Source organism: Buttiauxella massiliensis, assembly GCF_902500225.1.
In the GTDB taxonomy this organism is placed as follows: Bacteria; Pseudomonadota; Gammaproteobacteria; order Enterobacterales; family Enterobacteriaceae; genus Buttiauxella; species Buttiauxella massiliensis.
Genome location: NZ_LR722655.1, coordinates 115,344 through 173,014, shown reverse-complemented (window position 1 = coordinate 173,014; position 57,671 = coordinate 115,344). Strand labels below are relative to the sequence as shown.

Genomic DNA, 57,671 nt, shown 5'->3' with positions numbered 1-57,671 from the left:
TGACCGTGATTGATAAGATTATTTGTGTCGGTTGACGCTACGCTTAACCGACCTACAAAGCCTTCTGCAACACAATCGAACGAATATCATTACCCGTCGGCGCTTGATGAATCCGCAGCCCAAACTGATCAACCACGGCAAATATATGCTCGAAAATATCAGCCTGAATGGCTTCATATTCCAGCCATGCTACGGTGTTGGTAAACGCATAAATCTCTATCGGCAAGCCTTCAGCCCCTGGTGCTAACTGGCGCACCATTAGCGTCATATCCTTACGAATACGTGGATGGTTTTGCAGATATTCAGTGAGATAAACACGGAATGTCCCGACATTGGTCATGCTACGGGCATTGAGCACTGAAACCCCGTCGCTATTATGGGTTCGATTATATTCTTCAATTTCTTTGCTGCGCGAGTCGATATAGGGCTTCAATAATCTCGCATTCATTAAGCGCTGTATTTCATCGGCGGAAAGAAAATGAATACTGGTGGTATCAATATTAATACTGCGCTTAATACGGCGACCACCGGACTGCGACATGCCACTCCAGTTTTTAAATGCATCAGAAACCAGAGCATAAGTTGGAATGGTGGTAATAGTATTATCCCAGTTACGCACTTTCACGGTAGTCAGGCCAATATCAGTCACCGCACCATCAGCACCAAACTTAGGCATTTCCAGCCAGTCACCCAGCTTTAACATACGGTTTGCCGAGAGCTGTATACCGGCCACTAGCCCAAGAATCGGATCTTTAAATACCAACATTAATACCGCAGCCATTGCACCCAGGCCGCTGATAAGAATCGCAGGAGATTGGCCGATAATTCTGGAAATCATCATGATGCCAATCACCAGGGAGCTAATGAGCTTCACACCCTGGAATATTCCTTTTAGTGGAATATCCGACGTAATAGTAAATTTCTGTGAGAAATTATAAATAACATCCAGCAAGGAGAATAACGACAGTAAGGAATAGAGCATAATCCAAAGCTGTGCGCCGATAATTAATATCTCGCTTGCGTCACTGCCTTTTTGCAGCCACAGCACCGCCTGAATATTAACGATAATCCCTTGCAAAGTTGAAGCAAGCCTATGAAATAGCTTGTTTTCTGTGATAATTTGCAGCCACAAATGCTGACTGGATTGCGCACGTTTTTCAAAAGTGCGCAGTACAACCCGGTGTAGAATAAAATGTACAATTAATGCAAATACAAAAATAATACCCAGAACGACTAATATCGAAGTTGTTGGGTCAAGCACAACACCAAAAGTACTTAGAAATGAAACCAAATCTTTCATAATAACTCCTTCCTGAACAACGCATATAATGGAGGGAGATGATTCTTAGTGCAACTTTCAAGGCATTTTAATTCACTGAACATTCTTTACAATATTATCATTGCATTTATGAGTAGCAGCTAATTCCCAGTGATAATAATGAGATAAAAACAGTATCTACGCCCGATCATTTCCAGACGGATGGCTATACTCAATTCAATAATTGTCAGAACAATGAGAGTCCAGCATGCCACTAAGTAATTTTAATCATTCTGACCCATATACCCTCGGCATCGAGCTGGAATTGCAAATCATCAATCCACCAGCCAACGATCTCAGCCAGGACTCATCGCTGCTGATTGACTCTCTGAAAGGCCTGGTGACAGAAGGCGAAGTCAAACATGACATCACCGAAAGCATGCTGGAAATCGCCACCGGGGTGTGTGGCGATATCGCGCAGGCTCAGGCGCAGCTTTCAAGTTTGCGCCAGCATGTGCTGCAATCAGCAAGTAAACATCATCTGGCAATTTGCGGTGGCGGTACGCATCCGTTTCAAAAATGGCAGCGCCAGGAGGTGTGCCAGAGCGAACGCTATAACAAAACGCTCGAGCTATATGGCTATTTAATGAAGCAGGCGACAGTATTTGGCCAGCATGTGCATGTCGGCTGTGAGAACGAAGAGGACGCTATTTATTTGCTGCATGGTCTGTCGCGCTTTGTTCCACACGTCATCGCGCTCTCGGCTTCATCGCCATATATTCAGGGGGCTGATACAACCTATGCCTCGTCACGTTTGAATATCTTCTCGGCATTCCCGGATAACGGGCCTGCGCCTTTCGTCGGTGACTGGAACGAGTTTAAGTGGATGTACCAACGCCTTGAGTCCAGCAGCATCGTTCAATCGATGAAAGACCTGCACTGGGATATTCGTCCAAGTCCAAAATTTGGCACCATTGAAGTACGTGTAATGGACACGCCGCTGACTATCACGCGTGCGGTCCATATCGCCGGATTTATTCAGGCTTTGGCCCACTGGTTATTGAGCGAACGACCCTTTGTGCCGCGCTCCGAAGACTACTTACTTTACCGTTTCAATCGCTTTCAGGCCTGCCGTTTTGGGCTCGAAGGAATGCTAACCGACGTGCGCACCGGCGAGCAACGCACAATGGCGGAAGATATTTTGCCATTGCTGGATACTCTTGCGCCTTATGCGGCACAACTCCGGGCATCATCTGCTTTAGAAGCCATTGAAGGTTATGTGCGTAATAACGACAGTGATACACGCCGCATTCGGCAGTTTATTACTGAGGGAGGACTTCTGACCGAGTTAATGCGAGAACATTGTGAAATTTGGGCAACTGAGTGAATTTATTTTCTGCCTGATGGCCTACTGGAAATAGGCCAATACGACTTCTGATAAATATCGATTAACGCTTAAACCTTAGCGCCTCAACAAATAAAGAAAATGCGGTGGTATGTTGTTTACGGCTTGGGTAATACAGGTAATAACCGGGGAATGGGGCGCACCACTCTTTAAGTACAGTTACCAGCTCGCCACGCTCAACGGCTGCTGCTACCGAATCCTCCGGGACGTAGGCCAGGCCAAGACCGACTGTTGCGGCATCAATCCGCTGGCGCAAGCTGTTAAACGTCAATTGCCCGTCAACGCGCACGCGTAATTCCCGCCCCTCTTTTTCAAATTCCCAGGCATACAGCCCACCCATAGTTGGCAGGCGCATATTGATGCAATTATGGTTTTGTAATTCTTGCGGGGATTGCGGTGTGCCTTGCTTTGCGAGGTAATCAGGGGAACCAACTACCGCCATGCGCATATCCGGGCCAATACGTACCGCAATCATATCTTTGGCAACTTGTTCACCGAGACGAATTCCGGCATCAAATCGCCCGGTAACAATATCCGTCAGGGTGTTATCGACAGTAATTTCCACGTTTATATCCGGGTAATCCCCCAGAAACGATTTCAGTACAGGCCACAGCACCGAATCTACCGCGTGTTCCCCTGCAGTTATCCGGATATTGCCCGCTGGGTTTTCACGCATTTCAATCAGCGCTTCCAGCTCGCCTTCAATTTCTGCGAAACGAGGCCCAAGACTCTCCACCAGCTTTTCACCGGCTTCAGTTGGGGCAACGCTGCGTGTTGTGCGCGTCAGTAAGCGTAATTCGAGGCGCTCTTCCAGACTGCGAATAGCGTGGCTTAACGCCGACTGCGATACGCCTAATTTGGCGGCAGCTTTGGTGAAGCTGCGTTCACGGGCAACCACCAGGAATGAAATCAGGTCGTTAAAGTTCTCTTTTAACATATGCAAATCTGCCGTCGCTGCATTAACTGGTTATCAGTATACGCGGATTCATGAATTCAACTCATAGCTCCTTGCGTATTTACCGGGCTAATCAGCAGGAATCACAGGCGCTAACATAGCTTTTTCGCTCCTCGCAACGAAGCGTGGGCACTCAAACCACGACCAACTTATCTGCCAGTCGCGCTCAGTTACCTATACTTCTGACTGGTGTTATCTCTGTTAACCCCGGCATTGAATGCCGAAGTAGAGGAAAAAATGGAAGAAAAGCTGAAAATCATCCAGGCTGGATCACAGCCTTCTCAAACGGGTCCGGAAAGTTACTTCACAGGTAGAGTCCGTATTGATGCACCTTTCCAGACCACGCCCCCTGCTCGTACCGGTGGCGCTACCGTCACCTTTGAACCTGGTGCACGTACCGCCTGGCATACACATCCACTTGGACAAACTCTGATTGTCACCCATGGGCACGGCTGGTTGCAGGAATGGGGTGGTGAAATCCGCCAAATGAATCAAGGTGATATCGTCTGGATCCCTGAAGGGGTGAAGCATTGGCATGGCGCGACGCCAGACAACGCTATGACGCATATAGCCATTGCTGAGTCACTCAATGGCACCCCTGTCGAGTGGCTGGAACAAGTCAGCGACGATCAATACAAAAAAGATACCCTTCATTCTTGAAGTTGCTTCGGCGGTGTCTGCACTAACCCCAGTCACTTATTTGAGTAAGCTCCCGGGGATTCTCGAGTTTGCAGCCTTGAAGCAACTTCAATTATTTTGGGTATAGCCTCTCAACCCGGAGAACAACCATGACGATGAAAGTGCTCGGTTATGCGGCACAGTCCGCAGATGTTCCACTTGCTCCATTCGAATTTATGCGACGCGCACCGCGTCCTGATGACGTGGTGATCGAAGTGATGTACTGCGGCGTTTGCCACTCAGACCTACACCAGGCGCGTAATGACTGGGGTTTTAGTCAATATCCTGTGGTGCCCGGCCATGAAGTCGTTGGGCGCGTGGCCTCCGTTGGCAGTGACGTGACAAAATTCAAGCCAGGTGATTACGCAGGTATCGGCTGTATGGTGGACTCGTGTCGTATCTGTCATCCGTGTAAAGAGGGCCTTGAGCAGTACTGTGAAAAGGGCAACGTGCAGACCTACAACGGCGTTGATCGCCATGATCATATGCCAACCTACGGTGGTTACTCGCAGGCGATTGTCGCCTCAGAAGATTTTGTGCTGAAAATGCCTGAGGGTATGGATCTCAAAGGTGCAGCCCCATTGCTGTGCGCGGGTATTACCACGTGGTCGCCACTGCGCCACTGGAATGTAGGCGAAGGTAGCAATGTGGCGGTTATCGGGCTGGGTGGCTTAGGCCATATGGCACTGAAACTGGCAAACGCGATGGGGGCGGAAGTCACTCTGTTCACCCGTTCGGCGAGCAAAGAGGAAGACGCACGCCGTCTGGGGGCGCATCACATTGTACTTTCCACCGATGATGAGCAGATGGCATCGGTTAGAAATCAGTTCGACCTGATTATCGACACCGTACCTTATGACCACGATATCAACCCGTATATGCCAACTCTGACGCTGGATGGCACGCTGGTGTATGTCGGTTTGCTGGGCAACATTGAGCCACCCGTCAGCACCTTGCCGATGATTCTGGGCCGCCGCTCAGTTGCCGGCTCCTGTATTGGCGGCATCAAAGAAACCCAGGAAATGCTGGATTTCTGCGGTGAACACGGGATTGTTTCAGATATTGAGATGATCAACATGCCGGATATCAACGCAGCCTATGAGCGGATGCTGAAAAGTGATGTGAAGTACCGTTTCGTGATTGATATGGCGACGCTGAAAGCCTGATTGCACAAACCCTCTCTGTAAAAAAGGGAGGGTTTTTCTGGTTATAGCCTCCCTTCCACCATCACATTTCATATACAATCGCGCAACACTTGCTGTATTTGGTAGATAGCCCGGTTGCCGTCACTCTTCTCCCTTTCACGTCATAAATGGCCTTTTGCTCTCGCTTTACTGGCGATGGCGATGCTTTTTATCGCCCCGGTGATTTCAAAATCACTGGAACAGAGGCGTGCGGCGGCGAATGGTGACCATCATGTGATGAGCCATTCAGGCGGCATGATGATGGAGATGGGCAATATGGAAATGCCTACCACATCCCATTTGATGCCGGGCGCGGGCGCTTCCTTAATGGATGATATCGCCTGCGGGTACTGCCAACTTCTGCTGCATATCCCACTTATCGTCTGGCTATTTATTCCCTTTGTCTGGTTGGCATGGCGTATTTCGCGTGCGCCACCTCCTCCGGTTATCGCAGCGCTTCTGCCCCAGCATGACGATGCCGAAGCGCTGCCACGCGCGCCTCCTGTCGCACTGTCTCGTTAATACAAACATCATTTAACGTCACAGTTTTACTGGAGATAACCATGTCTGTGAATCAATCTCAGCTCGCCCGCCGTGGCGCGCTGCTGACGCTTTTGCGTCGCCTGCATTTCTATATTGGCTTGTTTGTTGGTCCGTTTATTTTTATCGCAGCACTTACTGGCACCCTATATGTGTTGACGCCACAAATTGAGAATGCGCTTTATCATGAAGCCTTGCGCACGCCAGATACCGGCCAAAACCAGTCGCTTTCGCAGCAAATAGGCGCTGCACGCCAATATATTGGCAACGATGCCAGCATCTCAGCCGTACGGCCTGCCCCTTATCCAGGCGACACCACCCGCGTGCAGTTTGTTGACCCAACGCTTGGTGAGTCTGAATCTCGTGCCATCTTTGTCTCGCCTGCAACACTTGCCATTCAGGGCGATATGACGGTGTATGGCACCAGCGGTGTGCTGCCACTGCGTACCTGGATTGATCAATTCCATCGCGCATTGCTGCTGGGTGATACCGGCAGAATTTACAGTGAGCTTGCTGCGTCCTGGCTATGGGTTGCAGCACTTGGCGGCGTGGTGTTGTGGCTGACCTCACGGCCAAAAAGAAAGTTAAAAGTACGGCAAACCCCGCAAAGAAAAGCGCGCCACTGGCACATTACGCTGGGTGCTGCGTTGCTGCTCGGCCTGCTGTTTTTCTCTGCCACCGGGCTGACATGGTCGCAGTGGGCAGGCGGCAATATCGACAAAATGCGCAGCACGCTCGGTTGGATGACGCCGCAGGTAAATACCTCGCTGGCACCAAAAACCGGGCATCAGCACCACGATCCCCACGCCGAACATCATGCCATGATGCCGGGAATGGTAATGCCGCAAACAGACGACAGTGTCTGGGATCAGGTACTTGCAGCCGCTCGTGGCGCTGGAATTGAATCGAGTAAAATCGAAATTCGCCCAGCCCGTTCGGCAGATAAAGCCTGGACCGTGACCGAAATTGACCGCGCCTGGCCGACGCATGTTGATACCGCAGCGGTCGACCCAACCAGTTTTAAGGTGATTGACCGCACCTGGTTTGCTGATTTCCCGCTGGTTGCCAAACTGACGCGCTGGGGAATTGATGCTCATATGGGTGTGCTTTTCGGGCTGGCAAACCAGCTATTGCTGGCAGCATTTGGCATTGGTCTGTGCGCGATGGTGATTCTCGGTTACCGGATGTGGTGGTTAAAACGCCCAGCGACTTCTGCGAGCAACCCCGTACAAACGCTAAGTGAAGCGTGGCTTGCACTGCCAGGTGCGTGGCGTGCAGGAGTGGTGAGTGTCGCGCTGCTCTTTGGTTACAGCCTACCGGTAATGGGTGCCAGCCTGTTGCTGTTTATCGTTGCTGATATTGGCCGCTGGCGCAAAAACTCGTTGAAATTGCAGACTTCGTAATTCCCTTCCCCCTCTCTTTCTGGAGAGGGGGAAATCGTATTCTCCAGCCCCTCAAATATTGGTCCTACCAATCCTGCCAAAAATGTGACCTCTTTGTGCATAACGACAAAAAAGAGCAACATTAACATTGCCATTGGTTAACAAAAGATTAACCTTTACTCATTGTCTACCCTACATCGCAATATTGGTCCTACCAATTAAGCGAAAAATAATAAGCACATCACGTTCTGGAGAGTCCTGCATGCAAGCCTGGCAACAAGTCTATGACCCCGCAGGTAACATATGGCTATCAAGCCTCATCGCCGCTATTCCGATTATTTTCTTCTTCTTCGCACTGATTAAACTGCGTATGAAGGGCTACACCGCCGCCACCATTACCGTGGTCCTGGCGCTATTAGTGGCGTTACTTTTCTACCGTATGCCGGTTGACCGCGCATTGTCGTCAGTTGTGTACGGCTTCTTCTACGGACTCTGGCCGATTGCCTGGATTATTATCGCCGCCGTTTTCGTCTATAAAATCTCGGTAAAAACCGGGCAGTTCGACATTATCCGTTCGTCGATTCTTTCCATTACGCCTGACCAGCGCCTGCAAATGCTGATCGTCGGTTTTTCCTTCGGCGCGTTTCTTGAAGGAGCTGCGGGTTTCGGTGCGCCAGTGGCGATTACCGCCGCATTACTGGTTGGCCTCGGCTTTAACCCGCTGTACGCCGCTGGTCTTTGCCTGATAGTGAACACCGCACCAGTAGCGTTTGGTGCGATGGGGATTCCAATTATTGTCGCCGGCCAGGTTACCGGGCTCGATAGCTTTGAGATCGGCCAAATGGTGGGCCGCCAGTTGCCGTTCCTGACCATGATTGTGCTGTTCTGGATTATGGCGATTATGGACGGCTGGCGCGGTATTAAGGAGACGTGGCCCGCGGTAATTGTGGCGGGTGGTTCATTCGCCATAGCGCAATTCCTCAGCTCAAACTTCTTAGGGCCAGAGCTTCCTGACATTATCTCTTCGCTGGTTTCACTGGTTTGCTTGACCGCTTTCTTGCGCGTCTGGAAGCCGGTTCGCATCTTCCGTTTTGGCGATATTGGCGCATCGGTTACCGACCAGACTCTGGCTCGCAAAAACTACACCGCAGGCCAGGTAGTTCGCGCCTGGATGCCGTTTATCTTCCTGACAGCAACCGTCACACTCTGGAGCATCCCGCCGTTTAAAGCGCTGTTTGCACCAGGTGGTGCCATGGCTGATTGGGTATTTAACGTCTCGGTGCCATTCCTCGACAAAATGGTCGCCAAAATGCCACCGGTTGTCGCCGAAAGCATGGCCTACGCGGCGGTGTATAAATTTGACTGGTTCTCAGCAACCGGCACCGCGATTCTGGTTGCAGCACTCATCTCTATCGTTTATCTGCGCATGAAACCGAAAGCGGCCATCGAAACCTTCGGTGAAACGCTCAAGGAGCTGGCGCTGCCGATTTACTCCATCGGCATGGTGTTGGCATTCGCGTTTATCTCCAACTACTCCGGCCTTTCGGCAACGCTCGCTCTGGCGCTGGCGCATACCGGCCACGCATTTACTTTCTTCTCGCCATTCCTCGGCTGGCTGGGCGTGTTCCTGACGGGCTCAGATACTTCATCAAACGCTTTGTTCGCCGCGTTACAAGCCACGACCGCACAGCAAATTGGCGTGTCGGACTTGCTGCTGGTTGCCGCCAACACCACTGGTGGCGTAACCGGGAAGATGATTTCGCCGCAATCTATCGCCATCGCCTGTGCAGCCGTAGGGCTCGTGGGTAGAGAGTCGGATCTGTTCCGCTTCACCGTTAAACACAGCCTGATTTTCACCTGCATGGTTGGCGTAATTACTACACTACAGGCCTATGTCTTAACCTGGATGATCCCTTAATGACGACGCACTTGCGCCTGGCCGACCATCTGGTCGAGCGCGTAAAAGCACTGATTAGCGAACGTAATCTGGAGGCGGGCATGCGATTGCCCGCCGAACGCCAGCTTGCGGCGGAAATGGGTGTCTCACGCTCATCGATTCGCGAGGCGATTCAAAAGCTAATTAGCGAAGGCATTTTGATTAGCCGTCGCGGTGGCGGCACCTTTGTGCGCTATGAAGTTCAGGCGTGGTCTGAACAACGCATCGTACAGCCACTGAAAACGCTGGTGGAAGATGACCCCAACTATCGCTACGACATTTTAGAAGCACGCCATGCGATAGAAGCCAGTACAGCGTGGTACGCAGCTCAGCGGGCCACACCTGCCGACAAAGAGAAGCTCATCGCCTGCTTTGATGCGACGGTGAAATTTAAAGAGAGCGATGACCCAGATCTTGCAGCCCAGGCCGACGTGCGCTTTCACCTGGCAATTGCCGAAGCCTCTCACAACATCGTATTGCTCCAGACGATGCGCGGTTTTTTTGACCTGCTGCAATCATCAGTGATGCATAGCCGCCAGCGCATGTACACCGTACCGGCAATTTTTGCCGGTCTCACCGAACAGCATAACGAACTGTTGCAGGCCATTCTGGCAGGCGACCCGGAACGTGCGCGCACTGCCGCAAAAACACACCTTGGGTTTGTCCATACCACGATTAAAACCCTGCATGAAGATGAAGCCCGACAGGCGCGAATCACCCGCCTGCCCGATGAAGATACCGACGTAACAAGGGACGAAAATCCATGATTATTTCAGCTGCATCAGACTACCGCGCCGCGGCAAAACGCATTTTGCCGCCATTCCTGTTCCATTATATTGACGGTGGGGCTTATGCCGAACATACGCTACGTCGCAACGTTGATGACCTGGCACAGGTGGCGTTAAAGCAGCGCGTATTGAAAAATATGTCGGCATTGAGCCTTGAGACCAAACTGTTTAATGAAACCCTATCGATGCCGGTTGCGCTCGCACCGGTTGGTTTATGTGGAATGTATGCCCGCCGTGGTGAAGTACAGGCGGCAAAAGCGGCAGCCGCAAAAGGCATTCCGTTTACGCTTTCTACCGTTTCTGTCTGCCCGATTGAAGAAGTGGCACCTGCCATTGACCGGCCAATGTGGTTCCAACTGTATGTTTTAAAAGACCGTGGTTTTATGCGCAATGCGCTGGAGCGCGCCAAAGCCGCTGGCTGTTCGACGCTGGTGTTTACCGTTGATATGCCGACCCCTGGCGCACGTTATCGCGATGCACATTCCGGCATGAGCGGGCAACATGCCGCACTGCGCCGTTACTGGCAGGCCGTGACGCATCCACAATGGGCGTGGGATGTGGGCCTGAACGGTCGCCCCCATGATTTAGGGAATATCTCAACTTATCTGGGTAAACCGACCGGGCTTGAAGATTATATTGGCTGGCTGGCGAATAATTTCGACCCGTCGATTTCCTGGAGTGACCTGGAGTGGATTCGTGAGTTCTGGGATGGTCCGATGATCATCAAAGGCATTCTCGATCCGCAAGATGCCAAAGATGCGGTACGTTTCGGAGCCGATGGGATTGTGGTTTCAAACCACGGGGGCCGCCAGCTCGACGGTGTGCTGTCATCATGTCGCGCCCTGCCCGCCATTGCTGACGCTGTCAAAGGTGATATCGCAATTCTTGCCGATAGTGGCATCCGCAGCGGGCTGGACGTGGTGCGCATGATTGCGCTCGGAGCCGATACTTGCCTGTTAGGCCGCGCTTATCTGTATGCGCTGGCAACCCACGGCCAGGCGGGTGTCACCAACTTACTGAACTTAATCGAGAAAGAGATGCGCGTGGCGATGACGCTAACTGGTGCTAAATCTATCTCTGAAATCAGCCCTGAATTGCTGGTGCGCGAGGGGCTTAAAGATATTCTTTCGCCACAAAGCATGGCGGTTGGGTTTTAAATAAACTGATGCTCGCCAGGTTGTAAGTGGCGAGCATTACCACTTAATTCGTCAGCTCCGCAAAACTGATTCCCGCAGCATTAATGATTTTTTTAGTAGTGCTAATGGTCGGGTTCCCGCGTTCTGAAAGCGTTCTGTAGAGTGTTTCGCGATTCAGTTTGGTTTCGGCAGCAATTTTGCTAACCCCGCCCCGAGCTTCAACAAGGCAACGTAAGGCCAGTAAGAAAAGCACTTCCCCATTTTCTTCATCCAGACCCGCAAAAGCGCCTTTCATATATTCAACTGCAAAAGCAGGGTCTTCCTGAAGCATTTCAATAACAGTTTGGTCGAACTCGCTAAATTTCATTCTCTGACTCCTGATGTTCTTTCCACCACGCAACAGCCTGGTCGATATCCGCCTGCTGTTTGCGTTTATCACCACCGAGCAAAAGCAGGTAAGTATTTTTTCCTTCCAGGGCGTAATAGAGCCTGTAACCCTGCCCTTCATCAATTCGCATTTCCCACACGCCTTGCCTGCAAGGCTTATGGTCGCCAGGGTTGCTGAGTGATAATTGGTAAATACGCCTGACGATTTTCATCTTTGCGTACGGGTTTCTTAGTGTTTTTAGCCATTCATTTAATGGCGCTTTACCGTTTTTCAGCCTGAAATACTTAATGATGTTCATCCCTGAAGCCCCTCGATTGTAGCTTTAATACCACAGCAGTCAATGAATAAATTTTGCGCGAAAAAGCTTATTGCGCAGCAGGCTACAGCAGGTCCAATGAATACAGCGAGAGAACTTCGAAGGGGTGTTTCAGCTTTGCGGCATATCTTCCAGGATGGAAATAAATGGAGCAACGCTGCCGCCGAAATTCATCGGGGCAGCGTTTATAGAACGTTAATTGAGTTTGTAATCGAGGGTAATTTCAGCTTTCATCAATTGTGAAACCGGACAACCGGCTTTGGCTTTCTGAATGATTTTGTCGAACTTCTCGCTATCTGCATTCGGCACTTTTACCGTGCTGGTTAACGCTATTTTGGTGATAGCAAAACCACCATCGGTTTTGTCCAGTGAAACATCGGCTACCGTATCAATGCTTTCTGCTGTGTAGCCCTCTTCGCCAAGCATCAGCGAGAGCGCCATCGAGAAACAGGCAGCATGTGCGGCACCAATTAGCTCTTCTGGATTGGTACCGGCTGCGCCTTCAAAGCGGGTATTAAAACCATATGGCTGTTCTTTCAATGCGCCGCTCTCGGTAGAGACGGTGCCTTTACCGCGTTTAATGTCACCTTCCCAGTGAGCCAGCCCTTTCTTATGAATCGTCATCTTTGTGCTCCTGTTTTATTTATGCAAAGCATAAGTATAGAAGTTGAATACAGGTCTGCCTGGCAACTAAGAGCAATCCTTATCGCGTAAAAATAAATCGAATAAATCCTCACCCCCAAGTGTTCACTGCATACCGAACACCATGAGGGCTTTACCATGAACCGTTTTTCTCCCTGGTTGTTACCTGCTGTTGTCAGCAGTTTCTTTTTACTTTCAGGCTATGCCCAGGCGATGGGTGGCAGCAATGATGAACCCGTTCCGCCAACCTGCCCGAAAGGGCAAATTTATGACTCAAAAACCAAAACCTGCATGGTCGATAAAGGCGGGATGATTGGCGATGAAGCGCGTACCGATTACGCCTACGCGCTGGCAAAGGCGGGTCGTTATCAAGAAGCTCTGGATATGCTCAACACGCTAAAAGATCCCAATACTGCCGAAGCACTGAACTATCGAGGCTACGCCACTCGCAAGCTTGGCCGCACCGATGAAGGCATCAGCTATTATTTAAAATCTGTGGCGCTCGATCCCAAATATCCAAAGGTTCGTGAATATCTGGGCGAAGCCTACATGATCAAAAATCGTCCTGATTTAGCACGTGAGCAGCTTGCGACTATCAAAACGCTGTGCGGCGTCGGTTGCGAAGAATATCGTGACCTTGCAGCAGCGATCGACGGTCATCCGGAATCCTGATATTCGCCTGTGGAGGCAAAAATCAGCAGCGAGACAATACGCAACGAAATAGCCCATTACCTCTCCCGTTTGTGGCGTTACGCCCTGGTGCTTTCGCATAAACGGGATGTGGCGGACGATCTCGTTCAGGCTACCTGTGTGCGGGCGCTGGAACGCGCCTCACAATATGTTGCTGGCAGTCGCATGGACCGCTGGCTGTTCTCTATTTTGCATTCGATCTGGATTAATGAAGTTCGGGCCCAACAGATTCGCCGCGGGCAAGGTTTTGTCGATGTGGATGATCTGCCCGGAACTGAAAACAGTGATGACCCTATTTGGTCAAACGATGTGATGAAACGAGTTAATCGCCTACCAGAAGCACAGCGGAATACCGTTTTTTTGGTATACGTGGAGGAGTTGTCATACCAGGAAGCAGCAGTAGTGCTGAATGTGCCTGTTGGAACGGTAATGAGCCGCCTTTACACGGCGCGTCTCACGCTTGCAAGAGACAGCGCACTCCAGCCAAATTCGCCGCAAATCAAAGGAGAGAAATCATGAGACTTCCGCTGGGTTCGGACGAAATGCTGGTGGCGTATCTGGATAATGAGCTCAGTGATGCACAGCGCAAAGTTCTGGAAAGCAGGCTGATTGAGGACGACGCTCTGGCTCAGCGTCTGGCGCTACTGGAACGCAGCAATCTGCCCTTTAAAAAGGCTTTTGAACCGCTGCTGCAGACAGCCCCGATTGAACGCTTACAGCAGACCCTTTATCCCAATAGTCACCAAACGCCTGCCGTATCACGGCGCAATCTGGTTGCTGCCGCGGTCAGTTTCCTGGCACTTGGCGTGATTGGTGACCGGGTAATTATTTACTTAACACAACCCGAAGATAACTGGCGTGAATTAGTGGCGCAATATATGGCGCTTTATACGCCGGAAACGCTGGCGGAAACTCCATCGAACCAGACTATGGATGCGCAATTGCACGCAGCGGGCGAACAATTAGGCCTTGTTCTTTCCCTTTCGAGTCTGTCGTTACCAGGTGCTGTATTAAAGAACGCGCGAATGCTGGCTTATGACGACCAGCAAATTGCGCAAATTACCTGGCTTGATAAAGTGCACGGCCCAATGGCGTTATGCATTACAAAAAATACAGGCCGTGGGATGCAAAAAAAGAACGAACAACGGCTCGGCATGAATATTGTTTATTGGGCTAGTGCGAACCACCAGTTTATGGTGATTGGGCATGGTTCTGAGGAGCAAGTCAGTCAAATCGCTGAGCGGTTACAAAGTACAATTGGTGCTTAGTTCAGGCAGGCAGCAACTTTGCTTACCCGCAGGCAAAAGTTGCAAAGCGCACACTTAGGCTGTCCAGTCTTCGACACGCAAACGCGCCACCATAGTAAAGGCACGATCGCTGGTAATAATCGTCGCGTTTCGGCTAAGGGCATGAGCGGCAATTAACTGATCAAGGTGGCCCATGACTTTGCCTTTTTGTTCCATTGCCGCGCGGAGTTGGCCGTAGCTTTTTGCCGCTTCACTATCCCAGGCGTAGACCGATACTGTTTCCAGAAAACCCTGCACTGCAGCCGTTAAGGCTTTGCTCTTGCGCTTAGCAATGCCATACAACAACTCAGCCTCCGTGATACTAGAAATGCACACTTCTACAGGCCGCGTTTGAGCAAGCTTTTCTATCACTTTAGGATGCTGACGGAAAAGATAGCTCACCGTATTGGTATCGAGCATGTACATGATCAGTCCATCCCTGCAAAGGGATCTCTGTCAGCAATACTCTGGTTACGCTCTTGTTCATCAAGGAACGTATCCGACACTTTTGCTTTCTTAACTAAAGCAAAAACCTTTTCCCATCCTTCTGGTTTAGCTGGATTTTTTGAAAGAATCACGTTTCCCTCCTTGTCTTTGCGGATATACACCCTGTCGGTATCAAACTCAAACTCCACCGGTAACCTCACCGCCTGGTTTCTGCCGTTTTTAAAAAGCTTCGCAACGCGTTCCATAGTATCTCCTGGCACTTAATGGCCTATGCCATAGCATATGCCAGAGACATACATCCGCCAAGCTCACTTTATATTCAATTAACGTTTTAGAGGGCAACACTACCCTGGATTTATACAGTCAGCCTGGCTTTATTTCGACGGGATTATTGTTTTGCGAGAAGCTTTCAGGATTATGAAAATAACGACACGGCATTGCAGCCCGGAATGATGAATGGCTCAGAATCAGGTGGGTAAACTGACCATTTACCCACCCTGATATGCTACTGAACTAAAGCAGTCAGCTTGCCAAATACTCCTGCACCATCGGCATCACGCCTGATTTGCACCACATCTTCAAGCTTGTCGATTTGGCTAATCATTTGCTCGAGGCGTTGGTCGTCCGCCACTTGTAGCCAGATTCGGCTTTGGTCGCCCTGCGCTAGCGGAAGGCAGAGAATGCCTTCAACGTTGAACGCACGGCGGGCAAACAGGCCACAAATGTGAGACATCACGCCCGGATGGTTACGCACCGTAAGTTCCAGAATAACGGTTAGTTGTTGCATCGCTTACTCTCCAATCATCTCAATATTGGCAGCGCCTGGCGGCACCATCGGGAATACTTTTTCGCTGGCATCAATACGCACGTGAATCAGGCATGGACCAGGTCGTGAAATCGCCTCTTGCAGCGCCTGTTGTGGGTTTTCGGCTGCGTTCAAATCGCAGGTCGCGAGACCAAAACCTTCGGCGATTTTCAGGAAGTTTGTCTGCCCTGAATAGGTCGCGGCAAAAACATTTTGTTGATAGAACAATGTTTGTTGCTGATGCACCAGCCCCAAAGCCTGGTTGTTGAGCAAAATGATTTTTACATCCAGATTATGTTCCGCAGCGGTCGCCATTTCCTGAATATTCATCATGATGCTACCGTCGCCTGTGAAGCAAAGCACTTTACGAGTCGGTTCAGCTAATGCCGCACCTACCGCCGCAGGCAGGCCAAAGCCCATGGTGCCCAGGCCGCCAGAAGTCAGCCACTGGCGCGGTCGGTTCAGCGGATAGGCCTGCGCCACCCACATCTGGTGCTGGCCAACGTCGGTGGTAATCACCGCTTCATCATCCACACAGGCGGCGGCTGCGTTAATCAGGCCGTACGGCGTTAACGGGTTATCTGCACCAGGCATATTGAACGGGAATTCATGCTGCAAACCGGCTACTTGTTGCAGCCATTCCTCGCGCGGTTTGGCGTCAATTTTTGGCAGTAATTGTTCCAGCACTTCACCCACATCAGCGCGAATGGCAACATGAGCCTGTTTGATTTTACCCAGCTCAGCGCGGTCGATATCAACATGAATGATTTTCGCGTTCGGGCAGAACTCTTCGGTTTTACCAATCGCGCGGTCATCAAAACGCGCGCCCAAAACAATCAGCAAATCCGCTTCCTGCAAAATGTAGTTGGTGCTTCGAGCACCGTGCATACCCAACATACCCAACGATAACGGGTGTTTCGCCGGAACAGTGCCCAGCGCCATTAACGTCATTGTGGTTGGCAGATTAGCTTTTTCGGCCAGTGCACGCGCATCAGCATGGGCATTAATCACTCCGCCACCGAGATACAACACCGGGCGCTGTGCCTGGTTAATCATCGCGGCAGCATCGGCAATTTGTTGGGCTTCAAATTGTGGTGCAGGAGTGTGTGCGGAAACAGACGGCAACTCGCTGATATCAATTTCTGCGGTCTGCACATCTTTTGGAATATCAATCCAGACTGGGCCTGGGCGGCCAGATTCAGCAATGCGAAACGCGTCGCAAATTACCTGCGGTAGTTCAGCAATATCGCGAACCAGATAGTTGTGTTTGGTGATAGGAATGGAGATGCCGTAGGTGTCGACTTCCTGGAATGCGTCGGTGCCAATCATCGATTTCGGCACCTGGCCGGTGATGCACACCAGCGGGATGGAATCGAGACGCGCATCAGCAATCGCAGTCACCAGGTTTGTAGCACCAGGGCCGCTACAGGCGATGCATACCGCCGCTTTGCCCTGCGTTCGTGCCATGCCCTGCGCCATAAAGCCTGCGCCTTGTTCGTGGCGCGCCAGGATGTGGCGGATTTTTTGGCTTTTACTCAGTGCGTTGTAGAGCGGCAGAACGGTGCCACCGGGAATACCGCTAACGGTGGTGATGCCATGATGTTCAAGCATTTGCACAATTAATTGTGCACCCGTAATACGGTTTGCTTGCGGTGGGTTTTCCGAAATTGCCATTGCTCCAGTCCTTCTTCTTATGCCGTTTCGCTTTTGGCCGGGGGGACTAAAACAAGAAACCCCGCCCGGTTTGCGCCGGCGGGGTTTTGGAATCGATGTGTTGATTCAGACCCTACGGCGCATTGCCGACGACGACCACCACCACACGCACGACGACTACCGCGGCTGGTAGCGCGGTTAGTAGTAGTGCTGATGTGTGCAGGTTAGTTGTCATTTGGGTCCTGAATGTGTTGTGTGTTTTTAACAGCGAATTTCATACAAACATACTGCTTCGTTTCGCACAACAGCTTTATTCGCCAGGGATGAAAATCGTGCGAGAGATCACATCCGCGTTTCAGCGTTTAAATGGTTGTTGCAGCAAACTCCTGACGCAGCTCATCAATCGGCAGGTAACGCCCGATAATCACTAAGCGCGACACTCGCGATTCAGATGGGTGCCACGTGGAGCCATAATCAAAACCCACCACTTTATGCACGCCCTGCACAATTAAGCGCTGTGGGTGATCGGCTATTGCTAACACGCCTTTGTAGCGCAGCATGTCATTGCCAAAACGCGCGATGCAGCTTTCCATAAACGCGCCGATTTTTTTCACATCCAGCATTCCTGCATCAAAAACATGCGCCTGAATGGCATCATCCCAGGAGCGTTTGGCCGGCATTTTACGGAACGGCTGGAAACGATCGGGGTGGTTGGTATCAGCACGAATAACATGGAACCCTGCGGCCATATCGATGTTATCGGTGAGTTCAAAAGCGTTAAGATCAAGCCAAAACTCTTCCGGACACTCACCGTTTACGATCTCAAACAGATCCGCTTTGTTATTGATCCGATTAATCCGATCGAGCGCCAGCTGTTTTGTCTCTTCATCAACACGATCCGCTTTAGTCAGCAAAATACGATCGGCAAAGCCAAGCTGTGACGCCGCAACCGCATGCTCATCAAGCTGGCGTGAGATATGTTCTGCATCAGCAAGTGCGATAACCGCATCCAGGCGCAGCGCTTCACGCAGGTGTTCATCGACAAAGAAGGTCTGAACGATAGGTGCAGGGTCAGCAAGGCCTGTTGTTTCAACAATCAACCGCTCAAATTTCAGCGTTCCGGCAGCACGCTTTTCCAGCATTTCTCTTAATGCTGCTGTGAATTCCCCGCGCACGCTGCAACAGACACAACCATTGCTCAATTCCACAACGTTGACGTTTTCACCGCCTCTAAGCAATGCGCCGTCAATGTTTACTGCACCAAATTCGTTTTCAAGAATAGCGACAGGGGCGTTGTCGGAATGGGCGAGAAAATAGTTGAGAAGTGTGGTTTTCCCGGAGCCGAGAAAACCCGTTAACAGGGTGACAGATACCGCTTGATTCATGTCAAATTCCTTCGTTTAGCAGCAGCGAGCGCCACCTTTTCCGCCGTAGCGCGCATCCTGACGCTCACGGAAAAACTCTTCGTAAGTCATCGGCGTCTGCTCTGGATGGGTCAGACGAATGTGTTGTACGTAGTTGTCGTAATCAGGGACGCCAACCATCAATTTAGCGGCCTGGCCGAGATATTTTCCAGCTTTAGCGAGTGTGTCGAACATGGTAGCTCCGGGCGTAAAATCCACCTCCCCTTACGGGGAGATGGATGAATGGCTTAGTGCGCACTTTTCGCCTGCGCAACAATCTGCTCAACGTCTTCAGGCATCTTCTGGTAAGGAGTCTCCTTCGCCGTTGGCGTGTCCGACCTCAGCGCCTGGCGCGCGGTTTTAATCGCAAACAGACCAATCACCACCACAACCACCATAAAGAAGATGGTCAGCCCAGCATCCAGACGGTTGTTAAACACCAGTTGGGTAAGCTGAGACTGAGTGTATTGCGCAGGAATATTGCCGCTGTCGAGCATCGCCTGGAATTTGTTAGCGATAGCCAGGAAGCCCACTTTCGGGTTGTCGCTGAAGGCTTTTTGCCAGCCAGCCGTCAACGTACAAATCAACAGCCATGCGGTTGGGACTAAAGCCACCCAGGCGTATTTCTGCTTCTTCATCTTAAACAGCACTACCGCACACAGCATCAACGCCATGCCTGCCAGCATCTGGTTGGCGATACCAAACAGAGGCCACAAGGTGTTAATACCACCGAGTGGGTCAACAACGCCCTGATGCAGGAAATAACCCCATGCCAGCACGCAAAGCGCCGTCGCCAATAAGTTCGCAGGCAACGAGTCTGTACGTTTCAGGCTCGGGGAAATCACGCCCAGCAAGTCTTGCAGCATAAAGCGCGCCGCACGTGTACCGGCATCTACCGCCGTCAAAATAAACAATGCTTCAAACAGAATGGCGAAGTGATACCAGAATGAAACATCCATCAGGCCGCCCAATGCGCCGTGCAGAATGTACGCCATCCCGACGGCGAGCGTTGGTGCGCCGCCAGCACGGGAGATGATGCTTTGCTCGCCCACTTCATTCGCAATGTTAGTTAAGGTTTCTGGCGTGATATGGAAGCCCCAACTACTGACAACGCTTGCCGCAGAGGTGACGACATCCACAGTCCCAGCCGGAGCCAGCACGGCCATCGGGCTGTTCATTGCGAAGTAGACGCCTGGGTCGATAACACAGGCCGCCACCAGCGCCATAATCGCCACAAACGATTCCATCAGCATGCCGCCGTAACCGATAAAGCAAGCCTGGTTTTCGTTAGCCAGCATTTTCGGCGTGGTGCCAGAAGCAATCAGCGCGTGGAAGCCAGAAACCGCACCGCACGCAATGGTGATAAACAAGAACGGGAACAGGTCGCCGGTCCATACCGGGCCTGTACCGTCAATGAATTTGGTGAGTGATGGCATTTGCAGCGTTGGGCGCATAATCAAGATGCCAATCGCCAGCCCAATAATGGTGCCGATTTTCAGGAAGGTGGAGAGGTAATCACGCGGTGCAAGCAGCAGCCAGACCGGCAATACCGCAGCGACAAAACCATAACCCACCAGCATCCAGGTCAGTTGCACACCAGTAAAGTCAAAGTACGGGGCCCAGGTTGGGCTTTCGGCAACCCAACCGCCAGAAATAATGGCAAATATCAGCATTACCAAGCCAATCACCGACACTTCACCAATGCGGCCCGGGCGCAGGTAGCGGATATAGACCCCCATAAACAACGCCAGCGGAATGGTGAATGCCACGGTGTACGTGCCCCACGGGCTATGGGTCAGCGCTTTCACCACAATCATCGCCAGCACCGCGAGGATGATAACCATAATCATAAAGCAGGCCACCAGAGCAATCACACCCGCCGTGTTACCCATCTCTTCTTTTACCAGTTCGCCCAGAGAACGCCCATCACGACGCGTCGAGACAAACAGCACCATAAAATCTTGTACTGCCCCGGCCAACACAACCCCCGCCAGCAGCCAGAGCATACCAGGCAAGTAACCCATTTGCGCGGCAAGCACCGGCCCGACAAGCGGCCCCGCACCAGCAATCGCAGCAAAGTGGTGACCGAACAACACTTTTTTGTCGGTTGGTACGTAATCCAGCCCATCGTTATGGCGCACGGCTGGCGTCATACGAGTGGCATCAACGGTTAGAACTCGTTTAGCGATAAACAAGCCGTAGTAACGATAAGCGATGAGGTAAACGCAGATTGCAGCAACCACAATCCACAATGCGTTTATCTGTTCGCCACGATTGAGTGCGATATAGCCGAGCGCGAATGCACCAATCAGTGCAAGCACAGCCCATATGAGGTGTTTCCCTGGATTATTCATATTGTTTTCCATGTGTAGAGCCAGAGGTAGAAGCAGACGGTATTACCGTTTTGTTCTAGAACAAGCGCATGAATTTAACAACATTGAAACATTGGAATACAGTGGTTTGACCAGGTATTTACATCAGCTTGTTACGGGGATCACGATGTGGTGATAGTTCTGCCATTGCTTGATAGGTGATGGTTCCGTACACCGAAAGTTCAGTGATCTCTGTAGTTACCGAAACGGTGAACGGAAAACCTCCGGCTTGCCATAAGCATCACCCTAATAGCGCCGTCGTCAACCGACTCGTACAGCACCTTTTCCCGCGAGCATCAAAAATGGCAATATCCCACACCTGGGAAGACCGCCCAAGATGCAGCGGTTTGCATACGCCACGCACTGAACCGGACGCGACCGCACGATGGTGGCTAGCGTTTATTTCCGTTCCCACCACGCACTGCCCGTCATTGGTCGTCAGAAATCCCGCCATCGATCCCAGCGTTTCTGCCAGCACCACAGACGCGCCGCCGTGCAGCAAACCAAACGGCTGCTGGGTGCGGTTATCGACTGGCATTTCCGCTTCCAGGCTTTCGTCATCCAGGCGCGTGTAGACAATGCCGAGATGCTCAACCATAGTCCCGACGCTGGTTTTGTTTAACGCCTCAAGCGTAAGTTCCCTTTTCCAGATACTCATTCAGGCTCCCAGCGTTGCGCCGCCATCAATCACAATATCCTGCAATGTGATGTGGCTGGCGTGGGATGAGGCGAGGAACATAATGGTGCTGGCGATTTCCTGCGGGCGGGCGATTTTTCCCAGCGGAATGCCCAGTTTGAACTGATCCGGGAATCCCTGAATGCGCTGCTGTTCGGCATCCGGCGTTTTCCACAACGTGCGTTGCATATCGGTGTCCGTCGAACCCGGCGATACCACATTGCAGCGCACACCAAATGGAGCCAGTTCCAGGCCCACGGTTAACGCCAGGCTTTTGAGCGCCGCTTTCGACGCGCCATAGGCCGACATTCCGGTGCGCGGCGTGTGCGCGGCATCGGATGCGACGGTCACAATCGCCCCGCTGCGCTGTTCGCGCATGCGTGGCATTACAGCGCGGAACATATTAAATGCGCCGCCGACGTTGACCGCAAATGTGTCCTGCCAGTCTTGCAGGGGCAGAGCATCCGTCGCACCCATACGCAAAATTCCCGCTGCATTCACCAAGACATCAAGCTGCGGCTCGTCGCTCATTAAACGCTGCGTAACGGCAGCCACCTGGTCGGCATCCGCCACGTTTAACACTTGGGTGGCGAACGGATAAATATTCAACGGAAACGCCAGATCAAAGCCGATAACCGTCGCACCGGCTTCGCTAAATGCACGTGCAGTGTGATAACCGATGCCTTTACCCGCCCCGGTTACCCAAACGGTTTTGCAGCTAAAGTCGATGTTCATGCTCATGCTCATGCTCCCCGCGACAGCAGCGCCCACCATGCGTCGATGGTCGGGTTTTTCGCCAGCATCACAAAGTCGATATCAGCGTGAATTTTGCGCCAGCGAGCTGCCAGCGCCATCATGCGCACGGAATCGAGGCCGTAATCAATCAGGTTCTCGTCATCTTCAGGGATGTCGGATTCATCAAGCAATGGCAAGACGATTTCACGCAGTTGCTGTTTGTTTTGCGGGGCACTTTCCGGCAACAAATCACGCGTCATCACCACGCGCCCGGAACGACCTGCGGTGTATTTCAGCGCCATCATGTGTTCTTCGCGGCTGAAATCTGCCAGCGCATCGGCCACCATAAACGGTTTGATATCACGCATAAACGCATCGGTTGCCGTAGTCATGCAGCCTATATGTGCGTACACACCACAGATAATCAGCTGGTTACGGCCAGTTTCTTTCAAGGACTGTTCCAGCGGCGAGCGGATAAACGCGCTGTAACGCCATTTGGTCAGCACCGTGTCGTGTTCGTCTGGCGCAAGTTCGGCCACCACTTTCTGGCGCTCAGGGTGTTTGTTTAAGCCCGGCCCCCACATGTCGTTGAGCAGCGCACGGTCTTCGTCGCTCTGCGCATTGGGCTGTGCTGTGTAATAGACCGGAATATTGTGGCGTTTGCAGTAATCGCGCAGCGCGGCGATGTTGGCGATAACCTGCTGGATCATTGGGCAATTATCGCCCCAGAAATCAATGAAATATTCCTGCATATCGTGAATCAGCAGTGCCGCACGCTCAGGTTCAAACGCCCAGCTCACTTTGTTTTCCGGGATATCGGCAGCCGTCGGTAAGGTGTATGCGTTCAGTTTTGGAATAGCCATAAATTCTCCGTCAATCAGGAAGCCAGTTGCTTATCAGCAATCAACTGGCGCAAACGTTTTTTGTCCACTTTGCCCACCGCGGTCAGCGGTAGGTTTTCAACGATTTCAATACGATCCGGCAGCTTGAAGTCGGCAATACCCAACTCACGCAAATAACGGCGAATTTCCACCGCGCGGAACGGGCGGCTGCCAACGATAAACGCGCAGCTTTTCTCGCCCAGCAGGCTGTCTTCCATCGAAACCAGCGCGGCATGCACGATCTCTTCATGGCGCAGCAGCAGGTTTTCGATCTCCTCGGCGGCAATCTTCTCCCCGCCGCGGTTGATCTGATCTTTCTCGCGCCCCTGCACGGTGATGTAACCGTCTTCGGCAATAGAAATTAGATCGCCTGAGCAGTAAAAACCGTTGGCATCAAAGGCGCTGGCGTTGTGTTCTGGGCTGCGATAATAGCCACGGAAAGTGTACGGCCCGCGCGTCATCAGGCGGCCCACTTCGCCGTACGGTAATGGATTACCGTTTTCATCAGCCACCCACACTTCGTCATCCGGGCACATCGGTTTGCCCTGGGTTTTGAAGATATGATCGTTATCGTCGTCAAGGCGCGTGTAGTTCACTAGCCCTTCGGCCATGCCGAAAACTTGCTGTAACTGGCAGCCAATCTCTGCCGGAATACGTGCGGCCAGCGCTTCGCTCAAACGTGCGCCACCAACCTGTAACAGTGTCAGAGACTCAAGGGATTTATTGCTGCCCCACTCGCCAATAGCCTGTAACCACAGGCTGACCGCAGGCGGCACCAGTGCGGTGACGTTAATCTGGTGGCGTTCAATCAGCGGGAAACAGAGCGTGGCACTCGGGTCATTTGCCAACACCACGCGCCCACCGCCGTAAAATACGCCCAGCGAACCAGGTGAACTCAGCGCGTAGTTGTGCGCCGCCGGGATCGCGCACAGGAAACGCGTATTCGCATCAAAACGGCAGATTTCTACGCTGCGACGAATGCTGTAGTAGTAATCGTTATGGGTACGCGGGATCAGTTTCGGCGTGCCGGTACTGCCGCCAGAAAGCTGGAAAAAGGCCACTTCGTCCGCCGCCGATGGCGTGGCAACAAAGTTCTCTTCCGTCTCATTGATAAAGGCGCTCAGCGATCGCTCGCGATCGTTTTCGTTGAGCAAAACCGCCATGCGCAGCGATGGGTTCTGCTCGCAAAGCGATTCAAGGAAATCATCGTGGGCGAACAAATTATGTTTACGGTCGGCAATCAACAGCACCGGCTCGATTTGCTTAGCGTAGGCTTCCATTTCTGTGCGTTGGTGGCTGAAGAGCGCGTTAACCGGAGCCACGCCAATCTTCAGCAGTGCAAACAGTGTGATATAGAGTTCTGCCACGTTGCCAAGCTGGACCAGCGCGGTTTCACCACGGCTCAGGCCACGACGCTGTAGTGCGCAGGCTAGTCGCGTAGCGGCCAGTTCCAGCTCGCGATAACTGTAATGGCGCTCGCCATCAACCAACGCAATGGCATCATTTTTGGCATGACGGCTGAGAATGTCGGTGAGGGACAAATCGGCCCAGTAACCTTTTTCGCGGTAGCGAGCGGCCAGTTCATCCGGCCAGCGCGTGAATTGAATCGCCATTTATTTCAGTCCAAATACGTTGAGCATGGTGGAAAGTTTGACGCCAGTTTCGCGCCATTCCGATTCAGGAGATGAAGCAGGAACAATGCCTGCGCCAGCGAACAGACGCACTTGATTGCCACCTACGCGGGCACAGCGAATAGTCACCACCCACTCGCCGTTACCGTCAGCGTCACACCACCCGACTATGCCGCCAAACAGTTCGCGGTCAAACGGCTCTAGTTCAGCAATCAGTTTTTGCGCCACATCGTGCGGAAAGCCGCTGAGGGCGGGTGTGGGGTGCAATAAGCAAGCAAGGGAAAGCGCGTTGTGCTGGCGGTCTTCAACCTGGCCGTAAATCGGTGTGGCGAGGTGCCATAACGTCGGAGTGGTGATAAGTTCCGGCGTATCGGAAAGCGTTAAATGTTGGCTATGCGGCTGTAAAACATCGCGCATCGCCTGCGTCACGAGGCCATGTTCGTGGCGGTCTTTTCTGGATCGCAGCAGTTGCGCACCAATTTCGCTGTCGCGCGGGATATTTTCTTTATCGCGACGCGCCGATCCTGCCAGCGGCAAGGAGCTGAAATTCTTGCCTGATTTGCGTAGCAGCAATTCCGGGCTGGCACCCACCAGCGAGCTGCCATCCGGCAACGGCACGTGGAAGTTATAGCTGGTCGGGTTCTGGCTAATCAGGCGATTGAGTAACACATCAAGGTCAACGGGCGCGTCCGTTTCGATATCAATCAGGCGCGAGAGCACCACTTTGTCAATATCCGGCTGAGCCGTAGCGGCAGCGGCGTGAGCCACCATCTCCATAAATTTATCTTGTTCAGGAATCGCTTTACGGGCAGCAATGTTCAGGGGTTTTGCCGCTCTACTTTGGCTGGCATCAGCCTGGCGCTGGGCGCGGGAAAACGTCTGCCAGCTTTGCGGGATAAATAACGCTGAAGGTTGGCTCGGATCGAATGGAATAGCGCCGACGACAACAGGTTTCTCGATACCGTGCTTTTTGGCGTTTTCAAACGCTTCACGCAGCTGTTTTTGCAGGTCCCCGTGGGGGTTTGCACCATCAAGCGCCGCGCAATCCAGGCGAGTAAAGCAGCCGCTGGTCGAAAAACTGCGATAAGGCGACATAAAGAAAAAACTATTCGCACAAGGTGTTAGCTGTTTTTCTTGTGACTGCGGCACCAGTAACGTTTCCATTCGTCCTCCGTAAAAACATGACAAAAGATAGTAATAATGATTATCATTTGCTTTTCGGGGTCGTAACCTAAAGAGAAAAGACAGCAGTGTCAATAGCTGCTCGGTCTTGCCGGATGGCGCTAACGCTTATCCGACCTACGCAAAACAGTTTTGTAGGGTGGATAACCGCCAGCAGCATCCACCGCAATCGTTAAATTTCAACAGGAAGTTATTGAGTGAAAATCAGATTCTCCGCAGTTATCGTTTTATGCCTGAGCAGCCTTGCTCACGCTGCCGACTGGCCACGCACCATCACCGACAGTCACGGCCCTCATACTTTTGAGCAGGCACCGCAGCGCATTGTCTCAACCAGCGTGACGCTCACCGGTTCACTACTGGCAATCGATGCCCCGGTTGTGGCAAGCGGTGCCACGACGCCAGGCAATCGAATGGCTGACTCGCAAGGTTTTCTACGCCAGTGGGGAGATGTCGCTAAACAACGTAACGTTCAGCGTTTATATATTGGCGAAGCCAGTGCTGAAGCCGTCGCGGCACAAATGCCTGATTTGATTTTGATTAGTGCCACTGGCGGTGATTCCGCCCTCGCCCTTTATGAGCAGCTCTCGGCAATTGCACCTACTCTGGTTATCAATTACGACGATAAAAGTTGGCAGCAATTGCTCACCCAGCTCGGTGAGATTACTGGGCACGAAAAGCAAGCCACGGAAAGAATCTCAAGCTTTGATAAGCAGTTAAGCGAAGCAAGAATGCACATGAAGTTGCCGCCGCAACCGGTCACAGCAATGGTTTACACACCTGCGTCTCGTTCAGCGAATATTTGGACGTTAGATTCGGCACAGGGAAAATTGCTTGTGCAACTCGGTTTTACCTTATCGCCAATTCCTGCGGCTATTCATACCAGTCAGAGCATGGGTAAACGTCACGACATCGTGCAGCTTGGCGGTGAAAACCTTGCTACAGGTTTGAATGGCGAGAGTCTGTTCCTGTTCGCAAGCGATGAGAAAGATGCCACTGCACTGGCAAATAACCCGCTTCTTTCGCACCTGCCCGCCGTGCAGAAAAAGCACGTTTACGCGCTGGGAACCGAGACTTTCCGTCTCGATTATTACAGTGCAACAAGAATCCTTGAGCACATGAGCACGTTGTTTGCCAGCAAGTGATTATTTAGCTGTTTCTGCCTCGGGTTGCGCCGGGGCGGCCTGGCGATAACGTCGCAACTGCACCAACACAATCGCCAGCACAACGCCGCATAACGTCAATGCAAAGCCCCCGGAACTTGCCGCCGCCACAGGCGACATTACAACCGTCATGCCACCTAAAATCGCAGCACCTATCGCATCACCCGTCACGTTCTGTGCTGTCCACAAACCATTGATTCGGCCTAACATCCCGTCCGGGGTAAGCGTCTGAATTAGCGTGTATTGCAACAAAGAGCTAATCGCACTGAGATAACCAAACAGCGCCAGACACGCCAGCCCAAGTCCCCAAACCGGCATCAGGCTGAAAACGCCAATCGAGATAAACGACACAATTCCGGACGTCAGCATGATCATGCCAGGGCTCGCGTGATGGGCAATACGCCCGCTGGTTAACGCACCAATCGCGGCACCCAACGGAACGGCGGCATACATCAGGCCGATTTGTGCGGCACTCATTTGCCAGTGATCAGCCAGCGCGGGATACAACACACGCACCGCGCTCGCCATCGTCAGCAATGCACCGACTAACGCAATGCCGCCAATAATCGGGTGGCCGACCAGAAAGCGTAAGCCATTCAATAAAGAGAGCAGCGGATTTTCACGCGCCTGCGGAGGCGGTGCCAATTTCGGCAAACTCAGCAATGGCAGCAAAGTGATAAAGGTGCCGACGGATGCCAGCGCGTAGTTCCAGACCACGCCGCCCGATGCCAGTAACAGCCCGCCGATCATCGGTGAAATCACCGAACCGAGGCGCACGGTGAGCATAGTAATTGCACTCGCTTGCATCAAATTCTCACGCCCCACCAGCGCAGGTGTTGCGGCTAAAAGTGCAGTCACACCGAGCGCGCCAAAGAACCCATCCCACACACCAAGCAGGTAGATCGCCGCCAGCGATGGTTCAGGTAATGCGGCGTTAATCGTCAGGCCAATAAAGCCGACGCCACAGGTAGAACGGGCCAGAAGAATCAGACGACGGCGCTCGTGGCGATCAGCCAGCACACCGCCCATCATCAGGCCGATAAACATCGCCGAACCGGTAAGCGTCACCGCGAGCCCCACTTGCAAGGAGGAGCCTGTCAGCATCTGGATTTGTACTGGCACCGCGACACCCAACAACCCCAACGACACAATGGAGATAAAACGGGCGAGGAAGACGGCGCGAAAAGCGGGATGAGTCTTGAGTAAACTGAGATTAAGCAGCAAAGAATTGCGGTTCATTACATGACCTTAAAGCGAATTTTTCTTTCCGGGTGCGAGGCGGCTCATGCTAACATAAACAAATAAGAGTGATAATGATAATAACTATCATTTAATTTTACGTGATTTTTGTAGGGCTACGAAGTGAAGGATATACAACGTATGTCACGCTGGTTCATCCTGCTGAGTTTGCTGTTTTTACTCGTTTTAATGGCAATACTCAGTTTGTTATTAGGTGCCAAATCCCTCCCTGCCGAAGTGGTTATCAATGCACTTAGCGGCCAATGCCAAAGTGCAGATTGCACTATCGTGCTCGACGCCCGCCTCCCCCGCACACTAGCTGGTATTCTTGCGGGCGGCGCGCTGGGCCTTGCCGGTGCGTTGATGCAAACGCTGACCCGAAATCCCCTCGCTGACCCAGGCCTGCTTGGCGTCAATGCCGGGGCCAGTTTTGCCATTGTTTTGGGGGCGGCTGTGTGGAGTCTTTCATCGCCAATAGCATTACTCGGGTTGGCCTTTGCGGGCGCATTGTCTGCGGCACTGGTGGTGGCTTTTACCGGAAGCCAGGGCGGCGGGCAACTCAGCCCGGTACGGTTAACGCTGGCTGGCGTCGCGCTCGGTGCGGTACTCGAAGGCTTAAGCAACGGCATCGCTCTACTCAACCCGGTGGTCTATGACCAGTTGCGTTTCTGGCAGGCCGGAACGTTGGATATTCGCACGCTCGAAACCCTAAAAATTATTGTATTGCCCGTGCTAGCGGGCTGCGTGATTGCGCTGTTTATCAGCCGTTCGCTAAACAGCCTGAGTATGGGCACCGACACCGCCACCGCGCTGGGCAGTAAAGTGGCACGCACTCAGTTGTTCGGTTTAATCGCCATCACTTTATTGTGTGGCAGCGCTACCGCCGCAGTCGGGCCAATTGCTTTTATTGGCCTGATGATGCCGCATCTGGCTCGTTGGCTGGTGGGGGCCGATCACCGTTGGTCGCTCCCCGTGACTCTTATTGCCACCCCAACTCTACTGCTGTTTGCCGATATTATTGGCCGTATGCTGGTTCCGGGCGAGCTGCGCGTTTCAGTGGTGAGCGCGTTTATTGGCGCTCCGATGCTTATCTACTTAGTACGCCGCAGCCGCAAAGGAGCAGGATTATGAACCGCCCTTCTCCTCGTCTGGTCACCATCAGCCTGATTTTATTGCTACTCAGTATCACCCTGGGAATATGGAGCCTGGGCAGTGGCGTATTACCGCTTTCGGTAAGCCAGGTGATTGACGCGCTATTGGGTTCCGCACCGCGCAATATCTCACTGGTGGTGGTCGAATGGCGCTTGCCACGCGTTGTCATGGCGCTGCTGATTGGTGCAGCGCTGGGCGTGAGCGGTGCCATCTTCCAGTCACTGATGCGTAACCCACTCGGCAGCCCGGACGTGATGGGCTTTAACACTGGCGCATGGAGCGGCGTGTTGGTTGCCATGGTGCTGTTCGGCCAGCATCAAACCGCGATTGCCACCTCTGCCATGGCCGGTGGCATTTTGACTGCGCTTGTGGTCTGGCTGCTCGCCTGGCGAAACGGCATTGAAACTTTCCGTTTGATAATCATCGGCATTGGCGTGCGTGCGATGCTGGTGGCGTTCAATACCTGGCTGTTGCTGCATGCCTCGCTTGAAACCGCTATTTCTGCAGGGCTGTGGAATGCGGGTTCCCTGAACGGTTTAACCTGGGGGAAAATCTTCCCGGCCGCACCTTTAATGTTACTGGCGCTGGTCGCTGGTGCATTGTTAGTGCGGCGTATGCGGTTGCTGGAAATGGGCGATGACAGCGCCTGCGCACTCGGCGTTTCGGTTGAACGCTCTCGCCTGTTGTTAATGCTAACTGGTGTGATACTCACTGCCGCAGCCACCGCATTAGCCGGGCCAATTTCGTTTATCGCACTTGTCGCACCACATATCGCCCGCCGTTTAAGCGGCACTTCACGCTGGGGTTTGCTGCAATCCGCATTATGCGGCGCAACGCTTTTACTCGCGGCAGACCTGTGCGCCCAACATCTGTTTATGCCATATCAATTACCGGTCGGCGTGCTCACAGTAAGCCTTGGCGGTATTTATCTTATTGCGTTGTTGATTCAGGAATCCCGTAAAAAATGAGCCCGATTTCCGCTCCACCGCGCCTGCATGGCGAACAGCTCACATTGGGATATGGCAACCATGTGGTCGCCGACGGCCTGACCGTTGCCATTCCTGACGGGAAATTTACCGCGATTATTGGCCCCAACGGCTGCGGGAAATCCACGCTATTGCGCACGTTAAGCCGACTGATGAAACCGATGCACGGCCAGGTTTGGCTCGATGGCAATGAAATCCACCGTTTTGCGACCAAAGAAGTGGCGCGGCGCGTGGGTTTACTGGCGCAAAATTCCACGGCACCGGGTGATATTAGCGTGGCGGAGTTGGTGGCACGTGGCCGCTACCCGCACCAACCGATGTTTTCACGCTGGCGCGAAGAGGATAGCCAGGCGGTCGAGCGGGCATTAAAAGCGACAAACATTGAAGATTTAGCCGATCAACCGGTGGATACGCTTTCTGGCGGCCAGAGGCAACGAGCCTGGATTGCGATGGTGCTGGCGCAAGAAACTTCCATTTTGCTGCTTGATGAGCCCACCACCTGGCTTGATATCAGCCATCAAATTGATTTGCTGGAATTACTGCGCGATCTCAATCAAAAGCAAGGTTTCACCCTTGCCGCTGTGCTGCACGATTTGAACCAGGCCTGCCGTTACGCCACGCATTTAATCGCCTTGCGAGACGGTAAGATTGTGGCCGAAGGCGCGCCGACCGAGATTGTCACCCCCGAACTTATCGAAGCGATTTACGGCCTGCGCTGCATGATTATTGAAGATCCGGTAGCGCATACGCCGTTGGTGGTTCCGCTCGGACGCGGCTAATATACCCGTCATACTTCAAGTGGCAGGGGCGTTGGCTGCACTCTCAAACCCCAGTCACTTACTTTAGTAAGCTCCTGGGGATTTGCTCCCTTGCCGCCTTCCTGCCACTCGAATTATTTTGGGTATAGCTGATTTAAAATCTACTCAGAACTTATCAATCCAACGCTAACACTCGCTGCAACACCGGCCCAATTTCCTCGAAAGCATTTGGGGAAATGATATCGACATGGGCGCAGTTCAGGCGGAATACATCAAGTTCGCCAATCCATGGTGCCCAGGTTTGTTGCGGGTCCATCCCTTCTGGCAGCGTTCGCTCGGCCACAAACAGCGTGGCTTTGCCGGCAAACGGCACACTTTGCGCCGTGGTAAGCAGGCGCACCGCATCGCCGTAGTTCCCTTCGATAGCCTGGAATAACGCATCCGACGTTTGCCCCTGCTGAGCGGCGACAAAAGCCGCACGTTCGCGGTTGATTTCATCAAGCACCGCCGGGTCGAGTTCGTTGGCACCTTTTTCAGCCCAGTTTTGCGTTTCCGGTGGCCAGGTATCTAACAGCCCTAAGAACGCTACCTTTTCACCCACCGCTTCAAGACGCGCAGCAATACCTTGCGCCAGCGTGCCGCCTAATGAATATCCCATCAGATAATACGGGCCATGCGGTTGAAGTTGACGCAGGGTTTGCAGGTGTGTTTCGCAAACCTGCGCCAGGTTTTCAGCCTGCTGCATCGGGCCATACGGGCGCGGGGACTGAATACCGGTTATCGACCAGCGCGGGTCGAGATAGCGCTGCAATACGCTAAATTGCCAGGCAAAACCAGACGCCGGGTGGAAGCAATAGAGCGTTGGCCCGGTGCTTTTACGCAGCGGCAGCACGGCATCAAACCCTGCCCGATTCGCTTCTTCTTCACCGCAATCTTTGGCCAGCATTTGCGCAAGCTGGCCGACTGTCGACGCCACCATCACCTGCCCAACCGTCACCGGCCTTTCAAGCGTACGGCGTAGTTGAGCCGCGAGGCGCATCGCCAGTAATGAATGGCCGCCGAGGGCAAAGAAATCGTCATCTATCGAGTGAATTTCGCATCCCAGCAAATGGGAAAAAGCGTCTGCAATGGTGATTTCTAAAGAAGATACCGGTGCGCGCCCTGTGCCACGTATCGCCAGTTCCGGCAACGGCAGCGCTTTTCTGTCCAGTTTGCCATTCGCGCTCAATGGGAAATCATCAAGCTGAATGAGCGCGACCGGCACCATGTGCGCCGGGAGCACGTTGCCCAATTGTTCACGCAGAGTGTCGACGGGCAAAACCTCGCCTGAAGCTGAGACCAGATAGCCCACCAGTTGGCGGGCATCGCCACCGCTTGCGGCCTCTTTATTGAGCACACAGGCGTGCGTCACTGCCTGCGCAACTTCCGGCAGCGCCTGCAAAGCGCGGTCGATATCGCCCAGTTCAATGCGTTGCCCACGAATTTTTAACTGATCGTCACTGCGGCCAAGATATTCCACCGCGCCATTATCAAGCCAACGCGCCACGTCGCCCGTACGATACATGCGCTCGCCCGCAGCAAAAGGATCGGCAACAAAGCGGCTGGCAGTAAGATCCGGGCGGGATAAATAGCCCTGCGCCAGCTGGATCCCGGTAAGGTAAAGATCACCTGCGATCCCGACAGGAACCGAGCGCATTGCCGAGTCCAGAATTCGCAGCCCGGTATTCCACACCGGCCAGCCAATCGGAACGCTGCTGCCGGAAGCCTGTGCTAATTCCTCACCAAATGCCGGATACCAGCTCACGTCGACCGCGGCTTCCGTTGGCCCATAAAGGTTATGCAGCGGCACGTGGGTGAGATGTTCCCACTGGCGACAAAGTTCTGTTGGCAGTGCTTCGCCGCTACAGAATACGCGTTTTAAAGTTGCGCATTTCGCTACCGCATCGGCATCGGTTAACGCGGCAACAAACGCCGCCAACATTGATGGAACAAAGTGTGTAGTAGTCACTCGATAACGAGCAAAAAGCTGCTGCAACGCTTCCGGGTCGCGGTGCGCTTCAGGTGGGGCCATAACCAGTTGTGCGCCAACAATATACGGCCAGAAAAATTCCCAAACGGACACATCAAAACTGCATGGCGTTTTCTGCAAAACCACATCGTCACCGTTTAACGGGTAGTGATTTTGCATCCACAACAGGCGGTTAACGATAGCCTGTTGCCCTACCATTACCCCTTTCGGGCGGCCCGTTGAACCGGATGTGAAGATCACATACGCGGTATGTTCAGGGTGAGAGAGATTGTGAGTCTGCGGCGGCTTAAACGTTGTCAGCACATTTTGATAGCAGAAGGTTTGCAGACCATGAACAGCACTAAAACGTGGTAACTGCTCTTGAGAAGTGAGCAACAAACGCGGCGCGGCATCTTCAAGCATCATATGAAGGCGCTCATCGGGATAGCCAGTATCGAGCGGCAGCCATGCTGCACCCACATCAACAATCGCTTGCAGCGCCAGGGATAAAAAGACCGAGCGAGGGAGTGCCACGGCAACCACATCACCCGGTTTTACGCCACGTAACAGCAGTTCACTCGCCAATGCCTGAACCTGTTCACGCATCTCGCGATAACTGAACTGGTGGTTTTCATCCGCCAGCGCCGGTGCATCTGGTGTGCGCTCCGCTTGCTGCGCAATAAGCTCGCTTAACGTTGTCGAAGGGACTGACGTTTGCGTAGCATTTACGCTGTCCAGCAGCGAGGTTTCGGATTCATGCAACAGTTGGGCATCTACGCATCGTAATGCAGGATTGGCCGCAAACTGGCGCAACAGAAGCGGCAAGCGCGCAATATGCTGCTGCAAAGTTTGCGCATCGTAACGCTCGGCATTTGCCAACATCTCAAGGGAGAAGTCACCTTGTTCGCTGATGTAGAGCGCAATTTCCAGGTCGCGGACCGGGCCTGAAGCCATTTGATGCGTGATGCCTTCAATACCATTGAAATCAAGCCGGTAATCGAACATTTTCAGGTTTATTACTGGGCCATACAGCGGTTCGCCGTTTGCGATAAGCCCCAAATCGCGCTGGATTTGTTCAGCATCGTAACGCTGGTAACGGCGTATACCTTTCAGTTCTTTGGCGAGGTTTGTCGCAAGGCTGGCGAGGGTGTAGTCGGATTCAATATGTACACCAAACGGCAATACATTCAGCACCGGGCCGGTGGCACACAGTGCGGTGGAACCCATGCGGCGCATAAAGATAAAACCGGCGGAATACTCATTGCGGCCACTTAAGCGCCCGAGCCACAACGCCACCAGTCCTAACGCCATATCGGCGGCTGTCAGGTTTTGCAGGCGGGCGTTTTCAACCAGTGCATTAAAATCTGCCGACTCAAAACGTAGCGTCTGGCGAATCAGTTTTGTGCTAACCCCTTGGCCAGTAAGCGGTTTGGTTGACAGAGTGGCAGGTGGTGGCAACTGTTTAGCTTTGCTTATCCAGAATGCAGAATCACGCCGCCAGGCATCCGTTTTGCTGTAATGCTCGTATTCTTCAACCACTTCGCTAAAGGGAGTAAATGGCGTGGGTTCAGGCGCTTGGTTTTGGCACAAGTCGCTATAAATATTGGCAATTCGGCGGGTAATAGCGGTGAAACTAAAGCCATCGACCACTAAATGATGAAAACGTTGATACCAGAACCAGCGTGTATCTGAGATACGCAGCAGTTGATGATGGTAAAGCGGCTTACCGCTGGCAATGCGCAAATCCCCGTCGAGATCGTCGCGCATCATCGCTTGTGCAGTGGCGATCGGATCGATTTCATTGCGCAGATCAACGCAACAAGGGGCAACAAACGACGCGTTGGGGTCTATCCACTGCCGCGCTTCGCCGTCCACTTCGCTAAAGCGCATGCAAAGGGTATCGGCCTCTTTCATGCCTGCCACTATCGCCTGGCACAGTAACGCTTCGTTGAGTTCTCCATTTAGCTCAACATAGTGTGCCACGCTCCACATATTGGACTGTTGTGACAGCTGATCCGCCATCCAGATTCCGGGCTGCGCTGCTACCAGCGGCATGGTTTTTATCTGTTGTTCCAGTGCTGGCGTCATCATTAATTCACTCACCAATCACCTCTTCTTTTGCAAAGGAGGCGGGTTGAAGTTCGCTCCAGTTGGCAAGCAACCAGCGGTTACATTCATCGTTTGATGCGGGTTCACAAACCACCTGCCAGCCATCGGGCAATGCACAATGTTCCGGCCATAAGCTGAACTGTTGCTGCGCATTTTCAAGGATGAAAAAACGGCTCTGCAACGAGTCGAAAGGGTTACTGAATTCCATAGTTAACTCCGCTCTTTAAGGCGCTTTCCAAAGCCAGGCGAGACCGTCCAAAAGACCGCCTCGCCAGCAAAGCGCATCGTGCCCACCATCAACCTGACGGTAGAAAACAGCTCGCTGTGTTTGTTGTAGTAAGGGGTAAATTCGTTGATTAACTTGATGAATAAGAGGTTCTCTGACCCCTGCCTCAAGATAGATACGCAGCGCTTTTTCACACGCGAGCCCATCTTCCAGTTGCCGTATCAACTGCCCGCCCTGCTGGTTGTTTTCACGACGTGGCCACCAGTAAGAACCTGACTGGCTCAGCACACAGCCAAATTGTTCAGGCCAGTGAAGTGCGGCATAAAGCGAGGAAAGACCGCCAAAGCTTTGCCCGGCGACTACCGTGGTTTCAGGGTTTTCATTCCAGCAGGTAACCGTGCGCAGGTGCGGCAGTAATTCTTCTTGTACTGCCAGCCAAAACTGCGCATTACAGGGCAGTTCATCACTGCGGGTTGCGTTGTCGATGACATCAATCAACACATAAACGGCGGGAGGTAATACGCCAGCATCAGTTTGAGCCTGAAGTGCAGACCACACTGGCATCCCTTCAGCCCAGAATTGGCCGTCGAGCAAAATCGCCAACGGGCGATGCTCGGGCTGGGCGTCACCGGTTGCAAAAATCCATACACTACGCTGGTTTTTCAGGCGCTCACTCAACCAGGAAATATGCTGAGGTGTGTGATACGGCGTGTCTGGTTTTTCCCAACCGGCCTGCATTGGCGCATCAGGAAGATGGAGTGCTGACATCGGATGCCCTCGCCCACCGAGCCAGCTTTCAGGATTTAGCGGATCGGCAATCGCAAGTGGCAACAGTTTTCGCCAACCTTCTCGCAGCGCCATGCGCTCCGGCACGATGCCTTCAAAAGCCTCTGCCGGGAAATCATCTTCGCTGTTTGTTGGAATGAGGCAATAACTGCCTCGCCATGTAGCAGTTAGCTGCGTTTGCCATTGCCAGACATCAGTTCCGACAATACGTTCGAGCGTTTGCGGACGCGAGCGTTGGTGGTGATCTGTCACGCCCGTGATGTAAATCCAGACTCGCTTTGTCGGTGAGGTTTGCTCGCAACCCTTAGGGTCACGCCATAAAAAAGTCACCTCACACATATCATCATTTTCAAAGGTAACGGCGGGGATCCCTTGCGCTTGTTTTTCCTGCCACCAGCACTCACTTCCTGTCAGCAAATTCGTCACTCGAACATAACCTTATGAAATTATTGATAACGGACAATAATCTTGAAATATATTGATAATACTATTGATAATTATTTGCATTTACAATAGCGTATTTCCGCGCTTTGAGCTACCAGCTTCCTGGTGCAAAAACAATTAATTGCCGGACTTGAACGCACGATTCCCTCATTTCGGGGCTGTTGCAGACAGTTTCGGTATCGCTTCGTAACATCCATGCTGTGCCCGATCCCTCTGGGAATGGAATGACACCGGGCGCAGCGGAAAAGCAGGCCGCCATAATGAATAAGAAAATTAACTATTCCCTCGCAATGCTAATCAATCTGGGAATATACGGTGTTGCAGCACCTGTCTTTGCGGCAGAGCAGGCGGCACCAGCAACGGCTCAGACCGCTGCGACCAACGACGACACGCTCACTCATGAAGACACTCTGGTTGTTACCGCCGCCGCGCAAAATTTGCAGGCACCAGGCGTTTCAACCATCACCGCTGAAGAGCTGAAAAAACGCCCACCAGCGCGTGATATTTCCGAAATCGTCCGCACTATGCCAGGCGTTAACCTGACCGGTAACTCCACCAGTGGCCAACGTGGTAACGGTCGCCAGATTGATATTCGCGGTATGGGCCCGGAAAACACCTTGATTCTTATCGATGGCAAACCGGTCACCAGCCGAAACTCGGTACGACTTGGCTGGCGTGGCGAACGTGATACACGTGGCGATGCAAGCTGGGTACCACCTGAAATGGTCGAGCGTATCGAAGTTATTCGTGGCCCGGCAGCAGCGCGTTACGGTAACGGTGCGGCAGGTGGTGTAGTCAATATCATCACCAAAAAAGGCACCGGTGAATGGCATGGCACCTGGAACACCTATCTCAATGCCCCTGAGCACAAAGACGAAGGCTCTACTAAGCGCACCAACTTTAGCCTGAACGGCCCACTGGGTGGGGATTTCAGCTTCCGTCTGTACGGCAACCTCGATAAAACGCAAGCCGATGCCTGGGACATCAACCAAGGCCATCAGTCTGAACGTACCGGTAGATACTCAGATACACTGCCCGCCGGGCGTGAAGGCGTAATTAACAAAGATATCAACGGCGTCGTGCGTTGGGACTTTGCACCGATGCAATCTCTGGAACTGGAAGCGGGCTACAGCCGCCAGGGCAACCTGTATTCCGGCGATACCCAGAACACCAATACCAACCAAATCGTGAAAGATAACTATGGCAAAGAGACTAACCGCCTCTACCGCCAGAGCTACTCCATGACCTGGAATGGTGGTTGGGACAGCGGCCTGACGACCAGCAACTGGGTGCAGTACGAACACACCCGCAACTCACGTATGCGTGAAGGTCTGGCCGGTGGCACCGAAGGGATTTTCTCCAGTGATAAATTCAGCGATATCGATCTGAGCGATGTGCTATTGCACAGCGAAGTGAATATCCCGATTGATTTCGTGTTTAACCAAAACCTGACACTGGGCACCGAATGGAACCAGCAAAAGATGAAAGATTTGTCGTCAAACGGTCAAACCTTTATGGGCGGCCCAATTCCAGGTTCGAATAGCACCAACCGTAGCCCATATTCTCAGGCAGAGGTCTTCTCACTGCTTGCTGAAGACAATATGGAGCTGACCGACAGCACTATGTTGACTCCGGGTCTGCGCTTTGATCATCACAGCATCGTGGGTAATAACTGGAGCCCATCTCTGAACCTGTCTCAAGGTTTGGGGGATGACTTCACCCTGAAAATGGGTATTGCTCAGGCGTATAAAGCACCGAGCCTGTATCAGACCAACCCGAACTACATCCTCTACAGCAAAGGCCAGGGTTGCTACGCAAGCGGCAACGGTGTGGGCTGCTATATGATGGGTAACGAAGACCTTAAAGCTGAAACCAGCGTCAACAAAGAGATTGGTCTTGAGTTCAAACGTGACGGCTGGCTCGCTGGTGTCACCTGGTTCCGCAATGATTATAAAGACAAAATCGAAGCGGGTTACGCGCCAATCGGCCAGACTTCTTCTGGCAAAACCAAAACCGATATTTACCAGTGGGAAAACATTCCTAAGGCTCTGGTAGAAGGGCTGGAAGGCACGTTAAACGTACCGGTTTCCAATACGGTGAACTGGACGAATAACATCACTTACATGTTGGAAAGTAAGAATAAAGAGACCGGCGAGCGCCTGTCCGTTATTCCGGAATATACGTTAAACTCCACCCTGAGCTGGCAAATTCGCCAGGACATTTCTGTGCAATCGACCTTTACGTGGTACGGCAAACAACAGCCGAAGAAGTACAACTACAAAGGTTTGCCTGCAACGGGATCGGAAACCAACGAAGTTAGCCCTTATAGCATTGTTGGCCTGAGTGGGACCTGGGATGCAACGAAGAATGTCAGCCTGACTACGGGTATCGACAATGTCTTCGATGAACGCCACTGGCGCGCAGGTAATGCCCAGACAACGGGTGGTGATGTCGGTTACATGTACGGTGCAGGTGCCGAAACATATAACGAGTCCGGACGTACTTACTACGTGAGTGTGAATACGCATTTCTGATAGACCCCCGCTTACGCCATGCAGTCCCTCTCCTTTTTGGAGAGGGACTGCGATAACTGCCCTCATCCCAACCTTCTCCCCAAGGTAGAAGGAGAAAACATCTGATGAATACTCAGCTCACCCATTTCAGCCTCTGTGACACGACGCAAACTATCGTGCGGGTGGATTTTGACGCTGTCACTTTTCAACCCGATGACCTGCTGTTACTCCCGCATCACAAGCGTCTTGAAAATGCTGTCAGGCAACGCAAAGCCGAGCATCTCGCTGGCCGGATTGCTGCCAGAGAAGCGCTGCGTCTTCATGGAATAAGCCATCATATTCCGGGCATTGGCCTGCACCGTGAACCTTGCTGGCCGCCAGGGTTTACCGGCAGCATGACTCACAGCGGCAATGTGGCGCTGGCAACAGTAATCGCTGACTCGGCGCAAATGCGTGTGGGAATTGGCATTGATTGTGCTGAAATTATTACGCCAGATGTCGCCGGGGAAATTTACCCTGGCATAATTGATAGCGCGGAAAGAGAAGTTTTGTGCTCGACCGCCCTCCCCTTTCATTACGCATTAACGCTGGCATTCTCTGCCAAAGAGAGTTTATTCAAAGCCTTGTTTCGCCACGTTGGGCGCTATTTTGATTTTTCAGCTGCATCCATAAGAAAAATAGATGACAAGCATCTTATTCTGACGCTCAATCATTCACTTGGGCCATTTAAAAAAGAAAGTAAATTCAAAGTGATATGGGAAAATCACGCTACGCAATTAATAACGCTAATACAGTTATAAACAGCATAAGATAAATCACTTGCGGCCTGGTAATAAGTGAATGTTATATTCGAAAGAACACAACACATCTACAACATCACTTATAACAAGGACTTCTTAATCTATGGAAAACTCGCTTTCTCTCGAATCATTCCTGAACTCTGTTCAACAACGTGACCCGCACCAACCTGAATTTGCACAGGCAGTACGTGAAGTTATGACCACGCTCTGGCCGTTCCTGGAGCAAAATCCGCAATACCGCCGTTTGGCACTTTTAGAGCGCCTTGTTGAACCAGAACGTGTGATTCAGTTCCGCGTCACCTGGGTTGATGACAAAAATCAGGTGCAGGTTAACCGCGCATGGCGCGTGCAATTTAGCTCGGCGATTGGGCCATTCAAAGGCGGGATGCGTTTCCACCCGTCAGTGAACCTCTCAATTCTGAAATTCCTCGGCTTTGAACAAACCTTCAAAAATGCGCTGACCACACTGCCAATGGGCGGCGGTAAAGGCGGTAGCGACTTTAACCCGAAAGGTAAAAGTGAAGGCGAGATCATGCGTTTTTGCCAGGCGCTGATGATGGAGCTGTACCGCCACCTCGGGCCAGATACTGACGTTCCGGCCGGTGATATTGGCGTGGGTGGGCGTGAAGTCGGCTTTATGGCCGGGATGATGAAAAAGCTCTCCAACAACACTTCTTGCGTGTTCACCGGTAAAGGGTTGTCGTTTGGCGGCAGTCTTATTCGCCCGGAAGCGACCGGTTATGGCCTTATCTACTTCACGGATGCGATGCTCAAACGTCATGGCCTGGGCTTTGAAGGAATGCGCGTTGCCGTTTCTGGTTCCGGTAACGTGGCGCAATACGCCATTGAAAAAGCATTATCACTGGGTGCGCGCGTGGTAACGGCATCGGATTCCAACGGCACTGTCGTGGATGAAGCGGGTTTCACTAGCGAGAAGCTGGCGCGTCTGGCTGAGATCAAATCCAGCCGCGACGGGCGTGTTGCGGATTACGCGAAAGAGTTTGGCCTGCAATATCTCGAAGGGCAACAACCGTGGAGCGTACCGGTTGATATCGCGCTGCCGTGTGCCACACAAAACGAACTGGATAGCGAAGCTGCTCGTGCGCTGATTGCCAATGGCGTGAAGGCCGTGGCTGAAGGTGCGAATATGCCGACCACCATTGAAGCTACCAATCTGTTCCTGGACGCGGGCGTGCTGTTCGCACCGGGCAAAGCGGCAAATGCGGGCGGTGTGGCAACTTCAGGTCTGGAGATGGCGCAAAACGCCGCTCGTATGGGATGGAAGGCAGAAAAAGTTGATGTTCGCCTGCATCACATCATGCTGGATATTCACGAAGCCTGTGTGAATTATGGCGGTGAAGATAAGCAAACACATTATGTTCGCGGTGCCAATATTGCGGGCTTTGTGAAAGTAGCCGATGCGATGTTAGGGCAAGGCGTTTTATAAGCCGCCTTTAGATAAATCTGACAATACCCTAAATAATTCGAGTTGCAGCCAACACAGCTGCAACTTGAAGTATGGCGGGTATCACGATGTCGGAACCACCTTAATATCTTCCATCCCAATCCCAATCTTGCGTGGTTCGTGACCAAGAATATTGCCTTCATTAGATAACTGCGGCTGCGGTGGAATAATCTCCAGCAAATTACTGCGCTCCGGGTTATCAAAATGCAACGTCGTGGTACTTAACTCTTCGCCAAGCGTAAGTGTTTGCTGCTGGCTCCCGACTTTGACCGGCACCGGCTGACCGATATTCGGGCCAAACGCTTTAGCTGAAATCACCAGGTCAAATTTCTCGGGCAGCGGCTCGGCATATTCAATTTTCACCTCCGGTGCCAGATTCGCATTCGACCAACGCCCCCACTCTTCTGGACGAGAAATACCTGCATACTCTTTCACATTAAGTGGCGCCCCCGGCACATTGAAAATAAAGCTATCTGCCTGGTAGCGGATGGCGTTTTCATCCACTTTCAGCAGCGCAACGTTCTGTTTAAAACGTGCTTTATCGATGTCCTGTTTGGCAAATTCGACCGCATGCTGTTCTTGCTGTTGTTCGATTAAACGCACTGACGGTTGGCCTCCAACTTGCCCCTGAGCGACACACAGCCCAGTTGAAAGTGCCAGTTTAGGTTCCCATAAACGCGCCATTTTGAAGCAACGGTCGGCCCAAATGAATTTGTCATTTTCTTTAAAGTCAGCCAGTTGATAGCGTAACGGCGCGGAATACTCGCTTTCAGGCAACGGCTCTATTTTTTTATCCAGAATGCGCAGCAATAAAGGCATTTTGAAATGCGCGCCTGAATAGCTAAAGGTATTTTTCTTCTGGTCAATTTCATACTGGGTAATCGTTTTCGGGAAGTTCCACAGGTCGATAACGTCCGGTTTCCACTCCATCACCTTTTCTTTGACGTTAAGAAATACCGATGCAATCGACTGCCCGGACAAACTACTGCGTCCTAAGCCAAGATAATTATCGCCGCCTAAAACATCTAATACCGTTGCGCCATTATCCAGCGTGCTGCGTTTAACTGGCACCAGGTCGGCCTGTGGTTTATCACCGCGAATAATAAAGAACAGGTTATTTCTTTCGTGCTGATTGAGATATTTATACGCGGTGTTATTCATTGCCAAATGGTCGGAACTTACGACAATGACGGTATTGTTAAAATACGGTGATGCTTTTATCTTTTCGATAAGTGCAGCGACATGTTCCTGGCTGCAAGCCACGGCGCTGAAGGATTGGTTTTCTTTGCCGTCAAAATTGTAGCTACGGCGCTTACAGGTTTTCGAGATAAAGCCGTCCGGGTGATGCGTGTCGACGGTCAGCGTAAACAGTGAGAAACGCTTATTCTTTTTCGACAGCTCAACATACTTTTCATAGACCTCGTCCAGAACCGTATCGTCGTAGAAACCCCAGTTATTGCGGTATTCGGGGTCTGCGACCATGCTTTTCAGCTCTTGTGCGCCGTACATATGGTCGAAACCATGAGACTGTAAAAAAATGTCTTTGCCCGCAAAGCGTAAGTCTGCGCCCTGCATAAAGTAGTTTTCATATCCCGAGGCTTTCAGAATATCGCCAAGGCAGATATTTTTTGGGAAAAAACTCGACATTGAAGCTGATGAATTCCCCTCAAATGGTGCAAATAAAGGAATACCACATTGCGAGGCGACCATTCCGGCAATGGTGTAATCGGTGCCGGGTAATTGCACAGTATGGCTGAAATCTATTGCTTCATCTTTAAGCCCGGTTAATTCCGGCGCTAAATCAGGGAAGAACTCTGGCTGTAAATAAGTTCGTTCCAGACTTTCACCGTAAATATAAACCAGGTTTAATTTAGGATCTTTGATGCTCCCCTGCGGGACTTTGTAATAAACATCAAAATCTGAGTTACCAGAACGAGTCTGTGATTTCACCAATTCTGTGACCTGGCGAAATGCTGGCGAGGCATCAACCGAACCCATCGCTAACGCAAGCGCCAACAGGCTGTAGCCAAAATGGTGAGGGTAGTTTTTACGGCGGCGTAAAATCCAGGTCAAGCCGCTGAAAACGGCCACCAGCGCAACAAACACCCCGACACTTGGCAAGATATACTTCCCGATCCCTGCCCCAGTCAGACTGCTGGTAAGGGTGTAAAGCACTGCATCGTTGATCCCATCGCCGGTGAAGTAGTTACTGGCAACAAAGGTCACGTTCAGGACAATATAGAGTCCTAAAATCAGAAGGATAGCGCTAAACCACCAGGCGTTACGACCTGCTTTTACGGCGTATACGGCAATAGCTGCGACAAACAACACGATTGAAAGCATTTCCGACAACGCCTGACCCTCGAAATAGATGCGCACAATGGCACAAAGCTGTACTCAGAGATTAGTGAGCACTAAATCTAACGTTGTTGTCACAGTCCTGCAATTTTCCTGACATGAAAATGTGCTCTATTTCGGGATTGTACCCGCTGTAAATATGGGTATTGCATTGTTCGATAGTAAATAGCTATCAGAACCATCGTTAATACAACGGTTGAGTGGATTGACCAGTACTGCGCGCAAATGATTTAATCGCGCCGCTGTTATAATTTTTTAAAGTGGAATTGTAACGCGCAACATGAAGGCCACCCCGCAACGGGTGGCTTTTTTTATGCCTGCCATTTCGCTTGTAAGGTATTACTTATCAATTCGATACGGTCTACCCATTAGAGCCAAACGCGAATATTCGGTACCTTTCTCCCATCGCAAAACGGAGGAAGTACAGATGTCTTTAATTAATACGAAAATCAAACCATTCAAAAACAGCGCTTTTAAAAACGGTGAATTCATTGAAGTAACCGAGAAGGATGTAGAAGGCCGCTGGAGCGTTTTCTTCTTCTATCCAGCTGACTTTACTTTTGTATGCCCAACTGAACTGGGCGATGTTGCTGACCACTACGAAGAATTCCAGAAACTGGGCGTGGATATCTACTCTGTTTCCACTGACACCCATTTCACGCATAAAGCATGGCACAGCAGCTCTGACACCATCGCTAAAATCAAATATGCGATGATCGGCGACCCAACTGGCGCGCTGACTCGTAACTTCGAAAACATGCGTGAAGATGAAGGCCTGGCGGATCGCGGTACCTTTATCGTTGACCCACAGGGCATCATTCAGGCTATCGAAGTGACTGCTGAAGGCATTGGCCGTGACGCCTCTGACCTGCTGCGTAAAGTGAAAGCAGCTCAATACGTTGCTTCTCACCCAGGTGAAGTTTGCCCGGCTAAATGGAAAGAAGGTGAAGCAACGCTTTCTCCATCTTTGGACCTCGTCGGTAAGATCTAAAAAATAATAAGACAATGAACACCTGCAATAACTAACTCAGCGGTGGGCAGTGCGCAAGCCTGCCCACCCTGGTTATTCTCGCCATCAGGGAGATTTACCCATGCTCGACAACAACATGAAAACCCAACTCAAGGCCTACCTTGAGCGCTTAACCAAACCTGTTGAGTTGATTGCCACGCTGGACGACAGTGCAAAATCGACCGAGATAAAGGAACTGTTGGCAGAAATTGCTGAGCTATCTGACAAAGTTTCTTTGAGTATTAATAACGATTTGCCGGTGCGCAAACCGTCATTTTTGATTACTAACCCAGGCTCTGATAAAGGCCCACGCTTTGCGGGTTCCCCACTCGGCCATGAATTTACTTCTCTGGTTTTGGCTTTGCTCCAGACCGGGGGACATCCGTCGAAAGAGTCACAGGATTTGCTTGAGCAGATCCGTGAAATCGACGGCGATTTCCATTTTGAAACCTATTACTCGCTCTCCTGCCACAACTGCCCGGACGTGGTGCAGGCGCTGAACCTGATGAGCGTGTTGAACCCGCGCATTAGCCACACGGCGATTGACGGCGGCGTTTACCAGAACGAGATTCAGGAACGCAATGTGATGGGCGTGCCTGCGGTGTTCCTCAACGGTAAAGAGTTCGGCCAGGGCCGCATGACGCTTGCGGAAATCGTCAGCAAAATTGACACCGGCGCTGAAAAACGTGCGGCCGAAGCGCTGAACAAACGCGACGCTTACGACGTGTTAATCGTCGGCAGCGGCCCGGCGGGTGCGGCGGCAGCAGTTTACTCCGCACGTAAAGGCATTCGCACCGGCCTGATGGGCGAACGATTTGGCGGCCAGGTGTTAGACACCGTGGATATCGAAAACTACATTTCTGTGCCAAAAACCGAAGGCCAGAAACTGGCGGGCGCACTGAAAGCGCACGTTGATGATTACGATGTTGACGTTATCGACACGCAAAGTGCCAGCAAGTTAATCCCGGCGAAGACTGAAGGCGGTCTGCATCAGATTCAAACTGCGTCTGGCGCGACACTTAGTGCACGCAGCATCATCATTGCGACAGGTGCCAAGTGGCGCAATATGAACGTGCCGGGCGAAGAACAGTACCGCACCAAAGGCGTGACTTATTGCCCGCACTGCGACGGCCCGCTGTTTAAAGGTAAACGCGTGGCGGTGATTGGCGGCGGCAACTCCGGGGTGGAAGCAGCGATTGATCTGGCGGGTATCGTTGAACACGTCACGCTGCTGGAGTTTGCCCCAGAAATGAAAGCCGACCAGGTATTGCAGAATAAAGTTCGCAGCCTGAAAAACGTCGACATCATTTTGAATGCTCAAACGCTGGAAGTGAAAGGCGATGGCACGAAAGTTACTGGTTTGCAGTATAAAGACCGCGTTACTGAAAGCGTGCATGAAATTGAGCTGGCAGGTATTTTCGTACAAATCGGCCTGTTACCCAATACCAACTGGCTTGAAGGCAGCGTTGAGCGCAACCGCATGGGTGAAATCATTATTGATGCGAAGTGCGAAACTACCGTTAAAGGTGTGTTTGCTGCGGGTGACTGCACTACCGTGCCTTATAAACAAATTATTATTGCGACGGGTGAAGGTGCAAAAGCCTCTCTGAGCGCATTTGATTATTTGATTCGCACTCCTATCGATAATTAAAAATCATTATTTACCTGCATATTAAAAAGCGGTTTCGGCCGCTTTTTTTCATTCTTTAAATGAATCAAACACACCCCGCCATTCATTAAATAAATGTAATAAATAACTTTTCCTATCAACACCTCATTTTCTATTAAGTGCCATTGACATATTTTGGCTCACTGCTCAAATACCCATAAAATAACCAGTGTTTTATATTAAAGAGTTCAATGAGAATAATATGAACAAGAAATGGATTTTTGTGGTTTGTATGGCAAGTATCGTCGTTGGAGTTATGTTAACCACCCTCACCGGATGGGGTTTAAAAAAGACATCAGAAACAGAATTTTGCCTCTCATGTCATACCATGCAAACACCCTACGAAGAGTATCAAGGGTCGGTTCATTTTATGAATCAAAAGGGTATTCGCGCCGAGTGCAAAGACTGCCATATTCCGGAAGGTGGGCTCGATTACCTCGTGACTAAGCTTCGCGCCAGCAAGGACGTTTATCACGAATTTATCACCAACAAAATTGATACCCCTGAGCAATACGAAGCCCATCGCCTTGAGATGGCACAAACCGTATGGAACCAGATGAAAAGCAACAACTCTGCCACCTGTCGTTCCTGCCACAGCATGGAAGCGATGGATCTACAAAAACAGAGTAGCGATGCGCAGAAAATGCATGCTTTGGCGGTGAAAGAGAACCAAACCTGTATTGATTGCCACAAAGGTGTCGCCCACTTCCCACCTGAAGTCAGCGTAGATAGCAAAGCGTTGGATGCAATGATGGCTGAAGCCATTAAAACCCCAGTCGATTCCCCAGAACGCTTTGCCGTAACCCCAACGCCGTTGGGCACATTGGGCACTGTCTATCCAGCGACAAAAATGAAAGTTTTGCGCCAAATAGATGATGGGCAAGAAGTTGAGATTACCGGCAGCCAGATGCAGGGTGCAGAGCAGGTTATCTACATTGCAACAGGCCAAAGGCTGGTCATTGCGTCTCTTACCCCTGAAGGAATGCAAGCGCTTAAGCCACTGGGTGAATGGCAAAAAGACAGTTACGGCAATGTCTGGCGTGACGTTAGCCTGCAAGGTCCGGTCACAGAGCATTCTTTGGCAAACCGCGAACCTCTTTGGCGCTATGCAAAATCCCTCGACACCGCTTACTGCTCCGGTTGCCACGCCCCTATAGCCGCAGACCACTACACCCTCAACGCCTGGCCTTCTATTGCTAAAGGAATGGGGTCCCGCACAGATATCAGTGATGACGATCTGGACATTCTTTCGCGTTGGTTCCAGTACCACGCTAAAGATGCTGCCCGGTAAGCCGTACGTCATAGCCATGTTCATTTAAGGAGAGAATGATGAAGTTAACACGACGTAGTTTTTTGAAAACGGCAGGCGGTACCGCGGGCGCCATAGTGGTGTCCTCAGCAATCCCGCTTCCTGCATGGGCTGAAACACACGCAGGTACAATACTCACCGCAGCTCGCTGGGGAGCAATTGAAGTTGAAGTGAAAGATGGGAAGATAGTCTCTTCAAAAGGCGTTCTGGCTAAAACCATCGAGAACTCACTACAGAGCAGCGCACCTGATCAGGCTCATACAGCCTGTCGAATTAAGTACCCTATGGTACGTAAAAGTTATCTCGCAGCACCGGGAACAGCAGATGGAAAACGCGGTAAAGATGAGTTTGTCCGCGTTTCCTGGGATGATGCGCTAAAGCTCATTCACGAACAGCATGCTCGTATTCGAACCACTCATGGCCCGGCATCTATCTTTGCTGGCTCTTATGGCTGGCGCTCTAGCGGGGTGTTGCATAAAGCACAGACACTTTTACAACGTTATATGAGTATGGCTGGCGGTTACGCGGGTCACACCGGAGATTATTCCACTGGTGCTGCCCAAGTGATTCTGCCGCACGTTATCGGTTCCGTCGAGGTTTACGAACAGCAAACCGTCTGGCCCATGATCCTTAAAAATAGCCAGGTCGTTGTTCTGTGGGGAATGAACCCGCTAAATACGCTGAAAATTGCCTGGAGCAGTACCGATGAACAAGGCCTGGAATATTTCAATCAGTTGAAAGCTTCCGGCAAAACCGTGATTGCCATTGATCCAATGCGTTCCGAAACTATCGGTTTCTTTGGTGATAAAGTTCAATGGATTGCTCCCAATATAGGTACTGACGTTGCACTGATGATGGGGATCGCCCATACGCTGGTTGAGGCAAACCTGCACGATAAGGCCTTTATCGAGAAATACACCACCGGATACGCGGAATTTGAGTCCTATCTTCTTGGTGTTGCGGACAAAACACCTAAAAACGCCGCCTGGGCTGAAAAAATTTGCGGGGTTCCTGCCAAGCAAATCACGCTGCTGGCCGAGATATTCGCCAAAAATAAAACCATGCTTATGGCTGGATGGGGTATCCAGCGTCAGCAATATGGCGAACAGCGCCACTGGATGCTGGTGACACTCGCAGCAATGCTTGGGCAAATTGGCAGTGATGGTGGTGGTTTCGGCTTCTCCTATCACTATTCAAATGGTGGTAACCCAACGCGTAGTGGCGGCGTACTCACGGCAATTTCTGCAACCATTGCAGGCAACTCTTCCGCTGGGAATGACTGGGCTACATCCGATGCTGTCACTAATATTCCCGTGGCGCGTATTGTCGAAGCACTGGAGAACCCTGGCGTTAAATACCAACACAACGGTAAGGAACAAACCTTCCCTGATATTAAAATGATCTGGTGGGCAGGCGGTGGTAACTTCACCCATCACCAGGATACCAACAGGCTTATTGCTGCCTGGCAGAAGCCAGAGCTGGTGGTGATTTCTGAATGCTACTGGACAGCCGCTGCAAAACACGCGGATATCGTGCTGCCGATAACGACCTCCTTTGAACGCAACGATCTGACCATGACCGGCGACTATAGCAACCAGCACCTGGTGCCGATGAAGCAGGCCATTGCACCACAGTTTGAAGCGCGTAATGACTTTGACGTATTTGCCGATCTGGCAGAACGGCTCAAAGCAGGAGGAAAAGCCGTTTACACCGAAGGGAAAGACGAAATGGCCTGGCTGCGCGAGTTCTACGATGCCGCGCAGAAAGGCGCCCGGGCGCAGCGCGTCAATATGCCGCAGTTCACTGCTTTCTGGCAGGCAAACAAGCTTATCGAAATGCGCAAAAACCCGAAAAATGAAGCCTTCGTACGCTATGCGGATTTCCGCAAAGACCCGGTGATGAACCCACTAGGTACACCGAGCGGAAAAATAGAGATCCACTCAAAAACTATCGAAGAGTTTGGCTATAAAGATTGCCCGGCACACCCGACCTGGCTTGAACCAGATGAATGGGCAGGCAACGCTGAACCGGGTCAGCTGCAACTTTTAACCGCACATCCGGCTCACCGCCTGCATAGCCAGCTTAATTATGCCGAACTGCGTAACAAGTATGCCGTAGCAAACCGTGAACCTATCTATATCCATTCTGATGATGCAGCAAAACACAGTATTAAAAGCGGGGATACAGCACGAGTATGGAACGATCGTGGCCAAGTTTTAGCGGGAGTTGTGGTTACTGATGGGATCAAACCGGGAGTAGTCTGCATTCACGAAGGGGCCTGGCCGGATCTTGATCCAGCAACCGGTATTTGCAAGAACGGCGGTGCTAACGTGCTGACCAAGGATATTCCAACATCACGCCTGGCAAATGCCTGCTCTGCAAATACATCGCTGGTAAAAATAGAGAAGTATTCAGGAGCGGAGCTAACGCTTAGTGCATTTACGCCTCCTGTCGGAGCGTAACATAAGACAGTAAACCCCTTCGGTAATAGCCTTAGGGGTTTATTTTCGCTTACGTATTCTTACGACCCAGTCTTACTAATACTCCTTCGGCAAATGCCGAATCGCTACTAGTTTCCCACGCTTAATCTCAATGTAATCACCACGACGTAATTCTCCGAGTATCGCCATAACCGTGCTGCGCGCCAGTTGCGTACGTCCCTGAATAAAATCTGCTGCATTGATATCACGGCGTACATCAGCAGGCAGCAATTCCAGTTCGAGTAATTTATTGCGAATCATCACATACGCCGTAACACCTACCAAATGCTCATCACGTAAAGAGTACATCTGTAAAAACCAGGCAAGGAGAACTGAAACCGTCTCCCATAGTTGCTGCCGGGTAAAGAGCTCAAATGCTTGTTCGGCTGGGATAACTCGTGCTGTACAGGGCTCTTCTACTTTCAAAAACCAGGCGCCACGAGGCCGCAAACATTCAGCAATCCCATAAACCATCTCGCCTCTCACTGATGAAAGCACTAAGCCATCATTTGCACGAACAACCGTAAAATGCCCCTCGGTGAACAGATACAGGAATTTTTCGTGCTGCGAAACTGCGTGAATTTCATCATTAGGTTGGAAAGAACGTACCGTCCCCAGCGTAGAAAGCGCTTCCTTGAGAGCATATATCTCAGCCACAGGTCTGGGTGGATAAAGGGAGGACAGCCCTGATTCACTGTTTTGATCATTTATGGCGGTCATGAGTTTACCTTTTTATATTTCTCGCACCACAATCATAGTTGATAAAAAAAGCGGCTTATGCCGCTTTTTGTTTAACAAACTGAATAAGGCCTACTTTCTGCGCCAGGTAGTGCCTTGTGGGCCATCTTCCAGCACGATACCCATCTCATTGAGACGGTCACGAGCCTGATCCGCCAGCGCCCAGTCTTTTGATTTACGGGCATCGTTACGCTGTTTGATTAGCGCTTCGATTTCAGCAACTTCGTTGTCGTCAGACTGCGCACCACCTTGCAGGAAGGCTTCTGGATCTTGCTCCAGTAAACCCAGTACGCCAGAAAGTTGGCGCAGCGCCGCTGCCAGGCCATTTGCTGCGGCCAAATCTTCAGTTTTTAGGCGGTTCACTTCACGCGCCATATCAAACAGTACTGAGTAAGCTTCCGGCGTATTGAAATCATCGTCCATCGCTTCACGGAAACGTGCTTCAAACGCTTCGCCACCCGCAGGCTGAATGCTACCGTCTGTACCACGCAATGCAGTGTACAAACGCTCAAGCGAGGTACGCGCCTGTTTCAGGTTCTCTTCGCTGTAGTTCAACTGGCTACGATAATGGCCAGACATCAGGAAATAGCGAATGGTTTCAGCATCGTAATATTTCAGCACGTCACGCACGGTGAAGAAGTTGCCCAGTGATTTGGACATTTTCTCACGGTCAACCATCACCATGCCGGAGTGCATCCAGGTGTTAACGTACTCGCCGCCGTGCGCACAGGTAGACTGGGCGATTTCGTTTTCGTGGTGCGGGAACATCAAGTCCGAACCGCCACCATGAATATCAAAATGGTTACCGAGCTGTTTGCAGTTCATTGCAGAACATTCGATGTGCCAGCCTGGACGACCTTCGCCCCACGGGGATGACCAGCTTGGCTCGCCTGGTTTCGACATTTTCCACAGCACGAAATCCATCGGGTTGCGCTTAACGTTCGCTTCTACTTCAACACGGGCACCGGCTTGCAGTTGTTCCAGATCCTGGCGGGAAAGTTTGCCGTAATCGGCATCACTTTCTACCGAGAACATCACATCACCATTGCTGGCAACATAGGCGTGATTGCGCGCGATAAGCTGTTCAACAATTTCGATGATGTCCGGGATATGTTTGGTTGCGCGTGGCTCACTGTCCGGGCGCAAAATATTCAGTGCGTCGAAATCGGTGTGCATTTCGGCAACCATGCGGTCTACAAGCGCAACAAAATCTTCGCCGTTTTCATTGGCGCGTTTGATGATTTTATCGTCGATATCGGTAATGTTGCGTACATACTTCAGCTTATAGCCGATAAAGCGCAGGTAACGCGCGACTACATCGAAAGCGACAAAAGTACGGCCATGCCCGATATGACACAGATCGTAAACGGTGATACCACACACGTACATGCCAACTTCTCCGGCATGAATAGGTTTGAATTCCTCTTTTTGGCGACTCATTGTATTGAAGATTTTTAACATCAGGGGATTCCATGTAAGCGTGTGATTTCAAAATTAGGCTATATGTTACATCAAAATTTCACACGGAAGCAGCACGCTTTGCAAGGTGATGATCATGTGCAGTTATGCTATAACAACCACCTTGTGTCGCGGCACCGTCTGCCGGAACACTGTCTGACTAATATAGGATGCACAGCATGGTTACTTTTCATACTAATCACGGCGATATCGTAATCAAAACTTTTGATGATAAAGCGCCTGAAACTGTTAAAAACTTCCTCGAGTACTGCCGCGAAGGTTTCTACGCCAACACCATTTTCCACCGTGTGATCAACGGTTTCATGATCCAGGGCGGCGGTTTTGAACCGGGTATGAAGCAAAAAGACACCAAAGACACCATCCAGAACGAAGCGAATAACGGCCTGAAAAACACTAAAGGTACGCTGGCAATGGCTCGTACCCAGGCGCCACATTCTGCAAGTTCCCAGTTCTTTATTAACGTGGCTGACAACGATTTCCTGAACTTCAGCAGCGAAAGCATGCAAGGTTGGGGTTACTGCGTATTTGCTGAAGTTGTAGAAGGCATGGACGTTGTTGAGAAAATCAAAGGCGTGTCCACTGGCCGCAGCGGTATGCACCAGGACGTTCCTAAAGAAGACGTGGTTATCACAAGCGTAACCGTCAGCGAATAACTCGCCCATGGCGACGCTGTTTATCGCAGATTTACATCTGTGTTCAGAAGAACCGGCGATTACCGCCGGTTTTCTGCGTTTTCTGGCGGGTACCGCTCGGGAAGCTGATGCGCTCTATATTCTTGGCGATCTGTTTGAAGCCTGGATTGGCGACGATGACCCCGAACCGCTGCACCGCCAAATCGCTTTAGCCATTAAAGACCTGGTGGATTCTGGTGTTCCCTGCTTCTTTATTCACGGCAACCGCGATTTCTTACTCGGTAAACGTTTTGCCCGCTTAAGCGGCATGACGCTTCTGCCAGAAGAAAAGATGCTCGACCTGTATGGCCGCAAAATGCTAATCCTGCATGGCGATACACTTTGCACTGACGACCACGGTTATCAGGCGTTCCGCAAGAAAGTTCACCAGCCTTGGCTGCAATGTTTGTTCCTCGCCCTGCCGCTGTTTATCCGCAAGCGCGTCGCCGCGAAAATGCGAGCCGACAGCAAGGCCTCAAACAGCAGTAAATCGATGGCGATTATGGATGTGAATCAGCATGCGGTTATCGATGCGCTCACCCGCCATCAAGTGCAATGGATGATCCATGGCCATACCCATCGCCCAGAAATTCATCCTATTTCAGCCAACGGCAAACCCGCGTTTCGCTGCGTGCTCGGTGCATGGCATAGCGAAGGGTCGATGATCAAAGTCACTGCCGAAGACGTCGAACTCATCTCCTTCTCTTTTTAAACAAAATCACGCCTTTTTGCTGCCTTGTTGACCACGCAACCGTTTTCCTTGCTCTATGTTCATGCTATTCTCTGAGCCCTTCTGACCGACCGAGCCACGTTCGGTGATGTTTGCACACCCACAGGAGTTTTGAGACGCATGTCCTCCAACCAGACCCCGGCGCGTATCGCCATTGTCATGGGTTCCAAAAGTGACTGGGCAACCATGCAGTTTGCCGCCGAAATCCTCACCGCCCTTGATGTCCCACACCATGTCGAAGTGGTTTCCGCACACCGCACTCCCGATAAACTTTTCAGCTTTGCCGAACAGGCAGCCGACAACGGTTATCAGGTGATTATTGCCGGTGCAGGCGGAGCGGCGCATTTGCCGGGCATGATCGCGGCGAAAACCCTGGTTCCTGTGCTGGGCGTACCTGTCCAGAGCGCTGCATTAAGCGGCGTAGACAGTCTCTATTCTATTGTGCAAATGCCACGCGGTATTCCGGTTGGCACGCTGGCAATCGGCAAAGCCGGTGCGGCGAATGCGGCCCTGCTGGCGGCGCAAATCCTCGCGATCCACGACAAAGCCTTGCATCAGCGCCTTGAAGCGTGGCGTCAAAGCCAAACCGACGAAGTGCTGGAAAACCCGGACCCACGGGGTGAAGCATGAAACGCGTCTGCGTGTTGGGTAACGGCCAGTTAGGCAGAATGCTGCGCCAGGCAGGCGAACCGCTGGGCATTGCGGTTTACCCGGTTGGCCTGGATGCCGAACCTGAAGCCGTGCCATTTGCGCAAAGCGTTATCACCGCAGAGATTGAACGCTGGCCTGAAACCGCCCTTACCCGCGAACTGGCTCGCCATAATGCCTTCGTAAATCGCGATGTGTTCCCAATCATCGCCGACCGACTGACGCAAAAGCAGCTGTTCGATAAGCTCGAACTGGCAACCGCACCATGGCAATTACTGTCAAGCCGCGATCAGTGGGCTGGTGTGTTCCAAAACCTTGGCGAGCTAGCCATCGTAAAGCGCCGCACAGGTGGTTATGACGGGCGTGGGCAATGGCGTTTGCGCAGTGATGAAACCGCGCAACTGCCGGACGATTGCTACGGTGAATGTATTGTTGAGCAAGGGATCAACTTCTCGGGCGAAGTGTCGCTGGTTGGCGCGCGTGGTCACGACGGTACAACCGTATTTTACCCTCTGACGCATAACCTGCATCAGGACGGTATTCTGCGCACTAGCGTTGTTTTCCCGCAGGCTAATATCGAGCAACAACAGCAAGCTGAAGCCATGCTCTCTGCCATCATGCATGAGCTGAACTATGTTGGTGTCATGGCGATGGAGTGCTTTATCACGCCAGCCGGATTGCTGATTAACGAACTGGCACCACGCGTTCACAACAGCGGGCACTGGACGCAAAACGGGGCATCCATCAGCCAGTTTGAATTGCACCTGCGCGCTATTGTTGACCTGCCTCTGCCGCAACCGGTTGTTAACTCACCTTCAGTCATGATTAATCTTATCGGCACCGATGTAAATTACGACTGGTTGAAGCTGCCGCTGGTTCATCTGCACTGGTACGATAAAGAGGTGCGCGAAGGCCGCAAAGTGGGCCATCTCAACCTCAACGATAGCGATACCGGCAGACTGTGCGCCTCTCTCGAAGCGATGGTGCCGCTGTTGCCAGCGGAATACGCCAGCGGAATTGCCTGGGCGCAAAGCAAGTTCTAATCTTTCAGCGGGTGGCGATTTGTTCACCCGCTCTTTCACTCAAGTCTCCCCAACCTTTCTTTTCCAGACGCGAAGGCGCACAATCCACGGCGTTTCGGCCTCACTCGCTCTAAGGTTTTTCTATGCAAAACGCTCGTCCTGATACTCAAAATTACGAACATCTGCTGCGTGGCGGTATTCCGCTTATCGACGTGCGCGCTCCGGTTGAATTCAGCCAGGGGGCAATGCCTGCCGCGCTAAATTTCCCGCTGATGACAGATGACGAGCGTGCTGAAGTGGGCACTTGCTATAAACAGCGCGGGCAGCAGGCAGCGGTTGAGCTGGGCCATCGTCTCGTACACGGCGAAATCCGTGAAACCCGTTTGCAAAAATGGCTGGAAGCGTGTCGACAAAATCCGCAGGGATATTTGTGTTGCGCGCGTGGCGGCATGCGTTCGCATCTGGTTCAGGAGTGGTTACGCGAAGCAGGCGTTGACTATCCGCTGGTCGAAGGCGGTTATAAAGCGCTGCGCCATTACGCCATGGACGTGATAGAAGCTCGCTCGCAATGGCCAATGGTGCTCGTCAGCGGAAATACCGGCGGTGGTAAAACGATCCTGATCCGCTCACTGCCGACCGGAATCGATCTTGAAGGGCTGGCGCACCATCGCGGTTCGTCATTTGGCCGCACAATTGTGGAACAACCCTCGCAAACTAACTTTGAAAATAACCTCGCGGTCACGCTGCTTCAAAAAGGCGACAATGCAGAAGTGACATGGGTGGTGGAAGATGAAGGCCGCATGATTGGCTCACGTCATATTCCGGAATGCTTCAGAGAGCAGATGCTGCGCTCGCCGATTGTGGTGATTGAAGACCCGTTTGAGCAGCGTCTGGAGCGTTTGAAATTCGAATATTTTGAGCAAATGAGCGAAGCGTTTTTATCGGTACACGACGAAGAGACTGCCTGGCAAAACTACGGTGAATATTTGCATCATGGCCTGTTCGCCATCCGCCGTCGTTTGGGCATGGAGCGTTTTGCGCAATTTAGCAAATATCTGGATGAGGCGTTAGAACTGCAACGTAAAACCGGTTCGGTTGATGGGCATCTGGCGTGGCTTGCGCCACTACTTGAAGAGTATTACGACCCGATGTATCGCTATCAGCTCAGTAAGAAAGCGGGAAATATCGTGTTTCGTGGCGACTACAGCCAGGTTGAAGAGTGGCTGGGTAAGCGTACGGGCGAATAGCGCAAGCGCTATCCGCCACAACACAATTAGAAGTCGTAACGCAGACGAACCAGGTTCATATCACCCAGGTTGTCAGTGCTGGACGTAAAGACGTGTTCATAATCAACACGGAAACCGTAATCCAGTTGGAAGCTAACACCCACGCCATTATCGATGCGCTGGTAATCGCGACCGTTAATGTAGTCAATGCGGTCGCCCATGAAGTATGGCTGTACGGTTTTAACTGCAAACTGATCCACCGGAATGGTGTAGCCAGCAAAGTATTCCACGCCCCACGCATCACCCGCGAAGTAATT

At 51.8% G+C, this 57,671-nt stretch carries 53 protein-coding genes and 1 pseudogene (2 of these 54 cut by a window edge); 28 read left to right on the top strand and 26 right to left on the bottom strand.

Annotation, left to right across the window (positions count from 1 at the left end):
- A protein-coding gene (locus GC128_RS14170) for a DUF1158 domain-containing protein (RefSeq protein ID WP_151994893.1) crosses the window boundary here: on the top strand, positions 1-13 show its 3' end. Its footprint begins 239 nt before the window's first position; only the last 13 of its 252 coding nucleotides appear in the window; the start codon falls outside the window, past its left edge; the stop codon is at positions 11-13.
- Between the two features lie 39 nt (positions 14-52).
- Here the strand turns inward: GC128_RS14170 and GC128_RS14165 are convergent, their stop codons facing one another.
- Complete coding sequence (locus tag GC128_RS14165) at positions 53-1,300, bottom strand: mechanosensitive ion channel family protein (RefSeq protein ID WP_151994848.1); 1,248 nt, start codon at positions 1,298-1,300, stop codon at positions 53-55.
- Positions 1,301-1,526: 226 nt separating this feature from the next.
- On the opposite strand from GC128_RS14165, the gene GC128_RS14160 reads away from it, so the two are divergent.
- A complete protein-coding gene (locus GC128_RS14160) occupies positions 1,527-2,645 on the top strand; it encodes a YbdK family carboxylate-amine ligase (RefSeq protein WP_151994847.1) in 1,119 nt (372 codons plus the stop codon).
- A gap of 61 nt (positions 2,646-2,706) precedes the next feature.
- Here GC128_RS14160 and GC128_RS14155 read toward each other — a convergent pair whose 3' ends face one another.
- The gene (locus GC128_RS14155; RefSeq protein WP_151994846.1) at positions 2,707-3,600 is read right to left on the bottom strand and encodes a LysR family transcriptional regulator; all 894 of its coding nucleotides are present in this window, start codon (positions 3,598-3,600) and stop codon (positions 2,707-2,709) included.
- Between the two features lie 255 nt (positions 3,601-3,855).
- Between GC128_RS14155 and GC128_RS14150 the strand changes: the two genes are divergently transcribed.
- The 7 genes and pseudogenes from GC128_RS14150 to lldD all read left to right on the top strand — a co-directional run bounded on the left by GC128_RS14150 (position 3,856) and on the right by lldD (position 11,283).
- A complete protein-coding gene (locus tag GC128_RS14150; RefSeq protein ID WP_151994845.1) occupies positions 3,856-4,278 on the top strand; it encodes a (R)-mandelonitrile lyase in 423 nt (140 codons plus the stop codon).
- 128 nt (positions 4,279-4,406) lie between these two features.
- Entirely contained in the window at positions 4,407-5,462 is a 1,056-nt protein-coding gene (locus GC128_RS14145; RefSeq protein ID WP_151994844.1) for an NAD(P)-dependent alcohol dehydrogenase, read from the top strand.
- A 114-nt stretch (positions 5,463-5,576) separates the two neighbouring features.
- The gene (locus tag GC128_RS14140) at positions 5,577-6,002 is read left to right on the top strand and encodes a DUF2946 domain-containing protein (protein WP_151994843.1); all 426 of its coding nucleotides are present in this window, start codon (positions 5,577-5,579) and stop codon (positions 6,000-6,002) included.
- A gap of 41 nt (positions 6,003-6,043) precedes the next feature.
- Positions 6,044-7,396 (top strand): annotated as a pseudogene (locus GC128_RS14135) (PepSY-associated TM helix domain-containing protein); the annotation flags it as partial.
- Between the two features lie 268 nt (positions 7,397-7,664).
- Entirely contained in the window at positions 7,665-9,320 is a 1,656-nt protein-coding gene (lldP, locus tag GC128_RS14130) for an L-lactate permease (protein WP_151994841.1), read from the top strand.
- On the top strand, positions 9,320-10,105 hold the full coding sequence (gene lldR, locus GC128_RS14125) for a transcriptional regulator LldR (protein ID WP_151994840.1): 786 nt from the start codon (positions 9,320-9,322) through the stop codon (positions 10,103-10,105). The genes lldP and lldR overlap by 1 nt, the downstream gene beginning before the upstream one ends.
- Complete coding sequence (gene lldD / locus GC128_RS14120; protein ID WP_151994839.1) at positions 10,102-11,283, top strand: FMN-dependent L-lactate dehydrogenase LldD; 1,182 nt, start codon at positions 10,102-10,104, stop codon at positions 11,281-11,283. The genes lldR and lldD overlap by 4 nt, the downstream gene beginning before the upstream one ends.
- A gap of 43 nt (positions 11,284-11,326) precedes the next feature.
- On the opposite strand, the gene GC128_RS14115 is transcribed toward lldD, so the two are convergent.
- The 3 genes from GC128_RS14115 to GC128_RS14105 all read right to left on the bottom strand — a co-directional run bounded on the left by GC128_RS14115 (position 11,327) and on the right by GC128_RS14105 (position 12,590).
- On the bottom strand, positions 11,327-11,629 hold the full coding sequence (locus GC128_RS14115) for a helix-turn-helix domain-containing transcriptional regulator (protein ID WP_151994838.1): 303 nt from the start codon (positions 11,627-11,629) through the stop codon (positions 11,327-11,329).
- Positions 11,619-11,948, bottom strand: coding sequence for a type II toxin-antitoxin system RelE/ParE family toxin (locus tag GC128_RS14110; RefSeq protein WP_151994837.1), 330 nt, complete (start codon positions 11,946-11,948; stop codon positions 11,619-11,621). The genes GC128_RS14115 and GC128_RS14110 overlap by 11 nt, the downstream gene beginning before the upstream one ends.
- A 213-nt stretch (positions 11,949-12,161) precedes the next feature.
- The gene (locus GC128_RS14105) at positions 12,162-12,590 is read right to left on the bottom strand and encodes an OsmC family protein (RefSeq protein WP_151994836.1); all 429 of its coding nucleotides are present in this window, start codon (positions 12,588-12,590) and stop codon (positions 12,162-12,164) included.
- Positions 12,591-12,746: 156 nt separating this feature from the next.
- Here GC128_RS14105 and GC128_RS14100 point away from each other — a divergent pair, with 156 nt between their 5' ends.
- The 3 genes from GC128_RS14100 to GC128_RS14090 all read left to right on the top strand — a co-directional run bounded on the left by GC128_RS14100 (position 12,747) and on the right by GC128_RS14090 (position 14,566).
- The gene (locus GC128_RS14100; protein ID WP_151994835.1) at positions 12,747-13,280 is read left to right on the top strand and encodes a tetratricopeptide repeat protein; all 534 of its coding nucleotides are present in this window, start codon (positions 12,747-12,749) and stop codon (positions 13,278-13,280) included.
- 87 nt (positions 13,281-13,367) lie between these two features.
- Complete coding sequence (locus tag GC128_RS14095) at positions 13,368-13,817, top strand: RNA polymerase sigma factor (protein WP_233782220.1); 450 nt, start codon at positions 13,368-13,370, stop codon at positions 13,815-13,817.
- Complete coding sequence (locus tag GC128_RS14090) at positions 13,814-14,566, top strand: anti-sigma factor family protein (RefSeq protein WP_151994834.1); 753 nt, start codon at positions 13,814-13,816, stop codon at positions 14,564-14,566. The genes GC128_RS14095 and GC128_RS14090 overlap by 4 nt, the downstream gene beginning before the upstream one ends.
- Positions 14,567-14,620: 54 nt before the next feature.
- On the opposite strand, the gene GC128_RS14085 is transcribed toward GC128_RS14090, so the two are convergent.
- The 13 genes from GC128_RS14085 to entC all read right to left on the bottom strand — a co-directional run bounded on the left by GC128_RS14085 (position 14,621) and on the right by entC (position 26,351).
- Positions 14,621-15,010, bottom strand: coding sequence for a type II toxin-antitoxin system VapC family toxin (locus tag GC128_RS14085; protein WP_151994833.1), 390 nt, complete (start codon positions 15,008-15,010; stop codon positions 14,621-14,623).
- Between the two features lie 2 nt (positions 15,011-15,012).
- A complete protein-coding gene (locus GC128_RS14080) occupies positions 15,013-15,276 on the bottom strand; it encodes an antitoxin (RefSeq protein ID WP_151994832.1) in 264 nt (87 codons plus the stop codon).
- A gap of 260 nt (positions 15,277-15,536) precedes the next feature.
- Positions 15,537-15,818 carry an acetolactate synthase small subunit gene (gene ilvN / locus GC128_RS14075; protein WP_151994831.1) on the bottom strand — a complete coding sequence of 94 codons (282 nt, stop codon included), beginning with the start codon at positions 15,816-15,818 and terminating at the stop codon, positions 15,537-15,539.
- A 3-nt stretch (positions 15,819-15,821) separates the two neighbouring features.
- Positions 15,822-17,510, bottom strand: coding sequence for an acetolactate synthase large subunit (ilvB, locus tag GC128_RS14070; RefSeq protein WP_151994830.1), 1,689 nt, complete (start codon positions 17,508-17,510; stop codon positions 15,822-15,824).
- Positions 17,511-17,622: 112 nt separating this feature from the next.
- Positions 17,623-17,724, bottom strand: coding sequence for an ilvB operon leader peptide IvbL (gene ivbL / locus GC128_RS14065; protein WP_134183912.1), 102 nt, complete (start codon positions 17,722-17,724; stop codon positions 17,623-17,625).
- Between the two features lie 127 nt (positions 17,725-17,851).
- The gene (locus GC128_RS14060) at positions 17,852-18,874 is read right to left on the bottom strand and encodes a CobW family GTP-binding protein (RefSeq protein ID WP_151994829.1); all 1,023 of its coding nucleotides are present in this window, start codon (positions 18,872-18,874) and stop codon (positions 17,852-17,854) included.
- A 15-nt stretch (positions 18,875-18,889) separates the two neighbouring features.
- Positions 18,890-19,087, bottom strand: coding sequence for a YbdD/YjiX family protein (locus GC128_RS14055; RefSeq protein WP_034456870.1), 198 nt, complete (start codon positions 19,085-19,087; stop codon positions 18,890-18,892).
- Positions 19,088-19,140: 53 nt separating this feature from the next.
- Positions 19,141-21,246 carry a pyruvate/proton symporter CstA gene (gene cstA, locus GC128_RS14050; RefSeq protein WP_151994828.1) on the bottom strand — a complete coding sequence of 702 codons (2,106 nt, stop codon included), beginning with the start codon at positions 21,244-21,246 and terminating at the stop codon, positions 19,141-19,143.
- Positions 21,247-21,505: 259 nt separating this feature from the next.
- A complete protein-coding gene (entH, locus tag GC128_RS14045; RefSeq protein ID WP_151994827.1) occupies positions 21,506-21,922 on the bottom strand; it encodes a proofreading thioesterase EntH in 417 nt (138 codons plus the stop codon).
- The gene (gene dhbA, locus GC128_RS14040) at positions 21,923-22,675 is read right to left on the bottom strand and encodes a 2,3-dihydro-2,3-dihydroxybenzoate dehydrogenase (RefSeq protein ID WP_151994891.1); all 753 of its coding nucleotides are present in this window, start codon (positions 22,673-22,675) and stop codon (positions 21,923-21,925) included.
- A gap of 8 nt (positions 22,676-22,683) precedes the next feature.
- Complete coding sequence (locus GC128_RS14035) at positions 22,684-23,538, bottom strand: isochorismatase (protein ID WP_151994826.1); 855 nt, start codon at positions 23,536-23,538, stop codon at positions 22,684-22,686.
- Positions 23,539-23,552: 14 nt separating this feature from the next.
- On the bottom strand, positions 23,553-25,169 hold the full coding sequence (locus GC128_RS14030; RefSeq protein ID WP_151994825.1) for a (2,3-dihydroxybenzoyl)adenylate synthase: 1,617 nt from the start codon (positions 25,167-25,169) through the stop codon (positions 23,553-23,555).
- Positions 25,170-26,351: an isochorismate synthase EntC gene (gene entC / locus GC128_RS14025; protein ID WP_151994824.1), complete on the bottom strand. Its 1,182-nt coding sequence runs from the start codon at positions 26,349-26,351 to the stop codon at positions 25,170-25,172.
- A 215-nt stretch (positions 26,352-26,566) separates the two neighbouring features.
- Between entC and fepB the strand changes: the two genes are divergently transcribed.
- The gene (gene fepB, locus GC128_RS14020; protein ID WP_151994823.1) at positions 26,567-27,511 is read left to right on the top strand and encodes a Fe2+-enterobactin ABC transporter substrate-binding protein; all 945 of its coding nucleotides are present in this window, start codon (positions 26,567-26,569) and stop codon (positions 27,509-27,511) included.
- Here fepB and entS read toward each other — a convergent pair whose 3' ends face one another.
- Positions 27,512-28,768, bottom strand: a complete 1,257-nt coding sequence (gene entS / locus GC128_RS14015) for an enterobactin transporter EntS (protein WP_151994822.1) — start codon at positions 28,766-28,768, stop codon at positions 27,512-27,514. It lies immediately after the preceding gene.
- A gap of 141 nt (positions 28,769-28,909) precedes the next feature.
- Here entS and fepD point away from each other — a divergent pair, with 141 nt between their 5' ends.
- Genes fepD through fepC form a run of 3 tightly spaced genes read left to right on the top strand, consistent with a single transcriptional unit; the run spans position 28,910 to position 31,685 of the window.
- Positions 28,910-29,899 carry a Fe(3+)-siderophore ABC transporter permease gene (fepD, locus tag GC128_RS14010; protein WP_151994821.1) on the top strand — a complete coding sequence of 330 codons (990 nt, stop codon included), beginning with the start codon at positions 28,910-28,912 and terminating at the stop codon, positions 29,897-29,899.
- Positions 29,896-30,888, top strand: coding sequence for an iron-enterobactin ABC transporter permease (gene fepG, locus GC128_RS14005; RefSeq protein WP_151994820.1), 993 nt, complete (start codon positions 29,896-29,898; stop codon positions 30,886-30,888). The genes fepD and fepG overlap by 4 nt, the downstream gene beginning before the upstream one ends.
- Positions 30,885-31,685: an iron-enterobactin ABC transporter ATP-binding protein gene (gene fepC / locus GC128_RS14000; RefSeq protein WP_151994819.1), complete on the top strand. Its 801-nt coding sequence runs from the start codon at positions 30,885-30,887 to the stop codon at positions 31,683-31,685. The genes fepG and fepC overlap by 4 nt, the downstream gene beginning before the upstream one ends.
- Before the next feature lie 154 nt (positions 31,686-31,839).
- On the opposite strand, the gene GC128_RS13995 is transcribed toward fepC, so the two are convergent.
- Genes GC128_RS13995 through fes form a run of 3 tightly spaced genes read right to left on the bottom strand, consistent with a single transcriptional unit; the run spans position 31,840 to position 37,219 of the window.
- Positions 31,840-35,727, bottom strand: coding sequence for an enterobactin synthase subunit F (locus GC128_RS13995; protein WP_407643507.1), 3,888 nt, complete (start codon positions 35,725-35,727; stop codon positions 31,840-31,842).
- 40 nt (positions 35,728-35,767) lie between these two features.
- Positions 35,768-35,989, bottom strand: a complete 222-nt coding sequence (locus tag GC128_RS13990; protein ID WP_151994818.1) for an MbtH family protein — start codon at positions 35,987-35,989, stop codon at positions 35,768-35,770.
- A gap of 15 nt (positions 35,990-36,004) precedes the next feature.
- Positions 36,005-37,219 carry an enterochelin esterase gene (gene fes / locus GC128_RS13985; protein WP_151994817.1) on the bottom strand — a complete coding sequence of 405 codons (1,215 nt, stop codon included), beginning with the start codon at positions 37,217-37,219 and terminating at the stop codon, positions 36,005-36,007.
- Positions 37,220-37,497: 278 nt separating this feature from the next.
- Between fes and GC128_RS13980 the strand changes: the two genes are divergently transcribed.
- The 3 genes from GC128_RS13980 to gdhA all read left to right on the top strand — a co-directional run bounded on the left by GC128_RS13980 (position 37,498) and on the right by gdhA (position 41,997).
- Entirely contained in the window at positions 37,498-39,771 is a 2,274-nt protein-coding gene (locus GC128_RS13980; RefSeq protein ID WP_151994816.1) for a TonB-dependent siderophore receptor, read from the top strand.
- A gap of 104 nt (positions 39,772-39,875) precedes the next feature.
- The gene (gene entD / locus GC128_RS13975) at positions 39,876-40,550 is read left to right on the top strand and encodes an enterobactin synthase subunit EntD (protein ID WP_151994815.1); all 675 of its coding nucleotides are present in this window, start codon (positions 39,876-39,878) and stop codon (positions 40,548-40,550) included.
- 103 nt (positions 40,551-40,653) lie between these two features.
- Entirely contained in the window at positions 40,654-41,997 is a 1,344-nt protein-coding gene (gene gdhA / locus GC128_RS13970; RefSeq protein WP_151994814.1) for an NADP-specific glutamate dehydrogenase, read from the top strand.
- Between the two features lie 81 nt (positions 41,998-42,078).
- On the opposite strand, the gene opgB is transcribed toward gdhA, so the two are convergent.
- Complete coding sequence (gene opgB / locus GC128_RS13965; protein WP_151994813.1) at positions 42,079-44,358, bottom strand: phosphatidylglycerol--membrane-oligosaccharide glycerophosphotransferase; 2,280 nt, start codon at positions 44,356-44,358, stop codon at positions 42,079-42,081.
- A 442-nt stretch (positions 44,359-44,800) separates the two neighbouring features.
- Here opgB and ahpC point away from each other — a divergent pair, with 442 nt between their 5' ends.
- From ahpC to GC128_RS13945, 4 genes are all read left to right on the top strand, one after another.
- Positions 44,801-45,364, top strand: a complete 564-nt coding sequence (gene ahpC / locus GC128_RS13960) for an alkyl hydroperoxide reductase subunit C (protein ID WP_151994812.1) — start codon at positions 44,801-44,803, stop codon at positions 45,362-45,364.
- Between the two features lie 100 nt (positions 45,365-45,464).
- Positions 45,465-47,033 carry an alkyl hydroperoxide reductase subunit F gene (gene ahpF, locus GC128_RS13955; protein WP_151994811.1) on the top strand — a complete coding sequence of 523 codons (1,569 nt, stop codon included), beginning with the start codon at positions 45,465-45,467 and terminating at the stop codon, positions 47,031-47,033.
- A 220-nt stretch (positions 47,034-47,253) separates the two neighbouring features.
- On the top strand, positions 47,254-48,342 hold the full coding sequence (locus GC128_RS13950; protein ID WP_151994810.1) for a NapC/NirT family cytochrome c: 1,089 nt from the start codon (positions 47,254-47,256) through the stop codon (positions 48,340-48,342).
- Between the two features lie 38 nt (positions 48,343-48,380).
- The gene (locus tag GC128_RS13945; protein ID WP_151994809.1) at positions 48,381-50,822 is read left to right on the top strand and encodes a trimethylamine-N-oxide reductase 2; all 2,442 of its coding nucleotides are present in this window, start codon (positions 48,381-48,383) and stop codon (positions 50,820-50,822) included.
- Between the two features lie 75 nt (positions 50,823-50,897).
- Here the strand turns inward: GC128_RS13945 and GC128_RS13940 are convergent, their stop codons facing one another.
- Positions 50,898-51,560 carry a helix-turn-helix domain-containing protein gene (locus GC128_RS13940; protein WP_151994808.1) on the bottom strand — a complete coding sequence of 221 codons (663 nt, stop codon included), beginning with the start codon at positions 51,558-51,560 and terminating at the stop codon, positions 50,898-50,900.
- 90 nt (positions 51,561-51,650) lie between these two features.
- Complete coding sequence (cysS, locus tag GC128_RS13935) at positions 51,651-53,039, bottom strand: cysteine--tRNA ligase (RefSeq protein WP_151994807.1); 1,389 nt, start codon at positions 53,037-53,039, stop codon at positions 51,651-51,653.
- A gap of 176 nt (positions 53,040-53,215) precedes the next feature.
- Between cysS and ppiB the strand changes: the two genes are divergently transcribed.
- The 5 genes from ppiB (at position 53,216) to mnmH (ending at position 57,375) form a co-directional block, all read left to right on the top strand.
- Positions 53,216-53,710, top strand: coding sequence for a peptidylprolyl isomerase B (gene ppiB / locus GC128_RS13930; protein ID WP_064516793.1), 495 nt, complete (start codon positions 53,216-53,218; stop codon positions 53,708-53,710).
- A gap of 7 nt (positions 53,711-53,717) precedes the next feature.
- A complete protein-coding gene (lpxH, locus tag GC128_RS13925) occupies positions 53,718-54,440 on the top strand; it encodes a UDP-2,3-diacylglucosamine diphosphatase (RefSeq protein ID WP_151994806.1) in 723 nt (240 codons plus the stop codon).
- A 138-nt stretch (positions 54,441-54,578) separates the two neighbouring features.
- On the top strand, positions 54,579-55,088 hold the full coding sequence (purE, locus tag GC128_RS13920; RefSeq protein WP_151994805.1) for a 5-(carboxyamino)imidazole ribonucleotide mutase: 510 nt from the start codon (positions 54,579-54,581) through the stop codon (positions 55,086-55,088).
- Positions 55,085-56,149, top strand: coding sequence for a 5-(carboxyamino)imidazole ribonucleotide synthase (purK, locus tag GC128_RS13915; RefSeq protein WP_151994804.1), 1,065 nt, complete (start codon positions 55,085-55,087; stop codon positions 56,147-56,149). The genes purE and purK overlap by 4 nt, the downstream gene beginning before the upstream one ends.
- A 122-nt stretch (positions 56,150-56,271) precedes the next feature.
- Positions 56,272-57,375, top strand: a complete 1,104-nt coding sequence (gene mnmH, locus GC128_RS13910) for a tRNA 2-selenouridine(34) synthase MnmH (protein ID WP_151994803.1) — start codon at positions 56,272-56,274, stop codon at positions 57,373-57,375.
- A gap of 26 nt (positions 57,376-57,401) precedes the next feature.
- Here mnmH and GC128_RS13905 read toward each other — a convergent pair whose 3' ends face one another.
- A protein-coding gene (locus GC128_RS13905) for a porin (RefSeq protein ID WP_193216259.1) crosses the window boundary here: on the bottom strand, positions 57,402-57,671 show its final stretch. It continues 882 nt past the right edge of the window; the window shows 270 of its 1,152 coding nt (coding positions 883-1,152); the start codon falls outside the window, past its right edge — the gene reads right to left on this strand; it ends in the stop codon at positions 57,402-57,404.

Bases quoted from the DNA above. Each gene is read 5' to 3' on its own strand.
- GC128_RS14165 (WP_151994848.1), bottom strand. From the start codon at position 1,300: ATGAAAGATTTGGTTTCATTTCTAAGTACTTTTGGTGTTGTGCTTGAC.
- GC128_RS14160 (WP_151994847.1), top strand. From the start codon at position 1,527: ATGCCACTAAGTAATTTTAATCATTCTGACCCATATACCCTCGGCATC.
- GC128_RS14155 (WP_151994846.1), bottom strand. From the start codon at position 3,600: ATGTTAAAAGAGAACTTTAACGACCTGATTTCATTCCTGGTGGTTGCC.
- GC128_RS14150 (WP_151994845.1), top strand. From the start codon at position 3,856: ATGGAAGAAAAGCTGAAAATCATCCAGGCTGGATCACAGCCTTCTCAA.
- GC128_RS14145 (WP_151994844.1), top strand. From the start codon at position 4,407: ATGACGATGAAAGTGCTCGGTTATGCGGCACAGTCCGCAGATGTTCCA.
- lldP (WP_151994841.1), top strand. From the start codon at position 7,665: ATGCAAGCCTGGCAACAAGTCTATGACCCCGCAGGTAACATATGGCTA.
- lldR (WP_151994840.1), top strand. From the start codon at position 9,320: ATGACGACGCACTTGCGCCTGGCCGACCATCTGGTCGAGCGCGTAAAA.
- lldD (WP_151994839.1), top strand. From the start codon at position 10,102: ATGATTATTTCAGCTGCATCAGACTACCGCGCCGCGGCAAAACGCATT.
- GC128_RS14115 (WP_151994838.1), bottom strand. From the start codon at position 11,629: ATGAAATTTAGCGAGTTCGACCAAACTGTTATTGAAATGCTTCAGGAA.
- GC128_RS14110 (WP_151994837.1), bottom strand. From the start codon at position 11,948: ATGAACATCATTAAGTATTTCAGGCTGAAAAACGGTAAAGCGCCATTA.
- GC128_RS14105 (WP_151994836.1), bottom strand. From the start codon at position 12,590: ATGACGATTCATAAGAAAGGGCTGGCTCACTGGGAAGGTGACATTAAA.
- GC128_RS14100 (WP_151994835.1), top strand. From the start codon at position 12,747: ATGAACCGTTTTTCTCCCTGGTTGTTACCTGCTGTTGTCAGCAGTTTC.
- GC128_RS14090 (WP_151994834.1), top strand. From the start codon at position 13,814: ATGAGACTTCCGCTGGGTTCGGACGAAATGCTGGTGGCGTATCTGGAT.
- GC128_RS14085 (WP_151994833.1), bottom strand. From the start codon at position 15,010: ATGTACATGCTCGATACCAATACGGTGAGCTATCTTTTCCGTCAGCAT.
- GC128_RS14080 (WP_151994832.1), bottom strand. From the start codon at position 15,276: ATGGAACGCGTTGCGAAGCTTTTTAAAAACGGCAGAAACCAGGCGGTG.
- ilvN (WP_151994831.1), bottom strand. From the start codon at position 15,818: ATGCAACAACTAACCGTTATTCTGGAACTTACGGTGCGTAACCATCCG.
- ilvB (WP_151994830.1), bottom strand. From the start codon at position 17,510: ATGGCAATTTCGGAAAACCCACCGCAAGCAAACCGTATTACGGGTGCA.
- ivbL (WP_134183912.1), bottom strand. From the start codon at position 17,724: ATGACAACTAACCTGCACACATCAGCACTACTACTAACCGCGCTACCA.
- GC128_RS14060 (WP_151994829.1), bottom strand. From the start codon at position 18,874: ATGAATCAAGCGGTATCTGTCACCCTGTTAACGGGTTTTCTCGGCTCC.
- GC128_RS14055 (WP_034456870.1), bottom strand. From the start codon at position 19,087: ATGTTCGACACACTCGCTAAAGCTGGAAAATATCTCGGCCAGGCCGCT.
- cstA (WP_151994828.1), bottom strand. From the start codon at position 21,246: ATGAATAATCCAGGGAAACACCTCATATGGGCTGTGCTTGCACTGATT.
- entH (WP_151994827.1), bottom strand. From the start codon at position 21,922: ATGAGTATCTGGAAAAGGGAACTTACGCTTGAGGCGTTAAACAAAACC.
- dhbA (WP_151994891.1), bottom strand. From the start codon at position 22,675: ATGAACATCGACTTTAGCTGCAAAACCGTTTGGGTAACCGGGGCGGGT.
- GC128_RS14035 (WP_151994826.1), bottom strand. From the start codon at position 23,538: ATGGCTATTCCAAAACTGAACGCATACACCTTACCGACGGCTGCCGAT.
- GC128_RS14030 (WP_151994825.1), bottom strand. From the start codon at position 25,169: ATGGCGATTCAATTCACGCGCTGGCCGGATGAACTGGCCGCTCGCTAC.
- entC (WP_151994824.1), bottom strand. From the start codon at position 26,351: ATGGAAACGTTACTGGTGCCGCAGTCACAAGAAAAACAGCTAACACCT.
- entS (WP_151994822.1), bottom strand. From the start codon at position 28,768: ATGAACCGCAATTCTTTGCTGCTTAATCTCAGTTTACTCAAGACTCAT.
- fepD (WP_151994821.1), top strand. From the start codon at position 28,910: ATGTCACGCTGGTTCATCCTGCTGAGTTTGCTGTTTTTACTCGTTTTA.
- fepG (WP_151994820.1), top strand. From the start codon at position 29,896: ATGAACCGCCCTTCTCCTCGTCTGGTCACCATCAGCCTGATTTTATTG.
- fepC (WP_151994819.1), top strand. From the start codon at position 30,885: ATGAGCCCGATTTCCGCTCCACCGCGCCTGCATGGCGAACAGCTCACA.
- GC128_RS13995 (WP_407643507.1), bottom strand. From the start codon at position 35,727: ATGCCGCTGGTAGCAGCGCAGCCCGGAATCTGGATGGCGGATCAGCTG.
- GC128_RS13990 (WP_151994818.1), bottom strand. From the start codon at position 35,989: ATGGAATTCAGTAACCCTTTCGACTCGTTGCAGAGCCGTTTTTTCATC.
- GC128_RS13980 (WP_151994816.1), top strand. From the start codon at position 37,498: ATGAATAAGAAAATTAACTATTCCCTCGCAATGCTAATCAATCTGGGA.
- entD (WP_151994815.1), top strand. From the start codon at position 39,876: ATGAATACTCAGCTCACCCATTTCAGCCTCTGTGACACGACGCAAACT.
- gdhA (WP_151994814.1), top strand. From the start codon at position 40,654: ATGGAAAACTCGCTTTCTCTCGAATCATTCCTGAACTCTGTTCAACAA.
- opgB (WP_151994813.1), bottom strand. From the start codon at position 44,358: ATGCTTTCAATCGTGTTGTTTGTCGCAGCTATTGCCGTATACGCCGTA.
- ahpC (WP_151994812.1), top strand. From the start codon at position 44,801: ATGTCTTTAATTAATACGAAAATCAAACCATTCAAAAACAGCGCTTTT.
- ahpF (WP_151994811.1), top strand. From the start codon at position 45,465: ATGCTCGACAACAACATGAAAACCCAACTCAAGGCCTACCTTGAGCGC.
- GC128_RS13950 (WP_151994810.1), top strand. From the start codon at position 47,254: ATGAACAAGAAATGGATTTTTGTGGTTTGTATGGCAAGTATCGTCGTT.
- GC128_RS13945 (WP_151994809.1), top strand. From the start codon at position 48,381: ATGAAGTTAACACGACGTAGTTTTTTGAAAACGGCAGGCGGTACCGCG.
- GC128_RS13940 (WP_151994808.1), bottom strand. From the start codon at position 51,560: ATGACCGCCATAAATGATCAAAACAGTGAATCAGGGCTGTCCTCCCTT.
- cysS (WP_151994807.1), bottom strand. From the start codon at position 53,039: ATGTTAAAAATCTTCAATACAATGAGTCGCCAAAAAGAGGAATTCAAA.
- ppiB (WP_064516793.1), top strand. From the start codon at position 53,216: ATGGTTACTTTTCATACTAATCACGGCGATATCGTAATCAAAACTTTT.
- lpxH (WP_151994806.1), top strand. From the start codon at position 53,718: ATGGCGACGCTGTTTATCGCAGATTTACATCTGTGTTCAGAAGAACCG.
- purE (WP_151994805.1), top strand. From the start codon at position 54,579: ATGTCCTCCAACCAGACCCCGGCGCGTATCGCCATTGTCATGGGTTCC.
- purK (WP_151994804.1), top strand. From the start codon at position 55,085: ATGAAACGCGTCTGCGTGTTGGGTAACGGCCAGTTAGGCAGAATGCTG.
- mnmH (WP_151994803.1), top strand. From the start codon at position 56,272: ATGCAAAACGCTCGTCCTGATACTCAAAATTACGAACATCTGCTGCGT.